The 56,722-nt window shown below is 73.2% G+C and carries 51 protein-coding genes (1 of these 51 cut by a window edge); 11 read left to right on the top strand and 40 right to left on the bottom strand.

Features of this window, described 5'->3' with window-relative positions; genetic code table 11:
- Positions 1–413: 413 nt before the first annotated feature.
- The 3 genes from ACIQBJ_RS26405 to ACIQBJ_RS26415 are packed head-to-tail and all read left to right on the top strand — an operon-like array spanning position 414 to position 2,580.
- Entirely contained in the window at positions 414–1,175 is a 762-nt protein-coding gene (locus tag ACIQBJ_RS26405) for a hypothetical protein (protein ID WP_400715334.1), read from the top strand.
- Positions 1,172–1,900 carry a DUF4166 domain-containing protein gene (locus ACIQBJ_RS26410; RefSeq protein ID WP_400715336.1) on the top strand — a complete coding sequence of 243 codons (729 nt, stop codon included), beginning with the start codon at positions 1,172–1,174 and terminating at the stop codon, positions 1,898–1,900. Before ACIQBJ_RS26405 ends, ACIQBJ_RS26410 begins: the two co-directional genes overlap by 4 nt.
- Positions 1,901–1,923: 23 nt before the next feature.
- Positions 1,924–2,580 (top strand): TetR/AcrR family transcriptional regulator, encoded by a 657-nt coding sequence (locus tag ACIQBJ_RS26415; protein WP_400715338.1) that lies wholly within the window; start codon positions 1,924–1,926, stop codon positions 2,578–2,580.
- Between the two features lie 109 nt (positions 2,581–2,689).
- Here the strand turns inward: ACIQBJ_RS26415 and ACIQBJ_RS26420 are convergent, their stop codons facing one another.
- The 4 genes from ACIQBJ_RS26420 to ACIQBJ_RS26435 form a co-directional block, all read right to left on the bottom strand.
- Entirely contained in the window at positions 2,690–4,213 is a 1,524-nt protein-coding gene (locus ACIQBJ_RS26420) for a CoA-acylating methylmalonate-semialdehyde dehydrogenase (protein WP_400715340.1), read from the bottom strand.
- A 107-nt stretch (positions 4,214–4,320) separates the two neighbouring features.
- Positions 4,321–5,253, bottom strand: coding sequence for a hypothetical protein (locus ACIQBJ_RS26425; RefSeq protein WP_400715342.1), 933 nt, complete (start codon positions 5,251–5,253; stop codon positions 4,321–4,323).
- Positions 5,254–5,280: 27 nt separating this feature from the next.
- On the bottom strand, positions 5,281–5,727 hold the full coding sequence (locus ACIQBJ_RS26430; RefSeq protein WP_400715344.1) for a hypothetical protein: 447 nt from the start codon (positions 5,725–5,727) through the stop codon (positions 5,281–5,283).
- Between the two features lie 179 nt (positions 5,728–5,906).
- The gene (locus ACIQBJ_RS26435) at positions 5,907–7,421 is read right to left on the bottom strand and encodes a gamma-aminobutyraldehyde dehydrogenase (RefSeq protein ID WP_400715346.1); all 1,515 of its coding nucleotides are present in this window, start codon (positions 7,419–7,421) and stop codon (positions 5,907–5,909) included.
- 184 nt (positions 7,422–7,605) lie between these two features.
- Here ACIQBJ_RS26435 and ACIQBJ_RS26440 point away from each other — a divergent pair, with 184 nt between their 5' ends.
- Entirely contained in the window at positions 7,606–9,252 is a 1,647-nt protein-coding gene (locus ACIQBJ_RS26440; protein ID WP_400715348.1) for a PucR family transcriptional regulator, read from the top strand.
- Between the two features lie 48 nt (positions 9,253–9,300).
- On the opposite strand, the gene ACIQBJ_RS26445 is transcribed toward ACIQBJ_RS26440, so the two are convergent.
- From ACIQBJ_RS26445 to ACIQBJ_RS26455, 3 genes are all read right to left on the bottom strand, one after another.
- Positions 9,301–9,903 (bottom strand): hypothetical protein, encoded by a 603-nt coding sequence (locus ACIQBJ_RS26445; RefSeq protein ID WP_400715350.1) that lies wholly within the window; start codon positions 9,901–9,903, stop codon positions 9,301–9,303.
- Positions 9,904–10,057: 154 nt separating this feature from the next.
- Positions 10,058–11,416: an aspartate aminotransferase family protein gene (locus tag ACIQBJ_RS26450; protein ID WP_400715352.1), complete on the bottom strand. Its 1,359-nt coding sequence runs from the start codon at positions 11,414–11,416 to the stop codon at positions 10,058–10,060.
- Between the two features lie 100 nt (positions 11,417–11,516).
- A complete protein-coding gene (locus ACIQBJ_RS26455) occupies positions 11,517–12,962 on the bottom strand; it encodes a gamma-aminobutyraldehyde dehydrogenase (protein WP_400715354.1) in 1,446 nt (481 codons plus the stop codon).
- Positions 12,963–13,226: 264 nt separating this feature from the next.
- On the opposite strand from ACIQBJ_RS26455, the gene ACIQBJ_RS26460 reads away from it, so the two are divergent.
- The 4 genes from ACIQBJ_RS26460 to ACIQBJ_RS26475 all read left to right on the top strand — a co-directional run bounded on the left by ACIQBJ_RS26460 (position 13,227) and on the right by ACIQBJ_RS26475 (position 17,186).
- Entirely contained in the window at positions 13,227–13,700 is a 474-nt protein-coding gene (locus ACIQBJ_RS26460) for an Lrp/AsnC family transcriptional regulator (RefSeq protein ID WP_030458782.1), read from the top strand.
- Positions 13,697–15,091 carry an aspartate aminotransferase family protein gene (locus tag ACIQBJ_RS26465; protein ID WP_400715356.1) on the top strand — a complete coding sequence of 465 codons (1,395 nt, stop codon included), beginning with the start codon at positions 13,697–13,699 and terminating at the stop codon, positions 15,089–15,091. Before ACIQBJ_RS26460 ends, ACIQBJ_RS26465 begins: the two co-directional genes overlap by 4 nt.
- 239 nt (positions 15,092–15,330) lie before the next feature.
- Positions 15,331–16,038 (top strand): ABC transporter ATP-binding protein, encoded by a 708-nt coding sequence (locus ACIQBJ_RS26470; protein ID WP_400715358.1) that lies wholly within the window; start codon positions 15,331–15,333, stop codon positions 16,036–16,038.
- An 8-nt stretch (positions 16,039–16,046) separates the two neighbouring features.
- Complete coding sequence (locus ACIQBJ_RS26475) at positions 16,047–17,186, top strand: hypothetical protein (protein WP_400715360.1); 1,140 nt, start codon at positions 16,047–16,049, stop codon at positions 17,184–17,186.
- A gap of 93 nt (positions 17,187–17,279) precedes the next feature.
- On the opposite strand, the gene rlmN is transcribed toward ACIQBJ_RS26475, so the two are convergent.
- The 6 genes from rlmN to rpsB form a co-directional block, all read right to left on the bottom strand.
- The gene (gene rlmN / locus ACIQBJ_RS26480) at positions 17,280–18,380 is read right to left on the bottom strand and encodes a 23S rRNA (adenine(2503)-C(2))-methyltransferase RlmN (RefSeq protein WP_400715362.1); all 1,101 of its coding nucleotides are present in this window, start codon (positions 18,378–18,380) and stop codon (positions 17,280–17,282) included.
- Positions 18,381–18,483: 103 nt separating this feature from the next.
- On the bottom strand, positions 18,484–19,350 hold the full coding sequence (locus tag ACIQBJ_RS26485; protein WP_400715364.1) for a phosphatidate cytidylyltransferase: 867 nt from the start codon (positions 19,348–19,350) through the stop codon (positions 18,484–18,486).
- Between the two features lie 197 nt (positions 19,351–19,547).
- Positions 19,548–20,105 carry a ribosome recycling factor gene (gene frr / locus ACIQBJ_RS26490; RefSeq protein WP_400715366.1) on the bottom strand — a complete coding sequence of 186 codons (558 nt, stop codon included), beginning with the start codon at positions 20,103–20,105 and terminating at the stop codon, positions 19,548–19,550.
- A gap of 74 nt (positions 20,106–20,179) precedes the next feature.
- Complete coding sequence (gene pyrH, locus ACIQBJ_RS26495; protein ID WP_400715368.1) at positions 20,180–20,941, bottom strand: UMP kinase; 762 nt, start codon at positions 20,939–20,941, stop codon at positions 20,180–20,182.
- A 284-nt stretch (positions 20,942–21,225) separates the two neighbouring features.
- Positions 21,226–22,065 carry a translation elongation factor Ts gene (gene tsf, locus ACIQBJ_RS26500; RefSeq protein WP_400715370.1) on the bottom strand — a complete coding sequence of 280 codons (840 nt, stop codon included), beginning with the start codon at positions 22,063–22,065 and terminating at the stop codon, positions 21,226–21,228.
- Between the two features lie 132 nt (positions 22,066–22,197).
- On the bottom strand, positions 22,198–23,103 hold the full coding sequence (gene rpsB, locus ACIQBJ_RS26505) for a 30S ribosomal protein S2 (RefSeq protein WP_400715371.1): 906 nt from the start codon (positions 23,101–23,103) through the stop codon (positions 22,198–22,200).
- Between the two features lie 557 nt (positions 23,104–23,660).
- Here rpsB and ACIQBJ_RS26510 point away from each other — a divergent pair.
- Positions 23,661–24,359 carry a murein hydrolase activator EnvC family protein gene (locus tag ACIQBJ_RS26510; protein WP_400715373.1) on the top strand — a complete coding sequence of 233 codons (699 nt, stop codon included), beginning with the start codon at positions 23,661–23,663 and terminating at the stop codon, positions 24,357–24,359.
- A gap of 46 nt (positions 24,360–24,405) precedes the next feature.
- On the opposite strand, the gene ACIQBJ_RS26515 is transcribed toward ACIQBJ_RS26510, so the two are convergent.
- The 18 genes from ACIQBJ_RS26515 to proS all read right to left on the bottom strand — a co-directional run bounded on the left by ACIQBJ_RS26515 (position 24,406) and on the right by proS (position 42,049).
- Positions 24,406–25,128, bottom strand: coding sequence for a TetR/AcrR family transcriptional regulator (locus ACIQBJ_RS26515; protein ID WP_400715375.1), 723 nt, complete (start codon positions 25,126–25,128; stop codon positions 24,406–24,408).
- Positions 25,129–25,264: 136 nt separating this feature from the next.
- Positions 25,265–26,194, bottom strand: a complete 930-nt coding sequence (gene whiG / locus ACIQBJ_RS26520) for an RNA polymerase sigma factor WhiG (RefSeq protein ID WP_400715377.1) — start codon at positions 26,192–26,194, stop codon at positions 25,265–25,267.
- 1,236 nt (positions 26,195–27,430) lie between these two features.
- Positions 27,431–28,633, bottom strand: coding sequence for a DNA-processing protein DprA (dprA, locus tag ACIQBJ_RS26525; protein WP_400715379.1), 1,203 nt, complete (start codon positions 28,631–28,633; stop codon positions 27,431–27,433).
- A gap of 355 nt (positions 28,634–28,988) precedes the next feature.
- Positions 28,989–30,641 (bottom strand): YifB family Mg chelatase-like AAA ATPase, encoded by a 1,653-nt coding sequence (locus ACIQBJ_RS26530; RefSeq protein WP_400715381.1) that lies wholly within the window; start codon positions 30,639–30,641, stop codon positions 28,989–28,991.
- Between the two features lies 1 nt (position 30,642).
- Positions 30,643–31,143: a YraN family protein gene (locus tag ACIQBJ_RS26535; protein WP_400715383.1), complete on the bottom strand. Its 501-nt coding sequence runs from the start codon at positions 31,141–31,143 to the stop codon at positions 30,643–30,645.
- A 224-nt stretch (positions 31,144–31,367) separates the two neighbouring features.
- A complete protein-coding gene (locus ACIQBJ_RS26540) occupies positions 31,368–31,694 on the bottom strand; it encodes a DUF2469 domain-containing protein (RefSeq protein ID WP_014138274.1) in 327 nt (108 codons plus the stop codon).
- A gap of 56 nt (positions 31,695–31,750) precedes the next feature.
- A complete protein-coding gene (locus ACIQBJ_RS26545; RefSeq protein WP_400715385.1) occupies positions 31,751–32,236 on the bottom strand; it encodes an NUDIX hydrolase in 486 nt (161 codons plus the stop codon).
- Between the two features lie 85 nt (positions 32,237–32,321).
- Complete coding sequence (gene lepB / locus ACIQBJ_RS26550; protein ID WP_400715387.1) at positions 32,322–33,008, bottom strand: signal peptidase I; 687 nt, start codon at positions 33,006–33,008, stop codon at positions 32,322–32,324.
- A 227-nt stretch (positions 33,009–33,235) separates the two neighbouring features.
- The gene (gene lepB, locus ACIQBJ_RS26555; protein WP_400715818.1) at positions 33,236–34,138 is read right to left on the bottom strand and encodes a signal peptidase I; all 903 of its coding nucleotides are present in this window, start codon (positions 34,136–34,138) and stop codon (positions 33,236–33,238) included.
- A gap of 214 nt (positions 34,139–34,352) precedes the next feature.
- Positions 34,353–35,357: a signal peptidase I gene (lepB, locus tag ACIQBJ_RS26560; RefSeq protein WP_400715389.1), complete on the bottom strand. Its 1,005-nt coding sequence runs from the start codon at positions 35,355–35,357 to the stop codon at positions 34,353–34,355.
- A gap of 154 nt (positions 35,358–35,511) precedes the next feature.
- On the bottom strand, positions 35,512–36,438 hold the full coding sequence (gene lepB / locus ACIQBJ_RS26565) for a signal peptidase I (protein WP_400715391.1): 927 nt from the start codon (positions 36,436–36,438) through the stop codon (positions 35,512–35,514).
- Positions 36,439–36,503: 65 nt separating this feature from the next.
- Positions 36,504–36,854, bottom strand: a complete 351-nt coding sequence (gene rplS, locus ACIQBJ_RS26570) for a 50S ribosomal protein L19 (RefSeq protein WP_014138268.1) — start codon at positions 36,852–36,854, stop codon at positions 36,504–36,506.
- Between the two features lie 155 nt (positions 36,855–37,009).
- Positions 37,010–37,840, bottom strand: a complete 831-nt coding sequence (gene trmD / locus ACIQBJ_RS26575; protein WP_400715394.1) for a tRNA (guanosine(37)-N1)-methyltransferase TrmD — start codon at positions 37,838–37,840, stop codon at positions 37,010–37,012.
- Between the two features lie 5 nt (positions 37,841–37,845).
- Complete coding sequence (rimM, locus tag ACIQBJ_RS26580) at positions 37,846–38,400, bottom strand: ribosome maturation factor RimM (protein ID WP_400715396.1); 555 nt, start codon at positions 38,398–38,400, stop codon at positions 37,846–37,848.
- A gap of 189 nt (positions 38,401–38,589) precedes the next feature.
- Positions 38,590–38,829 (bottom strand): RNA-binding protein, encoded by a 240-nt coding sequence (locus ACIQBJ_RS26585; RefSeq protein ID WP_030458813.1) that lies wholly within the window; start codon positions 38,827–38,829, stop codon positions 38,590–38,592.
- Positions 38,830–38,831: 2 nt separating this feature from the next.
- A complete protein-coding gene (gene rpsP / locus ACIQBJ_RS26590) occupies positions 38,832–39,260 on the bottom strand; it encodes a 30S ribosomal protein S16 (protein ID WP_400715399.1) in 429 nt (142 codons plus the stop codon).
- Between the two features lie 354 nt (positions 39,261–39,614).
- Positions 39,615–40,193, bottom strand: coding sequence for a hypothetical protein (locus ACIQBJ_RS26595; protein ID WP_400715401.1), 579 nt, complete (start codon positions 40,191–40,193; stop codon positions 39,615–39,617).
- A gap of 443 nt (positions 40,194–40,636) precedes the next feature.
- A complete protein-coding gene (gene proS, locus ACIQBJ_RS26600; RefSeq protein WP_400715403.1) occupies positions 40,637–42,049 on the bottom strand; it encodes a proline--tRNA ligase in 1,413 nt (470 codons plus the stop codon).
- A 247-nt stretch (positions 42,050–42,296) separates the two neighbouring features.
- Here proS and ACIQBJ_RS26605 point away from each other — a divergent pair, with 247 nt between their 5' ends.
- The gene (locus ACIQBJ_RS26605) at positions 42,297–43,112 is read left to right on the top strand and encodes a class I SAM-dependent methyltransferase (RefSeq protein WP_400715405.1); all 816 of its coding nucleotides are present in this window, start codon (positions 42,297–42,299) and stop codon (positions 43,110–43,112) included.
- A gap of 36 nt (positions 43,113–43,148) precedes the next feature.
- On the opposite strand, the gene ftsH is transcribed toward ACIQBJ_RS26605, so the two are convergent.
- The 7 genes from ftsH to ACIQBJ_RS26640 form a co-directional block, all read right to left on the bottom strand.
- A complete protein-coding gene (gene ftsH / locus ACIQBJ_RS26610) occupies positions 43,149–45,056 on the bottom strand; it encodes an ATP-dependent zinc metalloprotease FtsH (protein ID WP_400715407.1) in 1,908 nt (635 codons plus the stop codon).
- Positions 45,057–45,125: 69 nt separating this feature from the next.
- Entirely contained in the window at positions 45,126–45,650 is a 525-nt protein-coding gene (locus ACIQBJ_RS26615) for a GNAT family N-acetyltransferase (RefSeq protein WP_400715409.1), read from the bottom strand.
- 185 nt (positions 45,651–45,835) lie between these two features.
- Complete coding sequence (gene ffh / locus ACIQBJ_RS26620) at positions 45,836–47,395, bottom strand: signal recognition particle protein (RefSeq protein ID WP_400715411.1); 1,560 nt, start codon at positions 47,393–47,395, stop codon at positions 45,836–45,838.
- Positions 47,396–47,553: 158 nt separating this feature from the next.
- The gene (locus ACIQBJ_RS26625; protein WP_400715413.1) at positions 47,554–49,995 is read right to left on the bottom strand and encodes a [protein-PII] uridylyltransferase; all 2,442 of its coding nucleotides are present in this window, start codon (positions 49,993–49,995) and stop codon (positions 47,554–47,556) included.
- Positions 49,996–50,124: 129 nt separating this feature from the next.
- Positions 50,125–50,463, bottom strand: a complete 339-nt coding sequence (locus ACIQBJ_RS26630) for a P-II family nitrogen regulator (RefSeq protein WP_400715415.1) — start codon at positions 50,461–50,463, stop codon at positions 50,125–50,127.
- Complete coding sequence (locus tag ACIQBJ_RS26635) at positions 50,460–51,788, bottom strand: ammonium transporter (protein ID WP_400715417.1); 1,329 nt, start codon at positions 51,786–51,788, stop codon at positions 50,460–50,462. Before ACIQBJ_RS26635 ends, ACIQBJ_RS26630 begins: the two co-directional genes overlap by 4 nt.
- Positions 51,789–52,003: 215 nt before the next feature.
- Positions 52,004–53,458 (bottom strand): hypothetical protein, encoded by a 1,455-nt coding sequence (locus ACIQBJ_RS26640; RefSeq protein ID WP_400715419.1) that lies wholly within the window; start codon positions 53,456–53,458, stop codon positions 52,004–52,006.
- A 465-nt stretch (positions 53,459–53,923) separates the two neighbouring features.
- Here ACIQBJ_RS26640 and ACIQBJ_RS26645 point away from each other — a divergent pair, with 465 nt between their 5' ends.
- Entirely contained in the window at positions 53,924–54,583 is a 660-nt protein-coding gene (locus ACIQBJ_RS26645) for a bifunctional DNA primase/polymerase (protein ID WP_400715421.1), read from the top strand.
- Between the two features lie 89 nt (positions 54,584–54,672).
- Here ACIQBJ_RS26645 and ftsY read toward each other — a convergent pair whose 3' ends face one another.
- Together ftsY and smc are read right to left on the bottom strand one after the other, a co-directional pair.
- Entirely contained in the window at positions 54,673–55,887 is a 1,215-nt protein-coding gene (ftsY, locus tag ACIQBJ_RS26650) for a signal recognition particle-docking protein FtsY (RefSeq protein ID WP_400715423.1), read from the bottom strand.
- A gap of 24 nt (positions 55,888–55,911) precedes the next feature.
- Positions 55,912–56,722, bottom strand: partial view of a chromosome segregation protein SMC gene (gene smc, locus ACIQBJ_RS26655; RefSeq protein ID WP_400715425.1) — the end only. 2,798 nt of this gene lie beyond the right edge of the window; only the last 811 of its 3,609 coding nucleotides appear in the window; its start codon lies off the right edge, out of view — the gene reads right to left on this strand; the stop codon is at positions 55,912–55,914.

Consider the following 56,722-nt stretch of genomic DNA (forward strand, 5'->3'; position numbering starts at 1 on the left):
CAGCTTATCAGATCCGAGCTCGTGCTCTTTCCCGACTCGCTTTCGTCTTCTGCGACCTGACGGCCCGTCCGACGTTTCAAACTCTAGCCGATCCCTGCTCCGAAAAGCGAATCCGCCGCAATCTCCGAAAAAGCGCACAGCAAATACGAACGAAGCCGCGAAAGAACGCGACCCGCTACGGACCGACTGAGTGGTTGATCAGGGATTGGCCGCCCCGGGACCGTCCACACGGATTGCGTGTCCGGTGCTCCCTGCCGAGCGACCAGTCAACACTACGCCGGTTCCACGCCCGGCGCAAACGCGGCGTGGGGTGACATCGCCACCCCACCCTCTTGAGCGATTGCTCAAACTTCTGCCATGATGGCGTCGCCGGAGTTGAGCAGTCGCTCAAAACCTTGCTCGAGGAGACTTCCATGCCTGGTCAGAGCCGTCGAAGGGCTGCACCGATCTATGTGGAGCTGCCGATCCGTGCGGAGCTGGAACGGGTCTGGGAACTCACCCAGGACCCGGCGCAGCATCAGCGGTGGGACGCGCGGTTCAGCCGGATCGAGTACGTGGACGGTGCGGCGGAGCCGGTGCGCTTCCGGTACTGGCTGGGGTGGTCCCGGGGGCCGGCGCTGACCGGGACGGGTGTGACGACGGCGCAGCGGGAGCGGGCCGACGGGTCGCGGGTCAGTGCGTTGCGGTTCGCGTCCGACTCGGGGTGGTCGCCGTTGCAGGAGGGCGCGGGGTACTGGCGCTACCTGGTGGGCGGGGGCGGGGTCACGTTCATCACCGGGTACGACTACCGGACGTGGCGGTGGCCGGGCGGGGGCTGGTGCGACCGGTGGGTGGTGCGGCCATGGGTCGGGTGGTTGACGGCCTGGTCGTTCGACCGGTTGCGGTTGTGGGCGGAGCGCGGGGTCGCTCCGGAGCGGGCGCTCGTCCATGGGCTGGCCGAGGTGGCGGCGCGGGTCGGTGCCGCGGCGGCCTCGGGGGCGGTGCTCGGTGACGGCGGGTTGCTCGGGGTGCCGGGGTCGCTGGTGGCGCTGCTCGTTCTTCTCCTCTCTCTATTCGTTCCGCCGTCGCCGGTCACTCCGGCGGCCCGTCGTTGCCGGCGGCGGGCGCGGCGCGATTCCGTCGGGCGGGCCGCCGCTCGTCCGCCTCGTCTTCTGAACTCTTTGGAGCTGCCATGACTGTCACGTTGTTCGACTCGCCCGTCCCGGCGGCGGATTTCCGGGAGGGTTCGATATTCCGGGCGGCGCTCGGGTCGGAGTTCGAGCGTCTGCATCCGGAGTTGCAGCGGCGGTTCGGGTTCTCGACGGCGGACGGGATCGCCTGCGTCGGGACAGGGCGGATGGAGCGGATCGAACGCGGGCCCGGGGTGGTCGCCCCGTTCCTCCGGTTGGGGACGCGACGGAACATCCTGTTCCCGGAGCACGGGCGGGACGTGCCGTTCACGATCGCCAACTATGCGTACCGGGACGGGTTCGGGCGCGAGACGGTGACCTTCGTGCGGACGTTCCAGTTCGTCCGGCCGCGGCGGTTCGACGCGACGATGGTGGCGGCGCCGGGGCGGCCGGGGGCGATCGTCGACTACCTGGGGACGCACCAGCACCTGGCGGTGGACCTGCGGTTGGGGGTGACGGAGCAGGGCGGGCTGGTGATCTCCTCGGGGGCGCAGCGGGTGGCGTCGCTGGTGGGGGCGCCGTTGCTGCCGGCGGCGGTGACGGGGCGGGCGGACCTGCACGAGGGGTTCGACGAGCGGGCGGGGCGGTTCCGGATCCGGGTGCGGGTGACCAACCCGGTGGTGGGGCTGGTGCTGGGGTACCAGGGGTGGTTCACGGCGGAGTACCCGCGGGTGGGTCCGGAGGGGGTGCCGAGCCATGTCCGGCCGGTGCGCGAGTCGTTCCGGCTGTGAAGGGGCGGGCTACGCTGCGGCGCATGAGCGACACACGTGAGCGGTTGATGGACGCGGCCATCGGGGCGCTCAAGCGGCAGGGCATCTCGGGGGTGTCGGCGCGGAGCATCGCCGGGGAGATCGGGGCCAACCAGGCGCTGGTGTTCTACCACTTCAAGACGGTGGAGGGGCTGCTCGCGGCGGCGGCGCTGCGGGAGACCGAGGCGCGGTTGGGGCGGTACCGGGAGCGGTTCGCCGACGTGGCTTCGCTGCGCGAGCTGCTGACGGTGGGTCAGCAGGTGCACGCGCAGGAGCGGGAGGCGGGGAACGTCGCGCTGCTCGGGCAGTTCCTGGCGGGGGCCCGGGGGTATCCGCAGCTGGCCGAGGTGACGGCGGAGGGCCTGCGGCTGTGGACGGTGGAGATCGAGGCCGTGCTGGGGCGACTGTTCACGGGGCACCCGCTGGCGGAGTTCCTCGACCTGCCGGGACTGGCGCGGGCGGTGACGGCGGCGTTCGTCGGCCTGGAGCTGTACGAGGGGGTGGACCCGGAGGGTGCGGCGGGGGCGTTCGCCGCGCTGGACGGCTTGGGGGTGCTGGTCGAGGTGGTGGACGGCCTCGGTCCGGTGGTGTCGCGGGCGGTGCGGACGACGGTCCGTCGGCAGGTCCGCGGCAAGGGCACCGGCGGCCGGGAGGCGGGTTAGCCCGTACCGACGGGGCGACGGGGAAGAGCCGGAGCGGAGTGGGTGCGGAACGGCCGGAAGGCCGGCCCCGTCGGGGGCCGGCCTTCCGTCGCGCCGGAGTGCGGTGGGCTCAGTTGTTGGTGGGGAAGCCCAGGTTGATGCCGCCGTGCGAGGGGTCGAGCCAGCGCTGGGTGACGGCCTTGCCGCGGGTGAAGAACTGGACGCCGTCGGCGCCGTAGGCGTGGCTGTCGCCGAACAGCGAGGCCTTCCAGCCGCCGAAGGAGTAGTAGGCGACGGGCACGGGGATCGGCACGTTGATGCCGACCATGCCGACCTCGACCTCGTTCTGGAAGCGCCGGGCCGCGCCGCCGTCGTTGGTGAAGATGGCGGTGCCGTTGCCGTACGGGTTGCTGTTGATCAGTTCCAGGCCCTCGTCGTAGGAGGGGACCCGGACGACCGACAGGATGGGGCCGAAGATCTCGTCGTTGTAGACGGACATGCCCGGCTTGACGTGGTCGAACAGGGTGGGGCCGAGCCAGAAGCCGTCGGTGGTGGGGGCACCGTTGGCGTCCTCGCCGGTGATGGCGTGCTTGCGGCCGTCGACGGCGAGTTCGGCACCGTCGGCGACGCCGGACTCGACGTAGGAGGTGACCTTGTCGCGGTGCACGCCGGTGACCAGCGGGCCCATCTCGGAGTCGCCGTTGCAGCCGGGGCCGACCTTGAGGGTGGCCATCCGCTCCTTGATCTTGGCGACCAGCTCGTCGCCGATCGGGTCGACGGCGACCAGGACGGAGATCGCCATGCAGCGCTCGCCGGCCGCGCCGAAGCCGGCGTTGATGGCGGCGTCGGCGGCGAGGTCGAGGTCGGCGTCGGGGAGCACCAGCATGTGGTTCTTGGCGCCGCCGAGGGCCTGCACGCGCTTGCCGTAGCGGGTGCCGTTCTCGTACACGTAGCGGGCGATCGGGGTGGAGCCGACGAAGGAGACCGACTTGATGTCGGGGTGCTCCAGCAGGCGGTCGACGGAGACCTTGTCGCCGTGCACGACGTTGAAGACGCCGTCGGGGAGACCGGCCTCCTTCCACAGCTCGGCGATGAAGTTGGCGGCGGACGGGTCCTTCTCGGAGGGCTTCAGCACGACGGTGTTGCCGGCCGCGATGGCGATCGGGAAGAACCACATCGGCACCATGGCCGGGAAGTTGAACGGCGAGATGATGGCGACGGGGCCGAGCGGCTGGCGGATCGAGTAGACGTCGACGCCGGTGGAGGCCTGCTCGGTGAAGCCGCCCTTGATCAGCTGCGGGATGCCACAGGCGTACTCGACGACCTCCTGGCCGCGGGCCAGCTCGCCGAGGGCGTCGGAGTGCACCTTGCCGTGCTCGGCGACGATGATCGCGGCGAGCTCGTCCTTGCGGGCGTTGAACAGCTCGCGGAAGTTGAACAGCACCTGGGTGCGCTTGGCGATGGACGCCTTGCGCCAGGAGGTGAACGCCTGGGCGGCGGCGGCGACCGCCTGGTCGACCTCCGCGATCTCGGCGAAGTCCACCTGGCCGGTGACCTGGCCGGTGGCCGGGTCGTAGATGTCGCCGCGGCGGGGCGCGGTTCCGGCGGTGGCGACGGACTGGCCGCCGATCCAGTGCGTGATGTGCTTGCTCAAGGGTCTCTGCCTCCGACTGTCCACGGACGTCCCGCGCTCGTTCTCCAGTCTGCGCGGGGAGGGTGCCCCGCTCAACGAGCACCCTGACGGAGAACCGCGATTCACCCTTACAGGTCGTCGGAGCGCCCCGCCCCGTCCGGCGCCCCCGTCCCGCTGGCGTCCCCCGCCCCGTCCGAATCCGCCGCGTCTTCCACCCCGTCCGGCTCCTCGGCGCCGGCCAAGTACGGGTCGTACAGGCCGTCGGCGAGCGCGACGGTCTCCAGCAGGTCCAGCCGCAGGTCCTGGGCCCAGGTCTCGGCCCAGCGCCGGGCCTCCTCGGCGCCGGGCGGCAGCAGGGCGGCGGCGGTCTCCAGCCGCTCGGCGAGGGTGTCGGCGGTGACCTCCTCGTCGGAGGCGGCGGCCAGGGCGAGCAGTTCGCCCTCCCGGAACCGGGTGCTGAGCGCGTACAGGGCGAACAGGTCGGCGGGCAGGGCGCGTTCGCAGAGGGTGCGGACGGCGAGCGCGGCGGCGTCCTCCAGCGCGGCGACCAGCACGGGTGCTCCGACCCCGACCCCGGCGGACGGCACGGGCGGCGCGCTCAGCCCGGTCGGCACGGGCGGGTGGCGCAGCGGTTCGCGGCGCAGTTCGATCCCGAGGGCGCGTCGCGCGCCGTCGGTGACGGTGAGGTGGTGGCGGCGCGGGGTTCCGGCGGCTTCCCGGACGTCGTGGCCGACGGCGCGCAGGGCGGCGGCGAGTCCGGCGGCCAGGTCGGCGAGCGGTGCGCCGTCGGCGCTGATCAGCAGCAGGTCGGTGTCGCGGACGGGGGCGCGCAGGCCGTGCCGCCGCAGCGCGTCGGGTCCGGCCAGCACGAGGGCGTGCCGCAGGCAGTAGGGCCGGGCGTCGGCGAGCAGCGCGCTGCGGTCGGGGCGGCCGGGGACGGTGCCGGTGGGGCTGCCGGGCAGCCCGGGCTGTTCGACCGGGTGCCCGGACGGGGCGCGCTGCTCGCCGACGCCCGGACGGTCGGGATAGCCGGGGCGGGTCGGGCGCTGTGTGCGGTCCATGGGGCAAGTCTGGCCCGTTCTGGCCGGTCAATGCCGGGAGCGGAGCCGGGCGGCGGCGTCGTGCAGGGCGAGTTCGAGGGCGGCGGGGTCGACGAGGCGGCCGCTGCGCTGCGGGGGGATCAGCCAGTGCGGGCCGCGGGTGGGGCGGGTGGGGTGCGGGATCGCGATCCAGGTGCCGTCGCCGGAGGCGCGGATGCCGGTGCCGGTCCAGCGTTCGGCGGTGCCGACGGGGACCAGGAAGCCGACGGTGTCGTTGGCCGGGTCCTCCAGGACGGGGCCGCCGCCGAGCCGGTCGAGCAGCGCGGCGGCGGGGCGGCCGAGCGGGCCGGGGGCGTGCAGGACGTCCCAGCGGCGGCCGGCGGGCAGCAGGGCGAGGCCGAACCGGGTGCGTTCCCAGGTGCGGCGGCAGGTGTCGGGGTCCAGGGCCGCGTCGGCCAGCCAGTGCAGGGCGCTGGGGTGGCAGGTGGTGCTCACGGTCGTTCCTCGTCTCTCCCGGGCGCGGGCGGTGGTGCCTGCTGCCGTCACCCGGGAGAGCGGGGTACCTGCGGTTTCTTACACGGATCACCCGAACGGATCACCCGAACGGATCGCCCGGACAGGTCCTCCGGCCGGGCCGTCCGGTCGGGCCGCCGGCCCGCGCCCCTGGCGGCCCGTCAGCGGTCGCCGAAGATCGTCCGGTGCCAGTCCTTGCGGGCGACCGCGGTCGTGTCGAACATGACGTGCTTGACCTGGGTGTACTCGTCGAGCGAGTACTGCGACATGTCCTTGCCGTAGCCGGAGGCCTTGTACCCGCCGTGCGGCATCTCGCTGATGATCGGGATGTGGTCGTTCACCCAGACGCAGCCGGCGGCGATCTCGCGGGTGGCGCGCAGCGAGCGGTGGATGTCGCGGGTCCAGGCGGAGGCGGCGAGGCCGTAGGGGGTGTCGTTGGCGAGCCGCAGGCCCTCCTCGTCGCTGTCGAAGGGGAGGACGACGAGCACGGGGCCGAAGATCTCGCCCTGGACGACCTCGCTGTCCTGGGCGGCGCCGGTGATCAGGGTGGGGCGGTAGTAGGCGCCGCGGGAGAGGTCGTGGCCGTCGTGGCCCTTGCCCTCGGCGGGGCCGCCGGTGACGACGGTGGCGTAGGAGCGGGCGCGTTCGACGAAGCCGGCGACCCGGTCGCGGTGGGTGAAGGAGACCAGCGGGCCCATGTCGGTCAGCGGGTTGCGCGGGTCGCCGATCCGGATGCCGTCGTAGAGCTCGGCGACGCCGGCCACGAAGGCGTCGAACAGCGGGCGCTGGACGTAGGCCCGGGTGGCGGCGGTGCAGTCCTGGCCGCTGTTGATGAGGGAGGCGGCGACGGCGCCGTGCACGGCGGCGTCCAGGTCGGCGTCGTCGAAGACCACGAACGGGGCCTTGCCGCCGAGTTCGAGGTGGGTGCGCTTGACGGTGGCGGTGGCGATCTCGGCGACCCGCTTGCCGACGGCGGTGGAGCCGGTGAAGGACACCATGGCGACGCCGGGGTGCCCGATCAGGTGCTCGCCGGCGGTGCGGCCGGCGCCGGTGACGACGTTGACGACGCCGTCGGGGATGCCCGCGGCGGTGCAGGCCCGGGCGAACATCAGCGAGGTCAGCGGGGTGATCTCGGCGGGCTTGAGGACGATGGTGTTGCCCGCGGCGATCGCCGGGAGGATCTTCCAGGCGGCCATCTGCAGCGGGTAGTTCCAGGGCGCGATGCTGCCGATGACGCCGATCGCCTCGCGGCGCACGTAGGAGGTGTGGTCGCCGCTGTACTCGCCGGCGGCCTTGCCCTCCAGGTTGCGGGCGGCCCCGGCGAAGAACGCGGTGTTGTCGACGGTGCCGGGGACGTCGAACCCGGTGGACAGCTTGATCGGCTTGCCGGTCTGCGCGGTCTCGACCCGGGCGAACTCGTCGGCGTGCTCGGCGAGCACCGCGGCGAGGCGGTTCAGCGCCTCGGAGCGGGCCCCGGGGGTGGCGCCGGACCACTCGGGGAGGGCGGCGCGGGCGGCGGCGACGGCGGTGTCGACGTCGGCGGCGGTGGCGAGCTCGACCTGCTGGACGGTGCTGCCGTCGGCCGGGTTCACCACGGCGAACGGTTCGCCGCCGGAGCTCCTGGCCGGGCGGCCCGCGATGTGCTGCGCGCCCTCGTTGAAGCTGGTCAGGTCCATGAGTTGCCTCCATTGCCTACTCGACCCGGCCGACGATGCCTCGGCGGGGGTGCCCGGGGCAAGCGTCACTCAGCAACCCGGCGGACGGGCCTCTTTACATCCTGCAAGGGCGCGTCCGGATGACAGGGCGTCGCCGCCCGGCGTGATTGACTTGACACCCTGAAACCCCCTGGAGGTGTCCGCGATGCTCCCCACCGTCGCCCGCGTGCTCGACCTGGACGTGATGCGGCGCGGCCTGCCCCAGGTGGTGGCCGGCGCCTCCGCGCTGGAGCGGCCGGTGCGCTGGGTGCACGTCAGCGAGCTGCCGGACGTGGCGGGGGTGCTGCGCGGCGGCGAGCTGGTGCTGTCGACCGGCATCGCGCTGCCGGAGGATCGGGACGGGCTGGCCCGCTACGTGCGGGAGCTGGCCGAGGTCGGGGTGGCCGGGCTGGTGATCGAGTTCGGCCGCCGGTACTTCGACTCGCTGCCGCGGGCGCTGGTCGCGGCGGCGGAGCGGCACAACCTGCCGCTGGTGGTGCTCCGCCGGGAGCTGAAGTTCGTCGCGGTGACCGAGGCGGTGCACGCACTGGTGGTGAACGCGCAGCTGGAGCAGCTGCGGGTGTCCGAGGCGGTGCACCAGGTCTTCAACGAGCTGGCCACGGAGGGCGCGGAGCCCGCCGAGGTGGTCCGGCAGGTGGCCCGGATGGCGGGCGCCCCGGTGGTGCTGGAGAACCTGGCGCACCAGGTGCTGGCGCACGACACGGCGGGCCGGGGCGAGCAGGAGCTGCTGGAGAACTGGGAGCACCGTTCGCGCGGGGTGCACCCGCCGGGCCGGACGGGCTACGACCCGCGCTCGGGCTGGCTGGTGACCACGGTGGGCGCCCGCGGCCAGGACTGGGGCCGGCTGGTGCTGATCGACGAGCCGGTGCCGCTGCCCCAGGACGTGGCGCACCCGCAGGCGATGCTGCTGGAGCGCGGCGCGGCGACGCTGGCGCTGAACCGGCTGGTGGTGCGGGACCGCGAGTCGCTGGAGCGGCAGACCCACCGCACCCTGCTGTCGGGCATCCTCACCCACGCGCTGACGGTCTCCGAGGTGGCGCTGCGGGCGCAGGCACTGGGCGTGCAGTTGGAGGGGCGGCGGCTGGTGGGCGTGGTGCTGAGGCAGCGCCAGGGCCCGTTGCACGCGGCCCTGGAGGCGCAGGCCCGACTGCGCGACTTCACCGAGCTGGCCGCGACGGCGATCCGCGCCTCCCGGCTGTCGGCGCTGGTCGGCGCGCTGGACGACGAGGGCGTGGGCCTGCTGGTGGCGCTGGGCTCGCAGCAGGACGAGCACGCCTCGCTGGAGGCGTTCGCGGCGGCGCTGCGCCGGCTGTCGGCGGAGACGGGCCGGGACGGGGCGGCGGCGGAGCCGGTGATAGCGGTCGGCTCCTCGGTGGGCTCGGTCCGGGACGCCCGGCGCACCCTGCTGGAGGCGACCCAGGTCGCGGACGCCGCCCTGCACGACGCCCCGGGCGGCCGGGCCGCCTACTACCGCCTCCCGGACGTCCGGCTGCGCGGCCTGCTGCACCTGCTGCGCGACGACGAGCGCCTGCAGACGTACGTGGAGCGGGAGTTGGGGCCGCTGCTGGCGTACGACGCGGAGCACGGCGGCCAGCTGGCGCAGATGCTGCGGATCTACCTGGAGCAGGGCCGCAACAAGTCGGCCGCCGCGGACGCCGCGCACCTGTCCCGGCCGTCGTTCTACGACCGGCTGCACAAGGTGGAGCGCATCCTCGGCGTCGACCTGGACCAGGTGGAGTCCTGCCTGTCGCTGCACGTGGCGCTGCTGGCGCTGGACGCGGTCCGCCGCTAGCCACCGCCCGGACGGCCACGACGAACGGCCGACGGCTACGGGCGGCGGCTACGGGCGGACGGGCAGTGCCGGGAGGTTCTCCCGGTTCACCTCCAGGGCGGCGACCGAGCCGTCCTCGAAGTGCAGGTCGACCCGGTCGGAGATCCAGGTGTGCCTGACCTGGACCCGGCGCAGCTGCGGGTGGGCGAGTTCGCCGAGCGGGACGAGGCGGCCGCGCACGTGGGTGGCGACCAGGACCCGGCGGTCGGTGGAGACCAGCACCACGTCGTCGTTGCGGTGGTCGGCGGCGGCGGAGCGCACCGTGATGACGAAGCGTCCGGCGAGGCTCTGCCAGCCGCCCCGCAGGGCGCGGCCGCGCAGCAGGCGGCGGAGGCTGCGGACCAGGCCCCAGCTGATGCTCTCGAACAGGTCGCCGAGGGTGTCGAGCAGGTCGAACAGACCGACCACGGCGTCGAGCGCGCGCTCGGAGCCCAGCCGCATGTCCGGGCGGCGGTAGCGGCGCGGGACGCGGCGGATCAGGTCGCTCAGGTCGCCGTCGGCCGCCCCGTGCACCTGTTCCCCCGGCCCGGCCAGCGCCCATGCCTGTTCGAACCACTTGCCGCCGCCGTGCGGCCGGGCCTGCTGGACCTGCTGGACCTGCTGGTACGTCATCGTGCTCCCCCGTGCGCTGCCCCGTGCCGGCCCCGGGCCGGGGCCGTGTTTTCGGCGGGTCATCGTAGCGGCCGGCGGTCGCGGGCATGCGAACGGGCCCCGGCGGAGGGTTCCGCCGGGGCCCGTCGACGGGGCGTCGGGCCGTGACGGGGTGTCAGGCCGTGTGCGCGTCGGTCAGGGTGAGCACCTCGTCCAGCACGGCGAGGCCGGCCTTGGCCTCCTCCTCGCTGACGTTGCACGGGGGCACCACGTGGAAGCGGTTCATGTTGGTGAACGGCCACAGGCCGCGCTGCTTGCAGGCCGCCGCCAGCTGCGCCATCGGCGCGTTGTCGGCGCCGGCCGCGTTGTAGGGCACCAGCGGTTCGCGGGTCTCGCGGTTCTTGACCAGGTCGAGCGCCCAGAACACGCCGAGGCCGCGGACCTCGCCGATCGAGGGGTGGCGCTCGGCCAGTGCGCGCAGGCCGGGGCCGAGCACCGTCTCGCCGATGTGCTTGGCGTTCTCCACGATGCCCTCCTCGGCCATCGTGTTGATGGTGGCCACGGCGGAGGCGCAGGCCAGCGGGTGGCCCGAGTAGGTCAGGCCGCCGGGGAACGCCTTCTGCGCGAAGGTCTCGGCGATGGCGCCGGAGATCGCCACGCCGCCGAGCGGCAGGTAGCCGGAGTTGACGCCCTTGGCGAAGGTCAGCAGGTCCGGGGTGATGCCCCAGTGGTCGGCGGCGAACCACTCGCCGGTGCGGCCGAACCCGGCCATCACCTCGTCGAGGATGAACACGATGCCGTAGCGGTCGCAGATCTCCCGGACGCCCGCCAGGTAGCCGGCCGGCGGCACCAGGATGCCCGCGGTGCCGACCACGGTCTCCAGGATGATCGCGGCGACGGTGCCGGGGCCCTCGAACGCGAGGGTCTGCTCCAGGTGGGCGAGCGCGCGCTCGCACTCCTGCGCCTCGTTCTCGGCGTGGAAGTTCGAGCGGTACGGGTAAGGGCCCCAGAAGTGCACGATGCCGGAGACGCCGGTCTCGTTGGCCCAGCGGCGCGGGTCGCCGGTCAGGGCGATCGCGTTGGCGGTGGCGCCGTGGTACGAGCGGTAGGTGGAGAGCACCTTGTGCCGGCCGGTGTGCAGCCGGGCCATCCGGATCGCGTTCTCGTTCGCCTCGGCGCCGCCGTTGGTGAAGAAGATCTTGTCCAGGTCGCCGGGGGTGCGCTCGGCGATCAGCCGGGCGGCCTCGCTGCGCGACTCCTCGGCGAAGCCCGGGGCGATGGTGCACAGCTGGGCGGCCTTGGCCTGGATCGCCGCGACCACCTTCGGGTGCTGGTGGCCGATGTTGGTGTTCACCAGCTGCGAGGAGAAGTCCAGGTAGCGGTTGCCCTCGTAGTCCCAGAAGTAGGAGCCCTCGGCACCGGCCACCGCGAGGGGGTCGATCAGTGCCTGGGCGGACCACGAGTGGAAGACGTGCGCGCGGTCGGCGGCCTTGACGGCCTGCCCGGCGGCCGAGTCAGCGGTGGGAGTGCTCATGCGATCCAGCGTAGGGACGCCGGGGCCCCAGCTGCAGTTGCACCCTGTCACAGGACGCGCGCGTCGCCATGACAGGGTGCAAACCTCGCTGCCGGGTGCGTCAGATCGCGGTCATCACGTGCTTGATCCGGGTGTAGTCCTCGAAGCCGTACGAGGACAGGTCCTTGCCGTAGCCGGACTTCTTGAAGCCGCCGTGCGGCATCTCGGCGACCAGCGGGATGTGGGTGTTGATCCACACGCAGCCGAAGTCCAGGCGGCGGGACATCCGCATCGCGCGGGCGTGGTCCTTCGTCCAGACCGAGGAGGCGAGCGCGTACTCGACGCCGTTGGCGTGGTCGACGGCCTGGTCCTCGTCGGTGAACTTCTGCACGGTGATGACCGGGCCGAAGACCTCGTTCTGGATGATCTCGTCGTCCTGGAGCAGGCCGGAGACCACGGTCGGGGCCCAGAAGTAGCCCTTGTCGCCGACCCGGTGGCCGCCCGCCTCGATCTTGGCGTGCGCGGGCAGGCGCTCGATGAAGCCGGCCACCTGCTTCAGCTGGTTGGCGTTGTTGAGCGGGCCGTACAGCACGTCCTCGTCGTCCACGCCGCCGGTCTTGGTGTCGGCGGCGGCCTTGGCGAGCGCCTCGACGAAGGCGTCGTGGATCGACTCGTGCACCAGCACGCGGGTGGCGGCGGTGCAGTCCTGGCCGGCGTTGAAGAAGCCGGCCACCGAGATGCCCTCGACGGCCTCGGCGATGTCGGCGTCCTCGAAGACCACGACCGGGGCCTTGCCGCCGAGCTCCAGGTGGACCCGCTTGACGTCCTTGGCGGCGGACTCGGCGACCTGCATGCCGGCCCGGACGGAGCCGGTGATGGAGGCCATCGCCGGGGTGCGGTGCTCGACCATCAGGCGGCCGGTCTCGCGGTCGCCGCAGATCACGTTGAAGACGCCGGCCGGCAGCTCCAGCTCCTTCAGCACGCCGCCGACGATCTCGGCCAGCAGCGCGGTGGAGGCGGGGGTGGTGTCGGAGGGCTTCAGCACCACGGCGTTGCCGGCGGCGATCGCCGGGGCGAACTTCCACACGGCCATCATCATCGGGTAGTTCCACGGGGCGACCTGCGCGCAGACGCCGACCGGCTCGCGGCGGACGATCGAGGTCATGCCGTCCATGTACTCGCCCGCGGCCTTGCCCTCCAGCAGGCGGGCGGCGCCGGCGAAGAAGCGGAGCTGGTCGACCATCGGGCCGATCTCCTCGGAGAGGGTCAGCCCGCGCGGCTTGCCGGTGTTGCGCACCTCGGCGTCGACGATCTCGTCGGCCCGGGCCTCGACCGCGTCGGCGATCTTCAGCAGCAGCTTCTGCCGGGTGGACGGGGTGGAGTCCCGCCAGATCGGGAACGCGGCGGCCGCGGCGGCCATCGCGGCGTCGACGTCGGCCGCACCGGAGAGCGGGGAGGTCGCGTAGACCTCGCCCGTGGTGGGGTCGACGATGTCGAGCGTGCGGCCGTCCGCCGCGTCGACGAACTCGCCGTTGATGTAGTTGCGCAGCGTACGAAGCTCGCTCACGGTCTCTCCTCGGTCTGGGCCTGCGTCGTTGCGGTCCCGGCGCCAGGTTACCCCGGGGTCGAGCGGCCACGGCATGTCAGCGACAAGCCACGATCGGCGGTGTGCAGGCGCGCGCGTGTACGTGGCCAGCCTACCCATCCCGCTGCGGTTATCGACAGACCCGTGCCACCAAGGCCACGCTTTCCGCGCCCGATCTTCGAAACCACGACGAAATCAGCAGCACACCCGCTTGCGATTCGGCGGCCGGTCGGGCACAGTGGCGGCGTGGCCAACCGCGACCGGAACGCCAGCGTTCCCCTCGACGCCGCCTCCAAGGCGATCATCGAGCAGCTCCAGGAGGACGGACGCCGTCCGTACGCCGCCATCGGCAAGGCCGTCGGCCTGTCCGAGGCGGCCGTCCGGCAGCGCGTCCAGAAGCTGCTCGACCAGGGCGTCATGCAGATCGTCGCCGTCACCGATCCCCTCACCGTCGGGTTCACCCGCCAGGCGATGGTGGGCATCCGGGTCGAGGGCGACATCGAGCCGGTCGCCGACGCGCTGGCCGCCTTCGACGAGGTCGACTACGTGGTGTGCACCGCGGGGTCGTTCGACCTCCTCGCCGAGCTGGTGTGCGAGGACGACGAGCACCTGCTCGAACTGATCAACAAGCGCATCCGCGCGCTTCCCGGCGTGCGGAGCACCGAGAGCTTCGTTTACCTGAAGCTCCGGAAACAGACCTACACCTGGGGCACCCGATGACAGCCGAGCCGGCTTCGAAGGACCTTTCCAAGACCGCCTACGACCACCTGTGGATGCACTTCACCCGCATGTCGTCGTACGAGAACTCCCCCGTGCCGACGATCGTCAAGGGCGAGGGCACCTACGTCTGGGACGACAAGGGCCGCAAGTACCTCGACGGCCTGGCCGGCCTGTTCGTGGTGCAGGCGGGCCACGGCCGCGAGGAGCTGGCCGAGGCCGCCGCCAAGCAGGCCAAGGAGCTCGCCTTCTTCCCGGTGTGGAGCTACGCCCACCCGAAGGCCGTCGAGCTGGCGGAGCGCCTGGCGAACTACGCCCCGGGCGACCTGAACAAGGTCTTCTTCTCCACCGGTGGCGGCGAGGCCGTCGAGACCGCCTGGAAGCTGGCCAAGCAGTACTTCAAGCTGACCGGCAAGCCGACCAAGTACAAGGTCATCTCGCGCGCCGTCGCCTACCACGGCACCCCGCAGGGCGCGCTCTCCATCACCGGCCTGCCGGGCCTGAAGGCCCCGTTCGAGCCGCTGGTGCCGGGCACCCACAAGGCCCCGAACACCAACATCTACCGCGCCCCGGCCTTCCTGGCCGGCCCCGACGGCACCGTCGACCCGGAGGCCTACGGCCGCTGGGCCGCCGACGAGATCGAGCAGGCCATCCTCTTCGAGGGCCCCGAGACCGTCGCCGCCGTCTTCGTCGAGCCGGTGCAGAACGCCGGCGGCTGCTTCCCGCCGCCGCCCGGGTACTTCCAGCGCCTGCGCGAGATCTGCGACCGCCACGACGTGCTGCTGGTCTCGGACGAGGTCATCTGCGCCTTCGGCCGCCTCGGCACCATGTTCGGCGCCGACAAGTTCGGCTACGTGCCGGACATGATCACCTGCGCCAAGGGCATGACCTCGGGCTACTCTCCGATCGGCGCCACGATCATCTCGGACCGCATCGCCGAGCCGTTCTACAAGGGCGACAACACCTTCCTGCACGGCTACACCTTCGGCGGCCACCCGGTGTCCTCCGCGGTGGCGCTGGCCAACCTCGACATCTTCGAGCGCGAGGGCCTGAACCAGCACGTCCTCGACAACGAGTCGAAGTTCCTGGGCACCCTGAACAAGCTGCGCGACCTGCCGATCGTCGGCGACGTCCGCGGCAACGGGTACTTCTACGGCATCGAGCTGGTCAAGGACAAGGTCACCAAGGAGTCGTTCAACGACGACGAGGTCGAGCGCGTCCTGTACGGCTTCCTGTCCAAGGCCCTGTTCGACAACGGCCTGTACTGCCGCGCCGACGACCGCGGCGACCCGGTGGTCCAGCTGGCCCCGCCGCTGATCTCCGACCAGTCGACCTTCGACGAGATCGAGCAGATCCTGCGGACCAGCCTCACCGACGCGTGGGCGAAGATCTGACCGGCTGAGCCTCCTTCCCCACCCTCCACCGAAGGGCGGCCCCGACTCCTCACGTCGGGACCGCCCTTCGGCGTCCCCGGAAGGCGGAACCGGGACGGCTCCGGGAGTGATTCCGGGGCCCAACACGCCGGGTTCGGGACGATTCATCCCTGATCGGAGCAGTGCGGCGCGCCCGCGCGGCCGCCCGATCGTTCTAATCTGACGACTGTCATATTCCCGTCGGCACCTGGATGGATCACATGTCAGCGGCCCCGCCCGACAACGACGTGCTCTGGGCCCGGGGGATCGTCAAGTCCCACCACGGCACCCCCGCCCTGCGCGGCGTCTCGCTGGGCGTCCGCGAGGGCGAGATGCTCGCCGTCACCGGTCCGCGCGGCGCCGGCAAGTCCACCCTGCTCGGCTGCCTGTCCGCCCAGCTCCCGGTCGACGACGGCGAGGTCTGGTTCCACAGCGCCCCCGTGCACACCCTGGGCCGGGCCGGGCGCGAGAAGCTCCGCCGCGAGCGCTTCGGCTACGTCGGCCCCGAGCCGCAGCTGGTGCCGGAGCTGACGGCCCGCGAGAACGTCGCCCTCCCCCTGCTGCTGGCCGGCACCGGCCACAAGGCCGCCGCCCGGGCCGCCACCGAGTGGCTGGAGCGCCTGGACGTGGCGGACTGCGCCCGGCTCCGCCCCGCCGAGCTCCCGCAGGACCGCCGCCAGCGGATCGCCGTCGCCCGGGCGCTCGCCGCCGAACCGCCCGTGGTGTTCGCCGACGACCCGACCGCGCCGCTGCACCGCGACGACCGCGAGCAGGTCCTGCGGATACTGGCCAGCGCCGCCCGCTCGCACCGGCTCACCCTCGTCCTCGCCACCCACGACCCCGACCTCGCCCGGTACGCCGACCGCACCGTCCACCTGGTCGACGGCCGGATCGCCACCGAGGCCGCCGCCGTCACCGCCGGACGCTGAGAGGCCCCGTGTACTACTTCGGACTCGCCCGCGGCTACCGGGCCCTCGACCTCGCCCGCGCGGTCCTCACCGGCACCGCGGGCGCCGTGGTCGCCGCCCTGCTGCTGCGCGCCCTCGGCCGCGCCCTCAGCGGCACCGGCGGCAACCTGGAGCGCCTGCTCTGGTGCCTGCCGCCGCTCGCCGCCGTCGCCTGGTTCGCCGCCGTCGCCGCCCGCGCCGTCCCCGCCCAGCACCCCGAGCGGATCACCGGCCTGACCGCGGCCGGCGCCGGCGCCGGCCGGGTCCGCCGGCTCATCGCCGGCGAGACCGCCCTGGCCTGCGCGCTCGGCTCCGCGTTCACCCTGCTGCTGTTCCTGGTGCTGCGCAACGACATCGCCGGGCCCGGCCTGGCCCCCGACCTCGGCATGGGCGTCCCGCTGCCCGCCGCCGCCCCGGTCGCCCTGCTCGCCGTCGTCCCGCTGGTCGCCGGGGTGTCCGCGGCCTGCGCCGTCCGCCTCCCCGAGGCCCTGCCCGGCCGCCCCGCCGAGCCCGCCCGCCCGCGCTGGACGGCCCGCCGGCTCGCCCTGCCCGGCCCGCTGCTGCTGGTCGGGGCCGGCCTGGAACTGTACGGGCTGCGCCCCGACGCCACCTCCGCCGAACGCACCCTCGACCTGCCCGGCGGCCTGCCCGCCACCAGCCCCGCCCTGCTGATCGGCTGGGCCTTCGCGGTGTTCGCCCTGGCGCTGTGGACGGGGCCGCTGCTCGCCCTCGCCGGGCGGCTGCTCGCGCTGCGCGCGCCCGCCCCGCTCCGGCTGCTGGCCGGCCGCGGCCTCACCGCGCAGGCGCACCGGCTCGGCGCCCCGCTGGCGATCCTCACCACGGTGAGCGCCCTGGCCCTGGTCGGCTGGCGGAACTGGGCCCGGACCGGGGCCGACGTCCCCGCGCTCACCGTGGTCGAGACCGTCCTGGTCCTGGCCTGCGCGGTCGCCGCCCTGGCCGCCCGCCTGCACGAGCTGCGCGGCGAGCACCGCCCCACCCTCGCCGCGCTGGACCGCCTCGGCACCCCGCCCGGCCTGCTCACCGGCGCCCTCGCCCTGCGCACCCTGGCCGCCGGCACGGTGCTGCTGGTGACCGGCGGGCTGACGCTGCTGCTCTGCCCGCTGCTCTGACGTCCTTCCGGGGCGGTTCCGGGGCGGGAGCTTCCGGGAAACGCGAAGGGGGCCCGCTCCGGCGGGCCCCCTGTCGTTCCTGCGGTGGTGCGCTCAGCCGGCGGCGGCGAGCTGGCCGCAGGCGCCGTCGATCTCCTGGCCGCGGGTGTCCCGGACGGTGGTCGGGACGCCGTGCGCCTGCAGGCGGCGGACGAACTCCCGCTCGTCCTCCGGCTGGGAGGCCGTCCACTTCGACCCCGGCGTCGGGTTGAGCGGGATCAGGTTCACGTGCACCCGGCGGTTCTTGATCATCCGGCCGAGCAGGTCGGCGCGCCAGGCCTGGTCGTTGATGTCCTTGATCAGCGCGTACTCGATCGACACCCGGCGCCCGGACTTCTCCGCGTAGTTCCACGCGGCGTCCAGCACCTCGGCGACCTTCCAGCGGGTGTTGACGGGCACCAGCTCGTCGCGCAGCTCGTCGTCCGGGGCGTGCAGCGAGAGCGCGAGCCGGCAGCTCAGGCCCTCGTCGGCGAACCGGTGCATGGCCGGGACGAGGCCGACCGTCGAGACGGTGATGCCGCGCTGCGACAGGCCGAAGCCGTCCGGGGCCGGGTCGGTGAGCCGGCGGATCGCGGACAGCACCCGGTTGTAGTTGGCGAGCGGCTCGCCCATGCCCATGAAGACCACGTTCGACAGCCGCGCCTCGCCGCCGGGCACCGCACCGGTCCTGAGGTCGCGCATGCCGGCGGCGATCTGCTCGACGATCTCCGCGGTCGACAGGTTCCGGGTCAGCCCGGCCTGCCCCGTCGCGCAGAACGGGCAGTTCATGCCGCAGCCGGCCTGCGAGGAGATGCACATGGTGACCCGGTCCGGGTAACGCATCAGCACCGACTCGACCAGCGTCCCGTCGAAGAGCTTCCACAGCGTCTTGCGGGTCTCGTCGTCGTCGCAGGACACGTGCCGCACCACGGACATCAGCTCGGGCAGCAGCGCCTCCGTCAGCTTCTCCCGGCTGGCCGCCGGGATGTCCGTCCAGCCGGCCGGGTCGTTGTCCAGCCGCCCGAAGTAGTGGTTCGCCAGCTGCTTGGCGCGGAACGGCTGTTCGCCCAGCTCGGCGACGGCCTCCTTGCGCTCGGCAGGGCTGAGGTCGGCGAGGTGTCGCGGGGGCTTGGCGCCACGCGGCGCGACAAAGGTCAGTTCTCCGGGCTTAGGCATGGTTGTTCCAGTGTCGCAGATGCCGGACGGCCCCCGGACGCGGTGGCGTCGCGGGGGCCGTCCCGTGGCGGGGGCGCGGGGGTTGGGGGCGCGGGGTCGGGGGTCAGCTGCCGACGAAGGCGGCGAGCAGGAGCCAGACCACCGGGGCGGTGGGGAGCAGGGAGTCCAGGCGGTCCATGATGCCGCCGTGGCCGGGGAGCAGGGTGCCCATGTCCTTGATGCCGAGGTCGCGCTTGATCATCGACTCGGCGAGGTCGCCGAGGGTGGCGGTGACGGCCGCGCAGCCGCCCAGGATCAGGCCCTGCCACCAGGTGCCGCCGTCGATCAGGTAGTGCATCAGCAGGGCACCGGCGATCATCGACAGGCCGATGCCGCCGGCCAGGCCCTCACGGGTCTTGCCGGGGCTGATCGTCGGGGCGAGCTTGTTGCGGCCGAACTTGTAGCCGACGGCGTACGCCCCGGTGTCGGAGCAGATGGTGACGACCAGGAACAGCAGGATGCGCCAGGCCCCGTCGTCCGCGGCCAGGATCAGCGCGACGAAGGTCGCGAGGAACGGGACGTAGAAGGCGGTGAAGACGCCTGCCGTTATGTCGCGCAGGTAGTTCTCCGGCGGCGTCGCCATCCGGGCGACCATCATCGCCAGGCCGGTCAGCGCGAGGATCGCGGCGGCCCACTGGCCGCCCGCGAAGTAGCCGGTGACGACCATGCCGACGCCGCCGACCAGCAGCGGGACCTGCGGGACGTGGACGTCCTTGCGCTCGGCGAGCCGGCTGGTGAGTTCCTGGATGCCGACCGCGACGGCGGCGGCGACCACCACCATGAAGACGGCCTTGACCACGAACAGCGAGGCCGCGATGACCGCCCCGAGTCCGACGCCCACGCCTATCGCGGCGGGCAGGTTGCGGCCGCCGCGCGGCTTGCGGGGCTGCTGGTCGGTGTCGGCCACGGGGGTCTCCTGCACGGGGGGCATGAACTGAGTCTGTGCCGCGCCGCCCCCTCTCCATGCCGGAGGCCGCCGCGTGTGACCCGTTTGGTGTCGGCCGGGTCGGGCCGTGGCGGTCCGGTCCGCTCCGGACGGGGCGGTCCGGCCGGACCGGTCCTGATCGAGCCGCGCCCCGGGTCGGACGGTGGTGGAACCGCCGGCCCGGGGCGTGCGCGAGGTCCGGATCAGACCTCCAGCAGCTCGGCTTCCTTGTGCTTGAGCAGCTCGTCGACCTGCGCCACGAACTTGGCGGTCAGGTCGTCGAGCTCCTTCTCGCCGCGGCGGCCGTCGTCCTCGCCGATCTCCTTGTCCTTGACCAGCTTGTCGATCGCGTCCTTCGCCTTGCGACGGATCGAGCGGACCGAGACCTTGGCGTCCTCGCCCTTGCCGCGGGCCTGCTTGATGTACTCGCGGCGGCGCTCCTCGGTGAGCTGCGGGAGCACCACCCGGATGACGGAGCCGTCGTTCGACGGGTTGACGCCCAGGTCCGAGTCGCGGATCGCGGTCTCGATGGCCTTCAGCGCGGTCTTGTCGAACGGGGTGACCATGGCCATCCGCGGCTCCGGGACGGAGAACGAGGCCAGCTGGTTGATCGGGGTCAGGGTGCCGTAGTACTCGGCGACGATCTTGGCGAACATCGCCGGGTGCGCACGCCCGGTGCGGATGGCGGCGAGGTCGTCCTTGGCGACGCCGACGGCCTTCTCCATCTTCTCCTCGGCCTCGAGGAGGGTCTCATCGATCACTGTGTGCTCCCTGTCCGGTTCATCTGCTGTTGTCCCGTTCCGGTGCCCCGGACGGCTGTTGCTGCTCAGAGTCCCTAGGCCTGGGCCCGGGCGGAATCCTCGCTGATGAGTGTGCCGATCTTCTCACCCTTGACCGCACGGGCGATATTGCCCTCGGCGAGCAGCTCGAAGACCAGGATCGGCAGGCCGTTGTCCTTGCACAGGGTGATCGCGGTCAGGTCGGCGACCTTGAGGTCGCGGGAGATCACCTCGGTGTAGTCGAGCGCGTCGAAGCGGACCGCGCCGGGGTTGGTCCGCGGGTCGGAGTCGTAGACGCCGTCCACGCCGTTCTTGCCCATCAGCAGGACGTCGGCGTGGATCTCCAGGGCGCGCTGCACGGCGGTGGTGTCGGTGGAGAAGTACGGCATGCCCATACCCGCGCCGAAGATCACCACGCGGCCCTTCTCCAGGTGCCGGATGGCGCGCAGCGGGAGGTAGGGCTCGGCGACCTGGCCCATGGTGATGGCGGTCTGCACCCGGGTCTCCATGCCCTCCTTGATCAGGAAGTCCTGGAGCGCCAGGCAGTTCATCACGGTACCGAGCATGCCCATGTAGTCGGAGCGGGCCCGGTCCATGCCGCGCTGCTGGAGCTCGGCGCCGCGGAAGAAGTTGCCGCCGCCGATCACGATGGCGACCTCGGTGCCGGCCCGGACCACGGTGGCGATCTCACGGGCGATGGCGTGCACCACGTCCGGGTCGACGCCGAGGCCGCCGCCACCGGCGAACGCCTCGCCGGACAGCTTGAGCAGTACCCGGCGGCGTGCACCGCCCGGCGCGGTCTCCTGCGTCTCCTGCATGGACTTCTCCTTCTCCGCCTGCTGCTCAGCAGATCTGCGTGTGCTGGTCACGGCTCCGGATGCGGGCACCCGGAGCCGTGTACACGAGAGGAGGCCATCGCCGCGGGAACCGGTACGGTCTCCTGCACGGCAATGGCCTCCTCGTCGTTCATGGTGCCGACGCCGCCCCCACGGGGTGCCGGGGGCCGCGGTCGGCGCGTTCCGCCGCCCTCGCGGGCGGGTCCCCGCCTACCTTATGTCCGGCACGGGGCCGGACCGGGGCGGGAGGGGCGTGGGGAACGGTCTCAGGCGCCGACGCGGAAGCGGACGAAGCGCTTGAGGGTGACGCCGGCCTCGTCGAGGACCTTGGCGACGGACTTCTTGTTGTCCTTGGCGAACGCCTGCTCCAGGACGGCGTTCTCCTTGACGAAACCGGTGACCCGACCCTCGACGATCTTCGGCAGGGCGGCCTCGGGCTTGCCCTCCTCGCGAGCGGTGGCCTCGGCGACGCGGCGCTCGTTCTCCAGGTCCTCGGCCGGGATCTCCTCGCGGGAGAGGTACTTCGGCGCGAAGGCGGCGATGTGCTGCGCGACGTCCTTGGCGGTCTCGGCGTTCTCCTGGTCGAGCTCGACGAGGACACCGATGGTCGGCGGCAGGTCCGGGTCGGACTTGTGCATGTAGAGGCCGACGAAGCCGTCGTTGTCGAACTGCGCGAAGCGGCGGAAGACGATCTTCTCGCCGAGGGTCGCGTTGGCCTCGTCCACGAACTGCTGGACGGTCTGGCCCGGGTTGATCTCGGAGGCCAGGGCGGTCTCCAGGTCGGCCGGGGAGGTGGCGGCGACGTGCGCGGCGATCGCGTTGGCGACCTCGACGAACTTGCCGCCCTTGGCGACGAAGTCGGTCTCGCAGTTCAGCTCGACCAGCACGCCGGACTTCTTGTCCTCGGCGATCAGCGCGGCGACGGCGCCGTTGGAGGCGTCACGGCCCTCGCGCTTGGCAACGCCCTTCTGGCCCTTGATGCGCAGGAGCTCGACGGCCTTCTGGACGTCGCCCTCGGCCTCGTCCAGGGCCTTCTTGCAGTCCATCATGCCGGCGCCGGTGAGCTCACGGAGCTTCTTGACGTCCGCGGCGGTGAAGTTCGCCATGGTTGTGATCTCTTCTCACGTCTCGCGTGTCTGCGTGGGAAAGTGCCGCGGCCCGTGGTGCGGGCCCCCGGCACGGGAGAGAGGGGCACCCACCGGCTCAGCCCGGCCGGTGCCCCTCACCCTGGTGGTGCGTCAGGCCTGCTCGGCCTCGGCGGCCGGAGCCTCGACGGCCGGAGCCTCGGCAACGACCTCGGCGGCAGCCTCGGCCGGGGCCTCGACGGCAGCCTCAGTGGCAGCCTCGGCGGCGGGGGCCTCGGCGGCCTTGTCGCCCTCGAGGATCTCCTTCTCCCAGGCGGCCAGCGGCTGGTCGGCGCCCGGCTCGGCCTTCGCGTCGCCCTTGGCGACACCGGCGCGGGACTTGAGGCCCTCGGCGACGGCGTCGGCGATCACGCGGGTCAGCAGGGTGACGGAGCGGATCGCGTCGTCGTTGCCCGGGATCTTGTAGTCGACCTCGTCGGGGTCGCAGTTGGTGTCGAGGATGGCGACGACCGGGATGTTGAGCTTCCGGGCCTCGCCGACCGCGATGTGCTCCTTCTTGGTGTCCACGATCCAGACGGCGCTGGGAACGCGCTGCATGTCGCGGATACCGCCGAGGGTCTTCTCCAGCTTGTCGTACTCGCGCTGGAGGACCAGGAGCTCCTTCTTGGTGAGGCCGGAACCGGCCACATCCGTGAAGTCGATCTCGCCGAGCTCCTTGAGGCGCTGCAGGCGCTTGTAGACGGTCGAGAAGTTGGTCAGCATGCCGCCCAGCCAGCGCTGGTTGACGTACGGCATGCCCACGCGGGTCGCCTGCTCGGCGATGGCCTCCTGGGCCTGCTTCTTGGTGCCGACGAAGAGGACGCTGCCGCCGTGGGCAACGGTCTCCTTGACGAACTCGAAGGCGCGGTCGATGTAGTTCAGCGACTGCAGGAGGTCGATGATGTAGATGCCGTTGCGCTCCGTGAAGATGAAGCGCTTCATCTTCGGGTTCCAACGACGGGTCTGGTGACCGAAGTGGACGCCGCTCTCCAGCAGCTCCCGCATCGTGACGACGGCCATGTGCCGTGCTCCTCGGTGTGTCGCCCGGCGCGCCGTCGGAGGCGCGAACGCGTCGCGCCCTTGGGGGTGCCGGGGCTCTCGGTTTGACCGTGACAGCCGGGTGGCCGTCACGCCTGACGCCCCGACGTGCCAAGCCGCTCGGCCTGGACGAGGCTTGCGGCCTCGGCAGGCTCGGCGGACCGAGCGGCACTCGCACCGGACGATCGCTCCCGGAGGGAGATCGACTGTCGGTGGCGGGGCGTGCGAAGTCGACCCGGCAGACCGGGTCGCGTGTGAAGTGTACGGGAAGCCCCGAGCCACGGGCGACTCCGCGGGCTCCCACCACCCGCTTCGGTACCGGTGACGGCAATCCGACGACCGCCGTTCACCCCTGCGGGGGACGCCGGTTGTCCACAGCCCCCGGTCTGTCCACAGCTCCCGGAACCTGCGGGCGGAGCGGTGGCCCCGCGGGCCAGGGTGGTGCGCGGACCGGCCCGGCGGGCCGGTCGTCGGCGGCGCGGGGCTGCCGGCGGTACGAGGCTGCCGGTGCCGGCGGTGCGGGACTTCGGGAGGTCGGGATGGGGTGGCCGCGGGTCGGGCCCCGGGTGGTCCGGGTGGTGGTGGGGCTGGCGGCGACGCTGGTGGTCGGGGCGGCGGCCGGACTGGCCGCCGGGCTGCTCGCGGGCGGGCCGTCGGCGGGCATTGCGGCGGGCCCTGCGAGGGGCGACGCCCCGGGCGGCGTGGCCGTGGTGGCGGCCCGGCTCGGCGGGGCGGGGGCCGATCTGCCGACGGCGGTGGAGCGGGCCGTCCCGGTGGAGGACTCGGCGGCGCGGGGCCCGGTCGGGCCCGGGGCGGGGCGGGTGTGGCCGGTGGGCGACCGTTCGGGTCTGCTGCGGCGGTTCGATCCGCCGCCGGTGCGGTGGGCGGCCGGGCACCGGGGAGTGGACCTGGCCGCCGCGCCGGGCTCGGTGGTGCGGGCGGCCGCGCCCGGGGTGGTGACCTTCTCCGGGGAGGTGGCGGGGCGGCCGGTCGTCGTGGTGACCCACCCCGGCTCCGGCACTCCCCCGCTGCGGACCACCTACCTGCCGGTGGCCGGGTCGGTGCCGGTCGGCACGGCGGTCGCGGCGGGTGAGGCGATCGGCGCCCTGACCGGCGACTCCGGCCACTGCCCGGTCGACTGCCTGCACTGGGGGCTGCTCCGCGGCGACCGCTACCTCGACCCGCTCGCCCTGCTCGGCAGCGGCCGGGCCCGCCTGCTGCCGCTCGACGGGCCCTGACGCCGGGTCAACTCCCTGCCGGGGCCGGGCGACGGGCCTCCCGGGGTCAGTTCCCGGCGGGCCGGGGCGCGTCCGCCGCCCGGTCCGCTCCCCCGTCCCTGCGCTCCGGGGTGCCGTGCTCCTGGTGGGCTCGTTCTGGGTGGGCTCGTTCTGGGTGGACGTGTTCCGGCTGGACGTGTTCCGGGCGGTTCGCCGGGCGCAGGCCGTCCAGGGCGAACCGGGCTGCCGCGTCGGAGATCTCCCGGACCGCGGCGGCGTCGGCCGTGCCCGCCCCGTCCCGGCAGCGGTCGATCTGCCGGACGGCGGCTTCGACCACGCCCTGGAGCAGCGCGGCCGCGACACCGGGCCGCCGGTGGCCGAGGTCCTCCAGGGTGCGCACCACCATGGCGGTGAGCCCGGCGTGGGCGGTCCGGATGCGGGCCCGTGCGGCGTCGTCGAGCTCGAACTCGGCGACCGCCACCACGGCGCGGTGCACCGGGTCGGTGGCCAGCGCCACCTGGCCCCGGACGTAGGCCTCGATCCGTTCCGCCGCGCTGTCCCGGGCCGTCATGGCGGCTTCGATCTCGGCGGCCCAGAGCGGGAGGTCCGCCGTGCAGAGCGCTTCCACCAGTTCGGACTTGGAGCGGAAGTACTCGTACACCGAGGACCTGGCCAGCCCGGCGCGCGCGGCGAGCGCGCTGAAGTTCAGCGCGTCCCGGCCGCCCTCCGCCAGCAGGACGCGTGCGGCGTCCAGCAGCGCTGCCTGCTGCAACTGTCGATGCTCGGCCACCGTGGCCGCCCGGATTTTCGGCACGCCCCAACTCTACGGACGCTGACGGCCGGTGGAGGCGTCACCGCTCCCACCGGCCCGGCCCGGCGCTGCCGGTTCCGGGCCGCGCCGGGCCCGCCGGGCGGGTTTCGGCCGTTCAGCGGGCGTCGGACATCTTCGCCCGGAGCTGGAGGACCGACTTGGTGTGGATCTGGCTGACCCGGCTCTCCGTCACCCCGAGCACCTGCCCGATCTCCGCGAGGGTGAGGCCCTCGTAGTAGTAGAGCGTCACCACGGTCTTCTCGCGTTCGGGCAGGGTGTTGACCGCGGAGGCCAGCAGCCGCCGCAGTTCGCGGTCCTCGGCGATCTCGACCGGGTTGTCGGCGCCGCTGTCCGGCAGCGTCTCCATCAGGGTCAGCCGGTCACCGCCCTCGCCCGCCGAGTGCAGCAGTTCGTCGAGGGCCACCACGTTCGCCAGGGACAGCTGGCTGAAGATGGTGTGCAGGTCGTCCAGCGAGATGCCCATCTCCGACGCCACTTCGGGGTCGTGCGGTGTCCGTCGGAGCCGGGCCTCCAGGGTGGCGTAGGCCCGCTCGACCGCCTTGGCCTTCTGCCGCACCGACCGGGGGATCCAGTCCAGGGCCCGCAGTTCGTCGATGATCGCCCCGCGGATCCGGCTGATCGCGTAGGTCTCGAACTTGATCGCCCGGTCGATGTCGAACTTCTCGATCGCGTCGATCAGCCCGAACACCCCGGAGGACACGAAGTCCGCCTGCTCCACGTTCGCCGGCAGGCCGACCCCGACTCGGCCGGCGACGTACTTCACCAACGGCGAGTAGTGCAGGATCAGTTGATCGCGCAGCCCGTGGTCGCCCGTCTCCTTGTACGACCGCCACAGTGCGTGCAGCGCCGACTGATCGGCGCCCCTGCCGCGTTCACCGCCCTTGGGGGGGGTCGCCTCCGCCGCCTGCCCGGGCTCCCCGGACGCACCGGTCGTACCGCTCCGCTCGCCGTCGCCCTGGGCGGGCGCGGGCGGAGTGGCCCCGGAACGTGCCGCGCCGCCTTCGCCCACCGGGGCCGGGGGCACCGAGGAGAGCAGGGACGAGGGCGTGGAGGGCCCGGAGGACGTCCAGGTGCCTGGGCCCGCCGGACCGGTGGCCGTCGGCCTGTTCGGGTCGACGGGCCCGGCCGGGGGCGGGGCGGTGGGCGCCGGTCGAGGGACCGTCGGCGGCACGGGTACCGCCGACGGCCGGGCCTGGTCGCGCCCCGCGGCTCGCGCCGGGGGTTCCGGCGTACGTGCCGACGGCGGACCGCCCGCCTGCCTGCGGACCTGCGGACTGCGCGCCGCCGTCTCCTTGCCCTTGGCCCGCGCACCCCGCTCGGCCCGGCCGCGTGCCGGGCGCTGCCCCGGGGAGGTCGTCCCCGTCGCGGCTTGGCCCGACTGCTGCCTGACCCCGTCCGGGGCCCCGCGCTCCGGCTCCGGAACGGCACCGACCGGACCGCCGTCGACGGCGCTCTCCGGGGCACCGCCCGGAGCAGGACGATCACCGGCCGGGGCACCGCGGGGCACCCGGCCCGGCCGGAGCGCGGGCGCGGTCTCGCCCTCGCCCGACCGGACCTTGGCCGTGGCCCCCGGAGGCGCCGCCTGTGGGCAGGGCAGCACCTGCGCGGGCCGGTCGACCGGTGGCTGCGCCAAGGACTGGCGCCCCGGGGCCGGCCGGGCCTCCTGGCTCTGCGAAGCCGGGGGGTACGGGAGGGGCGGGTACGGGAGAGGCGGAGAGGGAACGGGACGGGCCGGGAACTGTGGGGTCGCGGCCGGGGGGGTGCCCGGCCTCGTCATTCCCACGACTCCCGAGGGCCTGGCCCGCCACTCCGCGGCGTTGCGGGTCTCGGCCCCCGTCCCGTCCGGGGACCGACCGTCACCGGTCATCCTGTGTCCGGGAATGTGAGTGGGCATGCGTTGGTCTGCGCCGTTCTGCCGAGTCATGTGCTGATAGGGACGCCATAAGCGAGCGTAGCGTGACCGAGTCGCTGCACAGCGCTACCGCCACTCGGGCGTCGCCCGATCCGGTGGCAGCAAAGGGCTCCGTCGGCGCGTCGCGGCCGAACCGCTGACCGGCCGTCAGTCGGGTGTCCCCGTTCGGCCCGCCGACCAGCGCGGACCTCCGCCACCACCGCCGCCCGGCCGGACGCATGCGCAGCGCCGGGTCGCCCGCCCGGGTCGACCGCCACCGGTCGCGCTCTCAACTCACCTGGGGGTCCTCCGGGTTGACCGGGTGACCCGTTCGGTCGGCCAGTGCTGTCCGGCCCTGCTCGGATGTGATCATTTGCGTCGTACCAGCCTCCAGTGCGCTCCGTGCCGTTCGACGAACCCGAGCGAGCTGAGCTCGTGCAGGTGGTGGACGGTGGCTTCCTCGGAGAGCGCGGCGTACTGGGCGAGTCGTCGGACCGGCGCGCCGTCGGCGCTCGCGGGGACGGCTTCCAGGACACGCGCCACCGGTGGTTCCAGCGCGTCGCGCGGCAGGATCGGTCCGACCCGCTCCGGTGCCAGGTCGGCGCCGATGGAGCCGACCAGTTCACCCACTTCGGCACCGTTGGTGACCATGGTCGCGGCGCCGCTCCGGAGCAAGGTGTGCACGCCGGCGGAGAGTTCGGAGGTGACCGGGCCGGGGATGCCCATGGTGTGCCGGTTCAGGTCCCTGGCGCGGCGGGCGGTGCTGAGGGCCCCGCTGCGCGGTGCGGCCTCTACCACCACCGTGCCGCGGGTGAGCGCGGCTATCACCCGGTTGCGGAGCACGAACCGGAATCGGGTCGGGTTCATCCCCAGGGCGAGTTCGCTCACCAGCAGGCCCGCACCGGCGATCCGTTCGATCAGCGCTTCGTTCCCGCGCGGGTAGCAGATGTCGACTCCGCTGGCGAGCACCGCGATCGTCATCCCGTTGACCGCGAGCGCCCCGAGGTGGGCCGCGGTGTCGACCCCGTAGGCCGCCCCGGAGACCACCACCCATCCGCGCTCGGCGAGCTCCGACCCCAGGTGGCCGGCGACGTGTCGGCCGTAGCCGGTGCAGGCCCGCGATCCGACGACGGCGACCGAGCGCAGCGCGAGCAGGCGCAGGGAGGGCAGCCGCGGTGTGGACCGGCCGCGGACCCACAGCCCGACCGGGCGGCTGTCGCCGAGGTCGTCGAGCTGGGAGGGCCAGTCGATGTCGCCCGGAATGATGAACCTTCCGCCGAGCCTGGCGATCCGCTCCAGGTCGACGGCCGGGTTGAACTTTCGCAGTCTCTCCTGGTAGGCGGCGATCCGGTCGGCGCCGAGGCCCAGCCGGTCCGGTGGCGCTCCCTCGCGGATCCCCTGCACCAGCCGCGCCGCGCCGAGGCGTTGGACGGAACGTCCGACGGCGGCGTCGCCGGGTTCGATGAGCCGGGTGAGCGCGGCCCGGGCCACCCGCTCGGAATCGGGCGGGCCGGGGCGGGCGTCGGCCTCGGCCCACTTGGTGGGCCGCTCGGGGCGCTGTTCGCTCCGCACCGCTTCTGGGCGAGCCCCCGCGTGCGTCCGTGCCGGTGCCGGGGCGGCGTCCGGTGGTTGGTGCGGCCGGTGCAGCGCGGGTGGACCGGCTCCGCGGATCAGCCGGTGGAGCAGCTCTCCGTCGTGGTCCGCAGCCGGGTGGCCGTCGGGCGGGCGCGGTGACGGATGCCGGGTGGGAGCGGTTCGGCCGTCGGCTGCGGGCCGACCGGTGTGCTCGCGGGAATCGGGGCAGGCGGTCATGGGAACTCCTGGCGGACAGGGGCGTACGGGGTACGGGCGGCTGCGCGCTTTCCCGTTCGCCGCGCGAACGGGCGGGTGTCGCAGGGGTGGTGGCGGTCCAACAGCTGAGCCCGGGTCAGTACTCGCCTCCCAGGTCGGTGTCGACGTCGTAGTAGGGGTCGGCCCGGCGGTCGGTCGGGTGGGTGGCGCGTTGGACGCCGGTGCGGAGCACCAGCGCCGTCCTGATGTCGCTGCGGTCGGGGCGGTCCCGCCCGGCGAGGTCGGCGACCGTCCAGGCCACCCGCAGGACGCGGTCGAGGCCGCGGGCGGTGAGCAGGCCGCGGTCGAGGTCACGTTCGGCGTCGGCGAGCGAACCTGGTGCGAGTTGCCACCGCGTGCGCAGTTCGTGCCCAGGCACTTCGGCGTTGGTCCGCCACGGGGTGTCGGCGAGGCGAGCTGCGGCTCGTGCGCGGGCCTCCTTGACCCGCTCGGCGACAGTGGCCGTGCTCTCGGCCTTTCCGCCCTGCTGCATCAGCTCGGCCTTGGTGACCCCGGTGACCTGCACCTGGAGGTCCACCCTGTCCAGCAGCGGACCGGACAGCCTGGCCTGGTAGCGGTTGACCATGACGGGTGTGCATTCGCATCCTTCTCCTCTCAGCGAGTAGCGGCCGCAGGGGCAGGGGTTGGCGGCCAGGCAGAGCAGGAAGCGGGCGGGGAGCCGCATCGCGCCCGCGGCCCTGGCGATCATCACCTCCCCCGACTCCAGGGGTTGGCGCAGCGCGTCGAGCACCCTGGTCTGGAACTCCGGTGCTTCGTCGAGGAACAGGACACCTCGGTGGGCCAGGGAGACGGCGCCGGGTCTGGGCAGGCCCGTCCCGCCGCCGACGATGGCGGGCATGGTGGTCGAGTGGTGCGGGGCGCAGTACGGCGGGTTGTCGATCAGCGGCCGGTCGGGCGGGAGCAGGCCGGCCACGGAGTGGATCGCGGTCACTTCGAGGGCCTCGGTCGGAGTGAGCGCCGGGAGCAGGGCGGGGAGCCGTTCGGCCAGCATGGTCTTGCCGGCCCCGGGCGGGCCCTTGAGGTACAGGTGGTGGCCGCCCGCCGCGGCGATCTCCAGGGCCCGGCGGGCTTCGTGCTGCCCCGCGACGTCGGCGAGGTCGGGGCGACCCACCTGTCCGGACATCACGTCGCGGACGCCGAGTCCGGGCAGCAGCAGTCCGGCGAACGAGGAGTCGGGGCGGCCGGTGGTCGGGTCGGACGGTTCGTCGGGGACGGGGGCGTTGGTGAGGATCGCGATGAGCTGGCGCAGGCTGCGCACGCCGAGGACGGAGACACCGGGCACCAACTCTGCCTCGGCGGCGGTCTGTTCGGCGACCACGATCTGCCGGTAGCCGGCTTCGGCGGCGGCGAGCACGGCGGGCAGGACGCCGCGCACCGGGCGCACGCGGCCGTCGAGCCCGAGCTCGCCGATGATCAGCAGGCCGTCGATCGACGCGGGGTCGAGCCGTTCGGCGGCGGCCAGGACGGCGCAGGCCACCGCCAGGTCGTACCCGCTGCCGCTCTTGGGCACGGAGGCGGGGGTGAGGCCCACGGTGAGTTTGCGCAGCGGCCATTTCTCGCCGCTGTTGGAGACGGCGGCGCGGACGCGGTCACGGGCTTCGAGGAGGGCCTTGTCGGCGAGGCCCACCAGGCTGAAGGCGGCGAGGCCGGGTTCGAGGTCCGCCTGGACCTCGACCACGACTCCGTCCACTCCGACCAGGGCGACCGAGCAGGTGCGGGCGAAGGCCATCTCACATCGCCCCGCGCAGGTGCTCGACCTCGGCGGCGCCCTTGCGGCGGTTGACCACCGCGACCAGGTCGATCCGGACGCCGCCGGGCGGTGGCGGCGCGGGGCCGCCGGCCGACGCTCCGGGCGGCGGTTCGGTCTCCCCGGGCGGCGGCTCGGCCGGGCCGGCCCGGCCGGTCGGGTCCGCCTGCTCGACGGCGAGCACCAGACGGGAGAAGTGGACCGGCCAGCGCTCGGCGAGCCACCGCTCGGCCAGGCGGCGCAGCCGGTCGGCCTTGGTCTGGTCGATGGCCTCGGACGGCTGCTGGAAACCGTGCTCGGACCTGGTCTTGACCTCGCACACGGCGAGGGTGTCCCCGTCCAGGGCGACGATGTCCAGCTCGCCCTCGGCGCAGCGCCAGTTGCGCTCCAGGATGCACAGCCCGCCCTCGGCGAGCCGACGGGCGGCGACCTCCTCGCCGTAGCGACCGAGACCGCTGGTGGAAATCTTGTGGGGATTCTGCACGGCAATCACCTCCGGTCGGAAGGTTGCCGTCGCAGCCCGCGGGCAGGCCAGTGAAATCCTCAGCCTGTGGATAACCCGGGCCTGTGGATAAATTGGCTCACTCGTTCGAGCGACAAATCAAAAAATGCGCTGGGCAGCCGTCGGCCGCGCCGTCCAGTCTCGGTGGCCCGGGCAGCATGCTCCCAGGTCACCGCAGCCGGCGGCGGCCGGGCGGGGTGGAGCGGTCAGTTCCCGAACCCGGAATCGTCCGAGGGCAGCTCGAGGTCGCTCTTGGCGAGTTCCTCGATGTTCACGTCCTTGAAAGTCAGCACGCGTACCTTCCGAACGAACCGGGCCGGTCGGTACATGTCCCAGACCCAGGCATCCGCCATCGACACCTCGAAGAAAACCTCGCCCTGCACCGAGTGCACCTGGAGGTCGTAGTCGTTCGTCAGATAGAAGCGCCGCTCGGTCTCGATCACGTACTTGAACAGGCCGACGACATCCCGGTACTCCCGGTAGAGCTTGAGCTCCATCTCGGTCTCGTACTTCTCGAGGTCTTCGGCACTCATTCCAAGCGTCCCCTCACTCGTCACGTCCACCCCATTGTGGACCACCGGACCCGTGCTCAGAGCCTTACTGGCGGTTCTGGCGGCCCTTCGGTGAGAACCCGGCCCACCAGCGCGCCCAGTTCGCGGGGGTGGACGGTCTCCCCGGTGCGCCCCAACTCGTCCGCGGTCCACCAGCGGGCGCCCAGCAGCAGCGCATGCTCGTCGTCCGCCGCGCCCTCCGCCAACGCCACCTCGGCCCGTCCGATCCGGGCCAGGTGGAACCACTGCTCCTGCTCGTAGTCCCGTCCCCGGAAGGAGAACTGCACCGTGCCGTACGCGATCAGCGGTCCCCACTCCACGCCCACCAGCCCGACCTCCTCGGCCAGCTCGCGCCGCGCCGCCCCGATCGGGCTCTCGCCCGGCTCGATGCCGCCGCCCGGGGTGATCCACCACTCCGTCCCCGGCACGGCCGGGTCGGCGCCGCGCAGCAGCAGGACACGGCCGTCCGGGTCCAGCAGCACCACGCGCACGGCCCTGCGCCGTTCGACCATCGCCCTGCTCACCTCCCTCCGCCGGCTCCGTACGCCCCTGCGGGCCGCCCTCGGCCTCCGGCCGGCAGCGGGCCGGGGCGTCCCGACGGCTCCCGGGTCAGGGCTTCCGCCGCCCGCCCAGCCGCCGGGTCAGCGAGACCACCCAGCCGACCGCGGAGGCGAGCACGATCAGCACGGCCCCGCCGACCGAGGTCCAGGCTGCCGGCACCAGCGGACCGGGCCGGTGCGCGCCCGGCGCGCCCAGGTCGTCGAAGGCCGCGGTGCGCTGCTTCAGCCCGGCCCGGGACATCGGCTGGACGACCGCCTCGACCCGCGCCTTCACCCCGGAGGCCGGGACGGTGCCGAAGGCCACGTCGAGGTGGCTGCGCGAGTCCATCGAGTTGCCGCGGAAGTCGCCGAGCAGGAACAGCCGGTCCTCGGGCACGGTCACCGAGAAAGCGGTGGCCACCACCTTCGCGGGCTCCAGGTACGGCTCGGCCACCGGCTTGCCGTTGACCGTGATCCGTCCGGCGGCGTCGCCGGAGACGGTGTCGCCGCCGACCGCGGCGACGCGTTTCACCAGGGTCGCGTTGCCCCAGTCCTGGTCCTGGAAGACCACGATGTCACCGCGTCCGGCCGATCCCCCGCCGGTCCGGGCGAGCACGGTGTCGCCGGTCTCCAGGGTCGGGCTCATCGAGCCGGTGGGGATCTTGTAGGGCCGGTACTGGACGGCCAGCACGGCGAAGCCGCCGACCAGCATCACGAAACCGAGCGCGATCACCACGCCCTGGACGATCGACGCCACGCTCCGACGGGGGCCCGGCCCGGTCCCGGTCCGCGCTGTCCGCTCCGCGACGCTGCTCATCGGCTCAGCCCTCTCCTGACGCTCACGCGCTCGGGTCGAGCGCTCGCGGCCCGCCCGCCGGTCGCCGTCCGGGGCTGGACAGCAGCGCGGGCCGTGGCACGTGCGAGCAGATTACTCACGAGTACCACGGCCCGCGCAAGAGTCGTTCGCGGCCGGTTCGCCACCGATCAGCGGCGGCGCCTGCGCACCCACCACGCGAGCGGAGCGGTCAGGGCGGCTCCGGCAAGCGGCGGAGCGAGCGGCCCGCCCGCCGCGAGGCCCTTCTGGTCGAAGGTGTCCGGGACGGGCAGCGTCGCCCAGTCGCCGATCGGCCAGGCCACCACGAAGGCACGGCCGACGACGTTCCCGTTGGGAACGGTGCCGCCACCGGGCTGGTCCATGTGGTACCGCGAGTCCAGGGAGTTGCCCCGGTGGTCGCCCATCACCCAGATCCGGCCGTCGGGCACCTTCAGCGGGCCGAACGGCTTCTCCCCGCACGGGGTGTTGCCGGGGAAGATGTACGGCTCGTCGAGCGCGATGCCGTTCACCTTGACGGGGCCCGAGCCCTGGCACTCGACGGTGTCGCCGCCGACCGCGATGACGCGCTTGATCAGGTCCTTCTCGTTGCTGGACGGCATCAGCCCGATGAAGCTGAACACGTCCTGGACGCCGCGCATGAAGGAGTTGTCGGAACGCTGGGTCGGCTCGTCGTTCAGCCAGCCGCCCGGGTCCTTGAAGACCACGACCTCCCCGCGCTCCGGCTCCGAGCCGAACCAGGGGGTGAGCTTGTCGACCAGGACGCGGTCACCGACCTGGAGCGTGTTCTCCATCGAGCCCGAGGGAATCGAGAACGCCTGGACGAAGAAGGTCTTGATCACCAGCGCCAGGACCAGGGCGATGCCGATCAGGATCGGCAGTTCCTTCCAGAACGAGCGCTGCTTGGGCGCCCGGCCGGCAGTGGCCGACCCCTCGTCGGTCGTCTCCTCCGCCTCGGCGCCCCGAACGGCGTCGCCGTCCCCGGCCTGCGCCCCTTGGTCGCCCACCGGTTCCCCGTCGGGCTCCGGAGCACCTGAGCGGGCACCGATCACCAGATCCCCCACGACATCTCCTCCCTGCTGTGCGGACGCCCGTGCGCCCGCGCTCACCAGTGCCGCACAGCGGGCACCACATTCTGCGATCGACCGAAAACCCGCCTCTGGCTTGCCCGGGAGGGGCACGCCCGACACCAGGCCGGAACCGAGCACTTCAGCACTTCTCTATCACTCCCGGTCGGCCCAGCCGTGCCTCCACGCGCCGACCGGCCCGTCAGTCGCCCACCGGCCCGCCTCCAGGACGCGGCTTCCGCCGCCGGACGAAGACCGGAAGGACGCCCAACACACCCATAACGAGTGGGGGTTCCGCAGGAATCGGCCTGTCGGCCGTGGATCGTGACGCCTGCTCCGGCAATGAGGAGAGTGAATCCGGCACACCGAGTTGACCGAAGTGGGAGAGCGGCCAGGCCACCACGAAGGCCCTGCCCACCACGTTCGCCACCGGAATCGTCCCGGCGCCCGGATTGCCCATGTGGTAGCGGGAGTCGGCGGAGAGGTCGCGGTGGTCCCCCATCACCCACAGCCGCCCCTGAGGCACCGTCACCTTGAAGGTGATCCGCGAGGGGGAGTTCCCGGCCGCGATGTACGGCTCGTCCAGCGGGGTGCCGTTCACGCTGACCCGGCCCTTGTCGTCGCAGCACTCGACGGTGTCGCCGCCCACGCCGATGACCCGCTTGATCAAGTCCCGTTCGTTGTCGGAGGGAAGGAGCCCCACCGCGGAGAACACCGACTTCGTCCGCCGCAGGACGGGCCCGTCGGTGGACGGCTTGTGGTCGTTCTCCAGCCATCCGCCCGGGTCCTTGAAGACCACCACCTCGCCACGGCTCGGCTCGGCCCCGAACCACGGCGTGAGCTTGTCCACCACGACCCGGTCGCCGATCCGCAGGGTCTGTTCCATCGAACCGGAGGGAATCACGAACACCTGGAGCAGGAAGGTCTTCAGCACCACCGCGATGACCAGCGCCACCAGCACGACCACCGGCAGCTCGCGCAGGAAGGAGCGCCGACTGCGGCGGGCGGCCCGCTTCGCGGACCGGCGCCGGTCCGCGCGCCCCCGCCCGGGCCGATCCCCGGCACCGCCCCCTCCCCCGTTCCCTCCCCCGTCACCGGTGCCGTCACCGGCGCCGCCGAGCGCATCAACCGCATCGACCGCACTGGAGACACCGGAGGCACGGGAGACACCGGCGGTGGCATCGGCGACGCCGTCCGCCCCGGGCACGTACACCGACTCGAACTCCGGGGCGGCAGCGGACCCGAAGGCGGCACCGGATTCGGGGCCGAAGTCGGGGTCCACGCCGGAGTGGGCGGCGCGCGTGCGCCGGGAGCGGCCCGCTGTCGCGGGGCCGGCTATGCCGTCGGCGGAGTCCCGGGGTCTACCTCTGCTCCCCATGGCCACCTGTCCCCTCGATCGCGGCGAACGCCGCCGGCCGGTCGAGCGAGGACGCCCGGCCGAGGGGGAACAGGACCCAGGAAGCCCGTCCGATCACCCTGTCCTCGGGGACGGCACCACCGCCGGGTTCGCCGAGGTGGTCACGGGAGTCGCGGGAGGCACTGCGGTGGTCGCCCATCACCCACAACTTCCCGGTAGGAACCACGATGTCGAACGGTACCGCCGACGGCGCGTCGCCGGGGAACAGATAGGCGCTCTCGTCCAGCGGCACGCCGTTGACCCGGAGCCGGCCGTCGGTGCCGCAGCAGGTGACCCGGTCGCCGCCCAGGCCGATGACCCGCTTCACGTAGACCGTGTCGCCGCCCGGGGCGAGCCCCGCCTGCGTCAACAGGTGGCGCAGGCCGGTCGGTTCGTCCTGGTAGGGCAGGAAGGAGCCGATGCCGTCGAAGACCACCACGTCGCCCCGCTGCGGGCGGTCGCCGAAGGAGTACGCGAGCTGGTCGACCAGGACGCGGTCGCCGGGCTCCAGCGTCCCCTCCATCGACCCGGAGGGCACCCCGAAGGGCCGCGCCACGAAGGCGTTCACCAGCAGCAGGACCACCACGCAGACCGCGCCGATCCACAGCAGGTCCCTCGACCACCGCCGCCCAGCGGCCGCCGGCTCCGGTTCGGCCCCGGCATCGCCCTCCGCCTCGGCAGCAGCGCCAGCACCGGACGCGGCACCGGCACCGGCGTCAACGCCCGGCTCCGCACCGGCACCGGACGCGGCGTCAGCTCCCGCCGCACCCCCGCGGCCGGGGTCGGGGTCGGCCCGGTCGGGCCCGGAAACGCCGACGGACCGCGCCGGTGATTCCGTACCCGTGGGTGCGGAACCGCCGTCGCGGTCCGTCAGTGGCTCGTGCGTGCTCATCGGGGGTGAGCTTATCCTCCCGGTCAGTACCGGGAGGAGGGCCGACCCCCGTCAAGCGTGCGCGATCACGCGTCGCGCTTCTCCTTGATCTTCGCGGCCTTGCCGCGGAGGTCGCGCAGGTAGTACAGCTTGGCGCGGCGGACCGCACCCCGGGTCACGACCTCGATCTTCTCGACGACCGGGGTGTGCACCGGGAAGGTGCGCTCGACGCCGACGTTGAAGCTGACCTTGCGGACGGTGAAGGTCTCACCGATGCCGGCGCCGTGACGACGGATGACGACGCCCTGGAAGACCTGGACGCGCGAGCGGCTGCCTTCGATGACTCGGACGTGCACCTTGAGGGTGTCGCCGGGGCGGAAGGCGGGGATGTCAGTACGCAGCGAGGCCGCGTCGACAGCAGCGAGCTTGTTGCTCATCGTTGCTCTCCATCGCAGGCGCCACGGGCCGCCCACGGAAGTTCGATTCAACTGGGTGGTGCTGCGGGCCGCTTCGGCTGACGGTGAGCCCCCCGTGGCGGGGGCACCGGTCCACTGACCCCCACGACGGGAGCCGGGCGACAGACAACAGTCGCCTATTGTTCCACAGGGTCGGCCACGGACCGAAATCGGCCGGCGGTCTCGTCCCAGGCCAGGCCGAGCACGCTGAGGGCCTCGCGCTCCTTCTTGCTGAACGCCTCGCGCTGCCAGCGGTCCACCAGGTCGGGCCGGTGGGCGAGGGTCCGGGCGAAGGCCTGCTCGCGCCGCCACTGGGCGATCTTCCCGTGGTGGCCGCTGAGCAGGATCTCCGGCACCTCGCGGCCGCGCCACTCGGCGGGCTTGGTGTACACCGGGCCCTCCAGCAGGTCGGCCATCGCGCCGGGAGCGAAGGAGTCGTCCCGGTGCGACTCGGCGTTGCCGAGCACGCCGGGCAGCAGCCGGGCGATCGCCTCGACCATCACCAGCACGGCGACCTCGCCGCCGGCCAGCACGTAGTCGCCGATGGAGGCTTCGACCACGGGCATCCGGGTCGCGGCCTCCTCGATGACGCGACGGTCGATGCCCTCGTAGCGGGCGGGCGCGAAGGCCAGCCACGGGCGGGCGGCCAGGTCCTGGGCGAGCTCCTGGGTGAAGGGGCGTCCGCTGGGGGTCGGCACCACCAGGGTGGGCACCTCGCCCACCGTTCCGCTCTCCGCCCCGGCGGCGAGCACGGCGTCCAGCGCGGCACCCCACGGCTCGGGCTTCATCACCATGCCGGGGCCGCCGCCGTAGGGGGTGTCGTCCACGGTGCGGTGGATGTCGGTGGTCCACTGGCGCAGGTCGTGCAGGTGCACGTCGAGCTGGCCGCGGGCGCGGGCCTTGCCGACCAGCGAGACGTTCAGCGGCTCCAGGTACTCGGGGAAGATCGTGACGACGTCGATCCGCATGTCACTCACTCCGCCGCGCCCCCGTCCGGGTCGGCGGCACCGGTGGTCTCGACGGGGTCGATCAGGCCGGGCGGCGGGGTGATCACGGCGCGCTGCTCGTCCAGGTCGATGACGGGGACGATCTGCTCGACGAACGGGACCAGCACCTCGGTGCCGTCGGGGCGCACGACGGTGAGCAGGTCCTGGTAGGGGAGGTGGACCACCTCGGTGAGCTCGCCGACCGGGGTGCCGTCGGTCAGGACGACGTCCAGGCCGATCAGCTGGTGGTCGTAGTACTCGTCGGGATCGTCGGGGACCTCGTCCGGGTCGACCTCGGCGATCAGGAAGGTGCCGCGCAGCGCCTCGGCGGCGGTGCGGTCCTTGACGCCGGCGAAGCGCAGCAGCAGGCGTCCGCTGTGCACCTTGCCGCTCTCGACGGTCAGCGGTCCGATGGCGGCGGGGTCGGTGAGGAGGACCGCGCCGGGCCCGAGCCGCAGCTCCGGCTCGTCGGTGCGGACCTCGACGCTGACGTCCCCTCGGATGCCGTGGGCGCGGCCGATCTTGCCGACGACGAGCTGCACGGTGATCGTTCTCCTGAGACAGATGCAGACAGTGATGAAGGCTGATGAGGGCTGATGAGGATTGGAGCCCGGGAGGAGGCGGAGCCGGGAGAAGCGCCGCGGGAACGGCAAGGACCGGCCGGGACGGATGCGTCCCGGCCGGTCCTGGAAACCCGGTGGCCGACCTGATGGCGGTCGGCGGTCGAGGAGTCAGCGAAGGCTGTCCGCGTCGACCAGATCGACCCGGACGTTGCGACCGCCGAGGGCGCCGACCACGGTGCGCAGTGCGCGTGCCGTACGGCCGCCCCGGCCGATCACCTTGCCGAGGTCGTCGGGGTGCACCCGCACCTCGATGGTGTGACCGCGGCGCAGGTTGCGCGAGCGGACCTGCACCTCGTCGGGGTGCTCGACGATGCCCTTCACCAGGTGGTCGAGGGCTTCCTCGATCATGCTCAGGCCTCGGTGGAAGCGGCCTCGGCCTCGTCAGCCTTGTCCGCCTTCTTGGCCTTCGGGGTGATGGCGACACCGGTGGTGGCGTCCTCGAAGCCGGCGACGGCCTTGGCGAACAGGTGCGAGAAGTCCTCGACCTTGGGCTCCGCGACCTTCAGCGGCTCCGGAGCCGGCAGGCCCTTGAACTTCTGCCAGTCGCCGGTCAGCTTGAGGATGGCGAGGACGGGCTCGGTCGGCTGGGCGCCGACGGACAGCCAGTACTGGGCGCGCTCGCCGTCGACCTCGATCTTCGAGGGGTTGTAGGTCGGCTGGTAGACGCCGATCTCCTCGATCGCGCGGCCGTCACGCTTGGTGCGCGAGTCGGCGACGACGATGCGGTAGTGCGGGGAGCGGATCTTGCCCAGACGCTTCAGCTTGATCTTGACAGCCACGGCTGTGGTTTCTCCTGTGTCTTGACTGGTCTTGACGTGGGTGAGCAGCGCTCCGCCGCGTGGGGCTGCGGCGCGAGGTGCCGATCAGTGGACACGCCAGCCTCAAGGAGAGAGGGTCCTGCTTGGCTGCCGAGTACTCAGCTGTCCATTCTGCCACACCGCCCGGATCCCCCGGACCGCGCCCCCGCACGGCACGGCAGGACCCACCGGTGTCTTCGGGCCGCTCGGGCCCGGTCGGCAGCTGTACACGACGAGCTGTACGACCCAACAGGATTCGACGTCGACCGCCCCGCCCCGGATCGGGGTCGGCCGACCGTGCGAACCGGACCGCGGGCACCCCGCCCGCGACCCGGTTCAGGCGATCTTGAACGGCTGCTGGCAGGCGCCGCAGACGATGGAGGCCTGCGCCAGCACGGACGGGACCACGCGGACGTTGCGACCGCAGCCGCACACCGCCTTGACCCGGACGCCGCCGCCCGAGGAGCCGTGCCTGGCGGCCGGCCCGCGGAACGCGCGGTGGTTGCCCTCGCCGGCGACGGCGAGCTGGTGCGCCCCGAGCGCGCGGTCGAGACGTTCGATCGTCCCGGCGTAGCGGTCGCGGGTCTCGTGACCCATCGTCACCTGGGAGAAGCCGCTGCTGGCGTGCGGCTCGACCGGGTGGGCCAGGCCCAGCTCGGAGGCGAGCAGCAGGAAGCGCCGGTTGTGGTAGCGGCCGGCCCGCGAGGTGTCGCGGATCTCCCGGGCGGCGGCGAGGCCGTGGGCGGCTTCGTGCAGCAGTCGCTCGAAGTTGAGCTGGGTGCCGCAGGCCGATGAGGACTCGCCGATCAACGCCTCGGGAGAGGCCAGGTCCGGCAGGTCCAGGTGGTGGGCCTGGATGTCGCTCCAGGCGGCGGCCAGTTCGGCCGCGAGGACGAGGGGCTGTGTCGTGCTCACGCTGTACCAACGATGGGGTGAGAGCCGATGTTCCGGCGGGTTCCGTTGTTCGGGAATTCCCAGCGAACTCTCAGGAATGCATGTCCGCGCGCGATGTGCGCGGCTCCGATCTGACGCAAGACCAACCCCCTGCACGTTTGGACCCGACGGGTTTCGCCGGGCACTCGGCACCCGTCGCGGAGCCCAACATCCCCACGGCGGACGGCCCGCGACCTGTCCGAAAATTGACAGGGCCACGGGCCGTACACCGTACCGCTTGTGGACCACCCCGGGGAGTTGACTGGTCAGTAGTCTCAATTTCCAGTACGTGAACGGGGGTTCCGGAATTGCCCGGAACCCCCGTTTCTCCCGCAGTTCGGCGCGGCGCGCGCACCGGGCACCCGGATTCCGCTGCCCGCCCCTCGGACGGGCCGCCCCCGGAGGGGCCGGCGGGTGCGGTCGGATCAGTACGCGCGGGCGACCAGGGCGAGGTTGCCGGGCTGGTCGTCGGCGGCCGGAACGGTGCCGTCCGCGGCGACGATGCAGCGCACCGACACGCCCTGCTCGGCCAACTTGGCCTCGCCCTCGGGGCCGAGGTCGGCCCAGGAGATCCGGCCCCAGCCGGTGGCGGCGGCCTCGACGGCCTCGTCGATGCTCTTGACGTCCACGGTGCGGGACTCGCGGCGCTCGCGGGACTCGCGCAGCAGCTGCGCCTGGTCCTCCTCCAGGATGCCGGGGACGATCGCGGCCAGGGAGTCGACCTGGACCGGCTCCTTGCCGCCGGCGATCCGGCGGACCAGCATCGCGGTGCCGGCCTCCAGGTCGCGCGGGCCGACCTCGATCCGCAGCGGGACACCCTTGAGCTCCCAGTCGACGGCGCGGCGGCCGAACGGGGTGTCGGTGCGGTCGTCGACCACCACGCGCACGCCCGCCGCCTCCAGCGCGGCGCCGATCTCGCGGACCTTCGCCAGCACGGCGTCCTCGCCCTTGATGGCGAGCACCACGGCCTGGACGGCGGCGAGCCGCGGCGGCACGCGCAGGCCGTTGTCGTCGCCGTGGGACATGATCAGGCCGCCGACCATGCGGGTGGAGACGCCCCAGGAGGTCTGCCAGACGTACTCGCGCTCGGCGCCCTGCAGCTGGTAGGTGGTGTTGAACGCCTTGGCGAAGTTCTGGCCCAGTTCGTGGCTGGTGCCCATCTGCAGCGCCTTGCCGTCGCCCATCATGCCTTCGAGCGTGAGGGTGTTGATGGCACCGGCGAAGCGCTCCCTGGCGGTCTTCCGGCCGAGCACCACGTCGATGCCGAGCACGTTGGTCATGAAGTCGCCGTACACGTCGGTGTGGATCAGCGAGGCGTAGTCGCGGGCGTCCTCGTAGGTGGCGTGGGCGGTGTGGCCCTCCTGCCAGAGGAACTCGGTGGTGCGCAGGAAGACGCGCGGGCGCAGCTCCCAACGGACCACGTTGGCCCACTGGTTGATCAGCAGCGGCAGGTCGCGGTGGCTCTGCACCCACTTGGAGAAGTACTCGTTGATGATCGTCTCGGAGGTGGGCCGGACCACGACCGGCTCGTCCAGTTCCTTGCCGCCGCCGTGGGTGACCACCGCGAGCTCGGGGGCGAAGCCCTCGACGTGCTCGGCCTCCTTGGTCAGGTAGGACTGCGGGATGAACATCGGGAAGTAGGCGTTCTGGGCGCCCGCCTTCTTGATCCGCGCGTCCATCTCCTGCTGCATCCGCTCCCACAGGCCGTAGCCGTACGGTCGGATGACCATGGTGCCGCGCACCGGACCGTTGTCGGCCAGCTCGGCCTTGTTGATGAGGTCCTGGTACCAGCGGGGGAAGTCTTCCGCCTGGGGGGTGAGAACGGGTGCCTTAGCCATGGGCCGAATGGTACGGAAAACCGGGCCCGGACCGTGAATCCGGGTCACCCGCCCCGCGGACCCGGAGGCCCCGGGCGACCGGACCGCGCCGCGCCCGCGCACACCCCGGGGCGCACACCCGCGGCGCACGGATACCTGCTCGCACCCCTCTGGACGGGGCGGGCCGCCCGCTGTTCGCTGGAGGAGGGGCCGGGGGGCCGGGCTGCGGGTGCCGCAGCCGATTCCGAGGACCGAATGGGAGGCCGCGATGGCTTCGGCGCAGATGATCGGCAGCACCGTGGACCGGGTCCGGACCGACCCGACGGCGGTGCGGCGCGGTCGGGCGCGGGACTGGGCGGAGATCCAGGAGCGCATGCTCGTGCCCCTCTACCTGGACGTTTACCGCCGGCTGGAGGTCGGCGCGGCCACCAGCCTGCTCGGGGTCGGCTGCCGTTCGGGGCTGGCGCTGCTGCTGGCCGAGGGGCGCGGCGCGCAGGTCGCGGGGGTGGAGGCGGACGGCGAGCTGCGGGCGCTGGCGCAGGCCCGCGGACTGCAGGTGGGGTCCGCCGGGGCGGTCGGGGCGGTCGCCCGTTCGGCGCACCCCGTCCCCCGCCCGGCGCACTCCCTGGTGACGGTTTTCGAGCGGCCGCCGACGCCGGGGGCGGTCGCCCGGGCGGCGGAGCGGGTGCTGCCCGGCGGGCAGTTGGTGGTGGCGGCCTGGGGTCCGGCGGAGCGCTGCGAGAGCGCGGCGGTGCTGGCGGTGGCGGGGCGGCACGCCCCGTCGGAGGTGCCGGACCCGTTCGCGGCGGGCGTCCCGGGCGGGCTGGAGGCGCTGCTGGCCGCCGCCGGGACGCGGCCGGTCGGCGGCGGGGCGGTGGGCTGCCCGTTCGCCTACGCGGGCCTGGACTCGGCGGTCCGCGGCCTGCTCTCCACCGGCCTGTTCGACCGGGCGGAGCGGGCCGCGGGCCCGGTGCTGCTGGCCAAGGAGCTGGAGGAGGCGCTGCACCCGTACCTGCGCCCGGACGGCTCGGTGCGGATGGTGAACGTGTTCCGCTGGGCGGTCGGCACCCGCCCGCGGGTCTGACCCGCCCGCGCCCGCGGACTCCCCCGGAGGCCCCGGTCAGGAGCGGCTGAGCCCGGCCGCGGCGTACGCGGCGTCCTCGTCCAGGGTCTCGGCCTCCAGCAGGGCGGCGGCCAGCGCGTCGAGGCGGTCCCGGTGCCGGTGCAGCAGGGCGACGGCCTCGTCCCAGCACTCGGCGACGATCCGGCGGGCCTCCTCGTCGACGGCGTCCAGCGTGGTGGGCGCGGCGGCCAGGCCGTACGGGGACTGGCCGTCGTCGGGGATGGCGGTGACCTTGCCGACCCGTTCGCTCATGCCCCAGCGGCCGGCCATCGCGCGGGCGATGGTGGTGAGCTGTTCGAGGTCGTTCTCGGCGCCGGTGGTGACCACGCCGTACACCACCTGCTCGGCGGCCATCCCGCCGAGCGCGCCGATGATCCGGCCGCGCAGGTAGGGCTCGGTGTAGGAGTAGCGGTCGGTGTCGGGGGTGGAGAGGGTGACGCCGAGGGCGCGGCCGCGCGGCACGATGGTGATCTTGCGGACCGGGTCGGCACCGGGCTGGAGCATGCCGAGCAGGGCGTGCCCGGACTCGTGGAAGGCGGTCCGCTCGCGTTCCTCCTTGGGCATCACCAGGGGCCGGACGGCGCCGAGTTGGACCTTCTCCAGGGCTTCGGAGAGGTTCTCCTGGTCGACCGCGTCCTGCTTGCGCTTGACCGCGAGCAGCGCGGCCTCGTTGACCAGGTTGGCCAGGTCGGCGCCGGTCATGCCGGGGGTGGTGCGGGCGACGGTGTCCAGGTCGGTGCCCTCGGCGAGCGGCACCTGCCGGGTGTGGATGCGGAGGATCTGCTCGCGGCCGGAGCGGTCCGGCGGGCTGACGGTGATCCGGCGGTCGAACCGGCCGGGGCGCAGCAGGGCGGGGTCGAGGATCTCGGCCCGGTTGGTCGCGGCGATCACGATGACGCCCTCGGAGCCGGAGAAGCCGTCCATCTCGGTGAGGATCTGGTTGAGGGTCTGCTCGCGCTCGTCGTGGCCGCCCATGCCGCCACCGCCGCCGCGCTGGCGGCCGATGGTGTCGATCTCGTCGATGAAGACGATCGCGGGGGCGACCTTGCGGGCCTCGGCGAAGAGTTCGCGGACCCGGCTGGCGCCGACGCCGACGATCATCTCGATGAACTCGGAGGCGGAGGCGGAGAAGAACGGCACGTCGGCCTCGCCGGCCACGGCGCGGGCCAGCAGGGTCTTGCCGGTGCCGGGCGGGCCGGAGAGCAGGACGCCGCGCGGCATCTTGGCGCCGAGCCGCCGGTACGCCTGGGGGTTCTTCAGGAAGTCGACCACCTCGCTGAGTTCGGCCTCGACCTCGTCGATGCCCGCGACGTCCTTGAAGGTGGTGCGCCGCCCCTGGCTGGTGTCGACCGGCTTGGGCGGGGCCTTGCGGCCGAGCGCGCCGCCGCCGAGGCCGCCGGAGGACATCCGGCGGGCCAGCAGCACCCAGACGCCGATCAGCAGCAGCATCGGGGCCAGCGAGATCAGCAGGTTGGCGAGGAAGCTGCGCTGCTGGACGACCGGGCTGGCCGTCACCTCGACGTTCTGCGCCTGCAGGGTGCCCCAGATGTTGTCGTTGGCGAACGCCGGGCGCTGGGTGGTGAAGTCGGTGTAGTCGCCCTTGCCGTCGTCGGGCTTGGGCTGCTTGTTCTTGAGCGTGCCCTCGATGGCGTCGCCCTTGGAGTAGATCTTGGTGATGTTGCCGCCGTTGAGCTGCTTGGTGAACTCGGTGTACGAGATCGTGGTCGACCCGCCGTTGCCGAAGAAGCTCAGCAGCAGGTCGGACAGCAGGAACACCACCAGCGCGGTGAGGATCAGCCCGGTCCAGCCGCCGGGCATCTTCCGCTTGGGCGGCGGCGGGGGCGGGGCCCCCTCGGAGCGCCAGGGCTGGTCGGGGGTCTGGCGCGGCGGCACGGGGTTGCTCACCCGTCGGACAATACGGACATTCCACCGGCGTGCCGGTGCGCAACGCCGCCGCGCGGCCGCCCCGGTCGCTCAGCCGGCGGGCGTCGGCCACTCCTCCGCGGTCAGCGCGAAGCGCTCGTGGTCGCGCCAGGCGTCCTGCAGGAACAGCATCCGCGGGGTGAGGCCCTCGTGCCGGAACCCCAGCCGCCGGGCCATCGCCACCGAGCGCTCGTTGGCCGGCTGCACGTTGATCTCCAGCCGGTGCAGGCCCAGCCCGCCCAGCACGGCCGGCGTGAAGCAGCGCTCCACCACCAGCCGCATGCCCTCCGTCATCCGCCCGGTGCCGACGAACGGCACGTACGCGTCGTAGCCGAGCACGCCGTTGCAGAACCGGGCCATCACGATGTTCGCCACGTTGCACTTGCCGACCAGGTGGCCGGTCTCGGTGTCCACGATCAGGAAGGTCCGCAGGCCGGCGCCCTGACGGCTCAACAGGTCCGGCAGCCCGTCCGGCTCCACCGGGTTCCAGACCCCGATGTGCGCGGCGGAGCGGCGCACCGCCTCGGCGTAGGGGACGACGTCATCGGGGCGGGGGGCTCGGATCGTCACGCGCATGGGGGACATCATCGCGCACGGAGCGGACGGGCCGCCGACGCGCAGCCGACGGGCGACGGCGCGCGGCGGCGGGACGGGCGACGGCGCATGGTGGCGGACGAGCAGCGGCGCGCGGCGCCACCGGCCGCCCGGGGGACGGTGGGTGGGGCCGCGCGCCGCTGACGGTGCGTCGGGAGCGCCTGCCGCTACAGCAGGTCCTTGAACTCCTTGGGCAGGTCGAAGTCGGCCGGGCCCTGGCCCGCGCCGAGGCCGAACGCGCTGCCCGGCTGGGCCGCCTGGCCCGGGCCGAGGGCGCGCCGCTCGGCGGCCGCCGCCTCCTCCTGGGCCCGCTTCAGCGGGTTGCCGCTCTTGCGCTTGCCCTTGGCCTGCGGGGCCTTCTTCGCGGACTTCTTCGCGCCGCCGCCCATCCCGGGGATGCCCGGCATGCCGGGGATGCCCTTGCCGGAGGCCATCGCGGACATCATCTTGCGGGCCTCGAAGAACCGCTCGACCAGGCCGGAGACCTCGCCGACCTGGACGCCGGAGCCCTTGGCGATGCGCAGCCGGCGCGAGCCGTTGATCAGCTTGGGGTCGGACCGCTCGGCGGGCGTCATCGACTTGATGATCGCGCCGACCCGGTTGACGTCCTTGTCGTCGATGTTGTTGATCTGGTCCCGGATCTGGCCCATGCCGGGGAGCATCCCGAGCAGCTTGGAGATCGAGCCCATCTTCTGGACCTGCTCCAGCTGCGACAGGAAGTCGTCGAGCGTGAAGTCCTTGCCGCCGCCCTGCAGCTTGGCGGCCATCTTCTCGGCCTCGGCCTGCGAGAAGGTCTGCTCGGCCTTCTCGATCAGCGAGAGGACGTCGCCCATGCCGAGGATGCGCGAGGCCATCCGGTCGGGGTGGAAGGCGTCGAAGTCGTCGACCTTCTCGCCGTTGGAGGCGAACATGATCTGACGGCCGGTCACGTGCGCGACCGAGAGCGCGGCACCGCCGCGGGCGTCGCCGTCCAGCTTGGAGAGCACCACGCCGGTGAAGTCGACGCCCTCCAGGAAGGCCTGCGCGGTGGTGACCGCGTCCTGGCCGACCATGGCGTCGACCACGAACAGGACCTCGTCCGGGTCGATCGCGGCGCGGATGTCCGCGGCCTGCTGCATCAGCTCGGCGTCGATGCCGAGGCGGCCGGCGGTGTCGACGATGACGATGTCGTACTGCTTCTGCTTGGCGTACTCGATCGAGTCGCGGGCGACCTGCACCGGGTCGCCGACGCCGTTGCCGGGCTGCGGGCCGTAGAAGGCGACGCCGGCCCGCTCGGCGACCACGCCGAGCTGGGTGACGGCGTTGGGGCGCTGGAGGTCGCACGCGACCAGCAGCGGGGTGTGCTTCTGGGTCTTCAGCCAGTGGCCGAGCTTGCCGGCCAGGGTGGTCTTGCCCGCGCCCTGGAGACCGGCCAGCATGATCACGGTCGGGCCGGTCTTGGCGAACCGCAGGCGGCGGGTCTCGCCGCCGAGGATGCTGATCAGCTCCTCGTTGACGATCTTGATGATCTGCTGGGCCGGGTTCAGCGCGCCGGAGACCTCGGCGCCGAGCGCCCGGTCCTTGATCTGCTTGATGAACGCCCGGACCACGGGCAGCGCGACGTCCGCCTCCAGCAGGGCGATCCGGATCTCGCGCGTGGTGGCGTCGATGTCCGCCTCGCTGAGGCGGCCCTTGCCCCGGAGGTTCTTGAACGTCGCTGCGAGGCGGTCGGAGAGAGTGTCGAACACGTCGGTCGCGGGTCCCTTGCGGCATCGAGTACGGGTACGGTCGTCGCCCCCAAGGGTAGCCGTACCCCCGGTGGACGGAATGCGCCCCTGCGCGGACGGGCCGCGGACGGGCCGGGGAGCGGCCGCGCAGGGGCCTCGACCGGGCCGCGGGCGGCCGGTCAGCCCGCCTCCAGCGCCGTCCGGACCGCCCCCGCGACCTCCTCCGCCCGGGCCCGGTCCAGCGGGCGGCCGTCCGGCGAGGTGAGGTAGAAGGCGTCCACCGCCTCCGCGCCGAGGGTGGAGACGTGCGCGGTGCGCACCCGCACGCCCGCCCCGTCCAGTGCCCGGCCGATCCGGTGCAGCAGGCCCGGCGCGTCGTGCGCCCGGACCTCCAGCACGGTCGCCGACCGGGAGGCCGTGCCGGGGGCCACGGTGACCACCGGCGGCGGGGTGCTGATGCCCCGTCGGCGCGGCGCGGCGGCGTCCCGCTCGGCGAGCTTGCGGGCGACGTCCAGCGAGCCGTCCAGGGCGCGCCGCAGGTCGGCCCGGAGCCGGGCGGCGTCCGGCAGGTCGCCGTAGGCCGCGGCGACCGTCCAGGACAGCAGCAGCACCGGGCCGGCCCCGACCGGGTCGAGTTCGCGCAGGCCGGCCTGGCGGACCGTCAGGCGGTGCACCGCCAGCACCCCCGCCACGGTGCCCAGCAGGCCGGGGCGGTCCGGGATGGCCAGGGTCAGCTCGACGCCCATCGGCTCGCCGCCGCCGGGCTCGGCGGGCTCGGCGTGCGCGCTCAGGGCCAGCGCGGGCGCGCCGGTGCGGGCCGCCTCGACGGCCAGCCGCTCCTGGTCGGCGGTGGGGTCGGCGTCGACGGCGGCCGGCGGCGGGGCGTCGCCGGCCAGCCGGGCCGCGGTCCGCCCGACCAGCGTCTCGACCAGCGAGGCCCGCCAGCTCGACCAGGCGGCCGGGCCGGTGGCGGTGGCGTCGGCCTCGGTGAGGGCGTGCAGCAGCTCCAGGTGGGCCTGGCTGCCGACGATCCCGGCGATCAGGTCGGCGGTGGCCGGGTCGTCCGGGTCGCGCCGGGTCGCGGTGTCGACCAGCGTCAGGTGGTGGCGCACCAGCAGCGCCAGGGTGTCGGTGTCCGGCTTGTCGAAGCCCATCCGGACCGCCACGTCCCGGACGATCACCTCGCCGGCCTCCGAGTGGTCCCCGGGCCAGCCCTTGCCGAGGTCGTGCAGCAGGGCGGCGACCAGCAGCAGGTCGGGGCGGGCGGTGCGGCGGGTCATCGCGGCGGCCTTCACGGCCGTCTCGATCAGGTGCCGGTCCACCGTCCAGCGGTGCACGGCGTTGCGCTGCGGCCGGCAGCGGACCCGCTCCCAGTCCGGCAGCATCCGGCTGATCAGGCCCTCGGCCTCCAGCGCCTCCCAGACCGGCAGGCAGGCCTCCCCCGCGCCCAGCAGGGTGACCAGCTGCTCGCGGGCCTCGTCCGGCCACGGCACCGGCAGCGGCCCGGTCTCGGCGGCCAGTCGGCGCACCGTGGCGTACCCGACCGTCAGCCCGGCCTGGGCGGCCGCGGCGGCGGCCCGCAGCGGCAGCACCGGGTCGGCGGCGGGGCGGGCGGCCTGCGCCAGCACCGCCTCGCCGTCCTGCTCCACCACGCCCTCGGCGAGCGGGCGGCGCTCGGGCGCGTCGGGGCCGACGGGGGCCCGCCGGGAGCTGCCGAAGGAGAAGCGGGAGGCCCGCCGGACCGGGCGGGACCGGGCGGCCAGCACCCGCTCGACCGAGCGCCAGGTGACGTCGGAGGCGTAGGCGACGGTGCGGGCGGCCCGGTAGACCTGCCGCAGCAGGGTGTCGGCGTCGAGCACGCCGAGCCGCTCGGCGACCTGGTCCTGGTCGTGCAGGCCGAGCCGCTCGGTGGCCCGCCCGGTGGTCAGGTGCAGCGCGTCCCGGACGTCGGCGAGGGTCCGGGCGGCCTCCGCCAGGCCGTCCCGGGGGGCGTCGGCGAGCCAGGTGGCGGCGACGGCGTTCAACGCGACCAGGTCGCGCAGGCCGCCGCGGGCCTCCTTCAGGTCCGGCTCCAGCAGGAAGGACAGCTCGCCGTGCCGCTCGGCCCGGGCCCGGACCAGTGCGTGCAGCTCGGGCAGCCGCTCGGCGGCGGTGGCCCGCCAGTCGCCGAGCACGGCGGAGCGCAGGTCGGCGGTGAGCCGCTCGTCCCCGGCCAGGTGGCGGGCGTCGAGCAGGCCGAGCTGGGCCTTGAGGTCCTCGGCGGCGACCTTGCGGGCCTCGCCGGGGGTGCGGACGGCGTGGTCGAGCGCGACGCCGCTGTCCCAGACGGGGTACCAGATCCGCTCGGCCAGGCCCTCGGCGAGCGGGCCCTCGTGCAGCAGCAGGACGTCCAGGTCGCTGCGCGGGGAGAGCTCGCCGCGCCCGTAGCCGCCGACGGCGACCAGCGCGGTGCGGGCGGGGGCGCCGGCGGCCCGGTACAGGCCGGCCAGCCAGTCGTCGGTGAGCCGGGCCAGCGCGGTGCGGCGCTCCGGGCCGGTGAGCGCCGGGTCGGCCAGCAGGCGGGCGCGTTCGGCGGGGTGTCCGTGCTCGGCGGGGTCGGCGGCGGGGTCGGTGCTCGTCACGTCTGCTGCTCCCGGTGCGTGCTGGTGCCGGCGGGCGCCCCCGGCCGGTGCCGGCCGGATACGCCTTCGGCGGACCTGCCGCGTGGGCAGGTCCGCCAGGAGGTGAATGCTAGGTGGTCGGAGCGGGTGTCAGAGGGCGTCGGGGCCGCGTTCGCCGGTGCGGACCCGGACGGCGGTCTCGACCGGGACGGACCAGACCTTGCCGTCGCCGATCCGGCCGGTGCGGGCGGCCTTGACCACCACGTCGATCAGCTGCTCGACGTCCTCGTCCTCGGCGAGGAGTTCGATCCGGACCTTCGGCACCAGGTCGACGGTGTACTCGGCGCCCCGGTAGACCTCGGTGTGGCCGCGCTGGCGGCCGTAGCCGCTGGCCTCGGTGACGGTCAGCCCGTGCACCCCGAAGGCCTGCAGGGCCTCCTTGACCTCGTCGAGGCGGTGCGGCTTGATGACGGCGGTGATGAGCTTCATCGGGCCTCGACCTCGGTCTTCTCGGCGCTGACGGGGACGGTCGCGGGGGCGCTGACGGCGCGGGCCAGGCTGGCCCCGACGGCGGTGAAGTCGTAGGCGGACTCGGCGTGCTCGGCCTGGTCGATGCCGGAGACCTCGACCTCCTCGGAGACCCGGAAGCCGATCGTCTTCTGGATCGCCGTGCCCAGCAGCCAGGACAGGACGAAGGAGTAGACCAGGACCACGCCCACGCCCAGCGCCTGCTTGCCGAGCTGGTCGAACCCGCCGCCGTAGAACAGGCCGGACGCGGTCTGGCCGACGTGGCCGGTGGCGAAGAAGCCGATCAGCAGCGAGCCGATGATGCCGCCGACCAGGTGGACGCCGACCACGTCGAGCGAGTCGTCGAAGCCGAACCGGTACTTCAGGCTGATCGCGGCGGCGCAGGCCGCGCCGGCGATCAGGCCGATCGCGATCGAGCCGAGCGGGGAGACCGAGCCGCAGGCCGGGGTGATGGCGACCAGGCCGGCCACCGCGCCGGAGGCGGCGCCCAGGGTGGTGAACGCGCCGTGCTTGATCTTCTCGTAGGCGAGCCAGCCGAGGACGGCGGCGGCGGTGGCGACCTGGGTGTTGACGAAGGCCATGCCCGCGACGCCGTTGGCGGCCAGCGCCGAGCCCGCGTTGAAGCCGAACCAGCCGAACCAGAGCAGGCCGGAGCCGAGCATCACCAGCGGCAGGTTGTGCGGGCGCATCGGGTCCTTCTTGAAGCCGATCCGCTTGCCCAGCACCAGGGCCAGAGCCAGGCCGGCCGCGCCGGCGTTGATGTGCACCGCGGTGCCGCCGGCGAAGTCGATCACGCCGTTGCGGTCGCCGAGCCAGCCGCCGTTGCCGCCGTCGAAGAAGAACACCCAGTGCGCGACCGGGAAGTAGACGATCGTCACCCAGAGCGCCACGAACAGGCTCCAGGCCGCGAACTTCGCCCGGTCCGCGATCGCGCCGCTGATCAGCGCGGGGGTGATGATCGCGAACATCAGCTGGAAGGCGGCGAAGGCGGTGACCGGGATCGTCCCGGTGAGCGCGTTCAGGTCGATGCCGCGCATACCCAGGTAGTCGAGGTTGCCGATCAGGCCGGCCCCGGCGTCCGGCCCGAAGGCCAGCGTGTAGCCGTACAGGACCCAGAGCACCGTGACGATCGCCAGTGAGACGAAGCTCATCACCAGCATGTTGAGGGTGCTCTTGACCCTGACCATGCCTCCGTAGAAGAAGGCCAGGCCCGGGGTCATCACCATGACCAGGGCCGCACAGATGAACACAAAGGCGGTGTCGCCCGCGCTGAAGCCGTCCGGCATCGGCGTCTCCTCCGAGGTGGAAGCCGCTCCACGCCGGGACACCTGTCCCGTGCCATCCCGGCGTGTCGGCGATGAGAGGAGAGTGCCGAAGGCGGGTTTCGGCCGATGCGGCTCGGTGTTTCCCCGGCGTGACGCGGTTCACGCGCCCGTTACGGGCGCGTGAACCACGGCAGGTGACGCGTACTGGACACGGCGTGTTATACGCCGGAGCGGGCTCAGACCACCGAGACGAACTCCGGGATGTCCTGCACCACGCGCTCGGCGAGCCGGTCGACGCCGGGGGCGCCGCGGAAGTCCCGGCTGGCGGCCTCGGAGGTCTTCCGGACCCGGGTGTTGAGCCGCTCGGAGCGGACCCGCTTGGCGATGTCGACGGCCTCCTCGCAGTACCGGGCCGCCTCCTCCGGCTCGTTCTGCAGCAGGCGGACCGAGGCCATCCCGACCAGGTTGAACGCGTAGGTGCGGACGTGGTCGCCGTCCTGCCGGAACAGGTCGACCGCCTTGGTGATCAGCGGCTCGGCCGTCCGGGCCATCGCGGTGCCTCGGTCCGAGGTGTACGCCAGGTCGCGGAACGAGTGCCCGTTCTCCGCGCACAGCTCGGCGTGCGAGAAGAACCGCAGCCACGGCGGCATCTCGTCGCCGGTCTGGATGTCGCTGAAGGTGTCCTCGGACAGTCGGACGGCGCGGGCGCACCGGTTGACCTCGCCGATGGTGGCGTAGGCGCGGGCCTCCATCGCGTACAGCAGCGACTGCTGGCGGGCGGTGGCGGTGTCCCGGCTGCCGTACTGGGCCAGGTGGATCAGCTCCAGCGCGTCCTCGCCGCGGTTGAGGTGGATCATCTGCCGGCTCATGTCGGTCAGGATCAGCGCGCCGAACGGCCGGTCCCCGGCCTCGCGGGCGGCGTGCAGGGCCAGCACGTAGTACTTCTGGGCGCTCGGGTGCATGCCGACGTCGTAGGACATGAAGCCGGCCAGGTGGGCGAGTTCGGCGGTGATCCGGAACAGCCGCTTGGTGGTCGGCTCCGGGTACGACTCCTGCAGCAGGTCGGTGACCTCGTGCAGCTGGCCGACCACGGCCTTGCGGCGCAGGCCGCCGCCGTTCTGCGCGTCCCACTGCCGGAACATCTCGGTGGTCTGCTCCAGCAGCTGCAGCTCCGGCTCGGACAGCCGCCCGGAGAACTGCTCGCCGCCGTTGGCCGCCGCCAGGATCGGGGTGGGGGCGCCGTTCGGACCGGGCGTCAGCCAGCGCTGCATCGGCTCGATCAGCGCCGCGCCGGCCGTCAGGGCCAGCGAGGTGCCCAGGAAGCCGCGCCGGTTGAGCATCAGGTCGCTGCGCGAGTACTCGCTGATCGCCTGGACGGTCTGCTGCGGGCTCCACGGCAGGTCGACGCCGCTGCCGACGGTGGTCACCGGCACCACCGCGCGCAGGCCGAGGTCCTCGATCGAGACCACCGAGCCGAAGCGCTCCGAGAACAGCTCCGACATGATCTTCGGGATCGGCTCGCGCGGCTGTTCGCCGTCCAGCCAGCGGCGCACCCGGGAGGTGTCGGTGGAGACGTGGTGGGCGCCGATCTGCCGTGCCCTCCGGTTCACCTGGCGCGCCAGCTCGCCCTTCGACCAGCCGCTGCGCGCGAACCAGGAGCCCAGCTTCTCGTTCGGCTGCTTCTCACCCATGGGACCGTCCCCATCCCGCCCCGCACCCCGGGGCCCCGCTCGCCCTGACCCGTCATCATCCGCTGCACCCACCGGAGCACCCGCCGGGTGACCGGCCGACTGCGTTCCGTATCCCGAACGTAGCGCGCCTCCGCCATCCGGGGGAGCCGGGTCCGAGAAACGCCACCTTTCGCCACCCCCAAGAGTGAACTGTCGGACCGGAACCCGCGCTTCACTATGAGTCGGCCGCATGACCCCGGCACATGCCGGGGCGGCCGGCCGAGGCCCGGACCCGAGGAGGCACGCGTGCGGCAACGACGATCCGGCATCCGGGGCGCGGGGGCAAGGCGCCTGCTGGCCCGCGCCACCCGGATCGGTGTGCGCCGGTCCGCGCGCGCCTCCGACGCGCCCCGCACCACGCGCCCGACCGGCGACTCAACGTCACCGTCCCGTAACCATCGGCAATCGGAACCTGTTGGGGCAGGCATGGACAAGCTGTTCGGCACCCTGCGGCTCACCCCCCTCGGCGCCCGCCGCCGCACCCGGCCCACCGCGCTCCGCACCGCCGCCGAGTACTCCGGGCAGTGGGGCTGGACGCTCGCCGCCGGCAGCCCGCCCCCGCACGACGGGACGCGCTGCGACTGCGGGGTGCCGCGCTGCGCCGCGCCCAACCTGCACCACCGGGTCGGCCCGGCGATCGCCCCCGGGGCCACCGCCGCCGAGCTGGCCGCCCGCTGTCCGGCCGGCGCCCCGCTGCTGCTGCCGACCGGCCACCAGTTCGACGTGCTGGACGTCCCGTCCCGGCCCGGCCTGCAGGCGCTGGTCCGGCTGGAGCGGATGGGCACCCAGGTCGGCCCGGTGCTGGCCTCCCCCGCCGGGCGGCTGCTGCTGTTCGTCGCCCCCGGCACCGCGGAGCGCCTGCCCGACCTGCTCTACCGGATGGGCTGGGACGACGCCTCGCTCGACCTGGCCTGCCACGGCCTGGGCTCCTACCTGGCCGCCCCGCCGACCCCGCTGGGCCCGCTCGGCCCGATGCGCTGGCTGCGCCGCCCCACCGCGGAGAACGCCCCGCCGGAGGCCCGCCTGCTGCTCGGCACCCTCGCCTACGCCTGCCACCGCACCCGGGACCGCGAACTCGCCTGCTGACGCCCCGCCCGTACGGTCCCGTACGACGAGGCCCGCCCCGGGGAGGGGTCACCTCCCGGGGCGGGCCTCGTCGTACGGGGCTGCGGCGGCTAGCCGAGCAGCGCGTCCACGAACGCCCCGGGCTCGAACGGGGCGAGGTCGTCGGCGCCCTCGCCGAGGCCGATCAGCTTGACCGGGACGCCGAGTTCGCGCTGCACCGAGATGACGATGCCGCCCTTGGCGGTGCCGTCCAGCTTGGTGAGCACGATGCCGGTGATGTCGACGACCTCGGCGAACACCCGGGCCTGGACCAGGCCGTTCTGGCCGGTGGTGGCGTCGAGCACCAGCAGCACCTCGTCGACCGGGCCGTGCTTCTCGACGACCCGCTTGACCTTGCCCAGCTCGTCCATCAGGCCGGTCTTGGTGTGCAGCCGGCCGGCGGTGTCGACCAGCACGGTGTCGGCGCCCTCGGCGATGCCCTGCTTGACGGCGTCGAAGGCGACCGACGCCGGGTCGCCGCCCTCGGGGCCGCGGACGGTGTGCGCGCCGACCCGCTCGCCCCAGGTCTGGAGCTGGTCGGCGGCGGCGGCGCGGAAGGTGTCGGCGGCGCCGAGCACGACCGTGCGCCCGTCGGCGACCAGGACCCGGGCCAGCTTGCCGGTGGTGGTGGTCTTGCCGACGCCGTTGACGCCGACCACCAGGACGACGGCCGGGCCGTCCCCGTGCTTGACCGAGTGGACGGTGCGGTCCGTGTCCGGGCCGATCAGCGCGACCAGTTCCTCGCGGAGCAGACCGCGCAGCTCATCGGGGGTGCGGGTGCCGAGCACCTTGACCCGGGTCCGCAGGTTCTCGACCAGCTCCTGGGTGGCGCCGACGCCGACGTCGGCGACCAGCAGGGTCTCCTCGATCTCCTCCCAGGTGTCGTCGTCCAGCCGGTCCCGGGAGAGCAGCGTGAGCAGGCCCTTGCCGAGGGTGGACTGCGAGCGCGAGAGCCGGGAGCGCAGCCGGACCAGGCGGCCGGCCGTGGGCTCGGGCACCTCCAGCTCGGGCGCGGCCGCCGCCTCGGCCGCGGTGGGCTCCTCGGCGGTGACGGGCTCCTCGGCGGCCTCCGGCGCGGCCGGGGTCGCCTCCGGCTCGGCGGTCCGCGGGGCCTCCGGGGTCTTCGGGGCCGCGGGCGCGACCTGCTCCGGGGCCTTCGGCGCGGTGGCGGCCGGGGCCTGCCCGGGCCGGTCCAGCTCTTTGCGTCGTCTGCCGGAAACGACGAGTCCGGTGATCGCGCCGATGGCGACCACCGCGATGACAACGGCAAGGATCACGTATTCCATAACCCGTCCAGTATCACTTAGCGCCTATGTCGTGCTCTGCTGTGCTTCCCGCCGCTGTGCTTCCTGCTGCCCGGGCGGACGCAGCCGCTGGCTGATCACCTGCGAGATGCCGTCGCCCTTCATGGTGACGCCGTAGAGGGCGTCGGCGGACTCCATGGTGAGTTTCTGGTGGGTGATGACGATCAGCTGGGAGCTCTCCCGCAGCTCCTCCATGATCGCGATCAGTCGGCGCAGGTTGGTCTCGTCGAGGGCGGCCTCGACCTCGTCCATGACGTAGAACGGGCTGGGCCGGGCCTTGAAGATCGACACCAGCAGGGCGACGGCGGTCAGCGAGCGCTCGCCGCCGGAGAGCAGCGAGAGCCGCTTGACCTTCTTGCCGGGCGGGCGGGCCTCGACCTCGACGCCGGTGGTGAGCATGTTCTCCGGGTCGGTGAGCAGCAGCCGGCCCTCGCCGCCGGGGAACAGCCGGGAGAAGACGCCCTCGAACTGGGCGGCGGTGTCGTGGTAGGCGGCGGTGAAGAGCTGTTCGACCCGGGTGTCGACGTCCCGGACGATGTCCATCAGGTCGCGGCGGCTCCTGCGCAGGTCGTCGAGCTGCTCGCCGAGGAACTGGTGCCTGGCCTCCAGGGCGGCGAACTCCTCCAGCGCGAGCGGGTTGACCTTGCCGAGCTGCTGGTGGGCGCGTTCGGCGGCCCGGAGCCGCTGCTCGACCTCGGCGCGGACGTAGCGGCGGGGCTCGCCGGGCTCGGCGCCGTCCTCGGCGGGCGGGGCGGGGACGGGCCGGTCGGGGCCGTACTCGCCGAGCAGGTCGGTGCCCGCGAGGCCGAACTCCTCC

Source organism: Kitasatospora sp. NPDC088391 (assembly GCF_044753345.1).
Classification (GTDB): Bacteria; Actinomycetota; Actinomycetes; order Streptomycetales; family Streptomycetaceae; genus Kitasatospora.

What these genes read in the sequence shown, in the direction of transcription:
- ACIQBJ_RS26640 (WP_400715419.1), bottom strand. Translation starts at nt 53,458, where the DNA reads ATGGGTGAGAAGCAGCCGAACGAGAAGCTGGGCTCCTGGTTCGCGCGC.
- ACIQBJ_RS26445 (WP_400715350.1), bottom strand. Translation starts at nt 9,903, where the DNA reads ATGACGTACCAGCAGGTCCAGCAGGTCCAGCAGGCCCGGCCGCACGGC.
- ACIQBJ_RS26630 (WP_400715415.1), bottom strand. Translation starts at nt 50,463, where the DNA reads ATGAAGCTCATCACCGCCGTCATCAAGCCGCACCGCCTCGACGAGGTC.
- ACIQBJ_RS26465 (WP_400715356.1), top strand. Translation starts at nt 13,697, where the DNA reads ATGACAGCCGAGCCGGCTTCGAAGGACCTTTCCAAGACCGCCTACGAC.
- ACIQBJ_RS26540 (WP_014138274.1), bottom strand. Translation starts at nt 31,694, where the DNA reads ATGAGTGCCGAAGACCTCGAGAAGTACGAGACCGAGATGGAGCTCAAG.
- ACIQBJ_RS26470 (WP_400715358.1), top strand. Translation starts at nt 15,331, where the DNA reads ATGTCAGCGGCCCCGCCCGACAACGACGTGCTCTGGGCCCGGGGGATC.
- ACIQBJ_RS26485 (WP_400715364.1), bottom strand. Translation starts at nt 19,350, where the DNA reads ATGCCCCCCGTGCAGGAGACCCCCGTGGCCGACACCGACCAGCAGCCC.
- rplS (WP_014138268.1), bottom strand. Translation starts at nt 36,854, where the DNA reads ATGAGCAACAAGCTCGCTGCTGTCGACGCGGCCTCGCTGCGTACTGAC.
- rpsB (WP_400715371.1), bottom strand. Translation starts at nt 23,103, where the DNA reads ATGGCCGTCGTCACGATGCGGGAGCTGCTGGAGAGCGGCGTCCACTTC.
- ACIQBJ_RS26410 (WP_400715336.1), top strand. Translation starts at nt 1,172, where the DNA reads ATGACTGTCACGTTGTTCGACTCGCCCGTCCCGGCGGCGGATTTCCGG.
- ACIQBJ_RS26510 (WP_400715373.1), top strand. Translation starts at nt 23,661, where the DNA reads ATGGGGTGGCCGCGGGTCGGGCCCCGGGTGGTCCGGGTGGTGGTGGGG.
- ftsY (WP_400715423.1), bottom strand. Translation starts at nt 55,887, where the DNA reads ATGGAATACGTGATCCTTGCCGTTGTCATCGCGGTGGTCGCCATCGGC.
- ACIQBJ_RS26450 (WP_400715352.1), bottom strand. Translation starts at nt 11,416, where the DNA reads ATGAGCACTCCCACCGCTGACTCGGCCGCCGGGCAGGCCGTCAAGGCC.
- ACIQBJ_RS26585 (WP_030458813.1), bottom strand. Translation starts at nt 38,829, where the DNA reads ATGATCGAGGAAGCCCTCGACCACCTGGTGAAGGGCATCGTCGAGCAC.
- trmD (WP_400715394.1), bottom strand. Translation starts at nt 37,840, where the DNA reads ATGCGGATCGACGTCGTCACGATCTTCCCCGAGTACCTGGAGCCGCTG.
- ACIQBJ_RS26645 (WP_400715421.1), top strand. Translation starts at nt 53,924, where the DNA reads ATGGACAAGCTGTTCGGCACCCTGCGGCTCACCCCCCTCGGCGCCCGC.
- ACIQBJ_RS26415 (WP_400715338.1), top strand. Translation starts at nt 1,924, where the DNA reads ATGAGCGACACACGTGAGCGGTTGATGGACGCGGCCATCGGGGCGCTC.
- ACIQBJ_RS26635 (WP_400715417.1), bottom strand. Translation starts at nt 51,788, where the DNA reads ATGCCGGACGGCTTCAGCGCGGGCGACACCGCCTTTGTGTTCATCTGT.
- ACIQBJ_RS26530 (WP_400715381.1), bottom strand. Translation starts at nt 30,641, where the DNA reads ATGGCCTTCGCCCGCACCTGCTCGGTCGCCCTGGTCGGAGTGGACGGA.
- ACIQBJ_RS26615 (WP_400715409.1), bottom strand. Translation starts at nt 45,650, where the DNA reads ATGCGCGTGACGATCCGAGCCCCCCGCCCCGATGACGTCGTCCCCTAC.
- ACIQBJ_RS26435 (WP_400715346.1), bottom strand. Translation starts at nt 7,421, where the DNA reads ATGGACCTGACCAGCTTCAACGAGGGCGCGCAGCACATCGCGGGCCGC.
- ACIQBJ_RS26605 (WP_400715405.1), top strand. Translation starts at nt 42,297, where the DNA reads ATGGCTTCGGCGCAGATGATCGGCAGCACCGTGGACCGGGTCCGGACC.
- pyrH (WP_400715368.1), bottom strand. Translation starts at nt 20,941, where the DNA reads ATGCAGGAGACGCAGGAGACCGCGCCGGGCGGTGCACGCCGCCGGGTA.
- lepB (WP_400715391.1), bottom strand. Translation starts at nt 36,438, where the DNA reads ATGAGCACGCACGAGCCACTGACGGACCGCGACGGCGGTTCCGCACCC.
- ACIQBJ_RS26405 (WP_400715334.1), top strand. Translation starts at nt 414, where the DNA reads ATGCCTGGTCAGAGCCGTCGAAGGGCTGCACCGATCTATGTGGAGCTG.
- proS (WP_400715403.1), bottom strand. Translation starts at nt 42,049, where the DNA reads ATGGCTAAGGCACCCGTTCTCACCCCCCAGGCGGAAGACTTCCCCCGC.
- ACIQBJ_RS26440 (WP_400715348.1), top strand. Translation starts at nt 7,606, where the DNA reads ATGCTCCCCACCGTCGCCCGCGTGCTCGACCTGGACGTGATGCGGCGC.
- rlmN (WP_400715362.1), bottom strand. Translation starts at nt 18,380, where the DNA reads ATGCCTAAGCCCGGAGAACTGACCTTTGTCGCGCCGCGTGGCGCCAAG.
- tsf (WP_400715370.1), bottom strand. Translation starts at nt 22,065, where the DNA reads ATGGCGAACTTCACCGCCGCGGACGTCAAGAAGCTCCGTGAGCTCACC.
- ACIQBJ_RS26425 (WP_400715342.1), bottom strand. Translation starts at nt 5,253, where the DNA reads ATGGACCGCACACAGCGCCCGACCCGCCCCGGCTATCCCGACCGTCCG.